Annotated in this window: 21 protein-coding genes; 17 read left to right on the top strand and 4 right to left on the bottom strand. The window is 75.5% G+C overall.

All coding sequences use genetic code 11. The annotated features are described in order from the left end of the window. Nucleotides 1-293 precede the first annotated feature (293 nt). The 12 genes from ACWEFJ_RS34375 to mce all read left to right on the top strand — a co-directional run bounded on the left by ACWEFJ_RS34375 (nucleotide 294) and on the right by mce (nucleotide 39999). Nucleotides 294-764, top strand: a complete 471-nt coding sequence (locus ACWEFJ_RS34375) for a hypothetical protein (protein WP_378090105.1) — start codon at nucleotides 294-296, stop codon at nucleotides 762-764. 417 nt (nucleotides 765-1181) lie between these two features. Further along, a complete protein-coding gene (locus tag ACWEFJ_RS34370; RefSeq protein WP_449716303.1) occupies nucleotides 1182-9941 on the top strand; it encodes an SDR family NAD(P)-dependent oxidoreductase in 8760 nt (2919 codons plus the stop codon). Next, complete coding sequence (locus tag ACWEFJ_RS34365; protein WP_449716302.1) at nucleotides 9938-14905, top strand: type I polyketide synthase; 4968 nt, start codon at nucleotides 9938-9940, stop codon at nucleotides 14903-14905. Before ACWEFJ_RS34370 ends, ACWEFJ_RS34365 begins: the two co-directional genes overlap by 4 nt. Nucleotide 14906: 1 nt before the next feature. Next, a complete protein-coding gene (locus ACWEFJ_RS34360) occupies nucleotides 14907-18182 on the top strand; it encodes an amino acid adenylation domain-containing protein (RefSeq protein ID WP_449716301.1) in 3276 nt (1091 codons plus the stop codon). Between the two features lie 5 nt (nucleotides 18183-18187). Next, entirely contained in the window at nucleotides 18188-23974 is a 5787-nt protein-coding gene (locus ACWEFJ_RS34355; RefSeq protein ID WP_449716300.1) for an SDR family NAD(P)-dependent oxidoreductase, read from the top strand. A gap of 73 nt (nucleotides 23975-24047) precedes the next feature. Then, a complete protein-coding gene (locus tag ACWEFJ_RS34350; RefSeq protein WP_449716299.1) occupies nucleotides 24048-28556 on the top strand; it encodes an amino acid adenylation domain-containing protein in 4509 nt (1502 codons plus the stop codon). 41 nt (nucleotides 28557-28597) lie between these two features. Further along, on the top strand, nucleotides 28598-33160 hold the full coding sequence (locus ACWEFJ_RS34345; RefSeq protein WP_449716298.1) for a condensation domain-containing protein: 4563 nt from the start codon (nucleotides 28598-28600) through the stop codon (nucleotides 33158-33160). A 4-nt stretch (nucleotides 33161-33164) separates the two neighbouring features. Beyond that, nucleotides 33165-34829, top strand: coding sequence for a cyclic peptide export ABC transporter (locus ACWEFJ_RS34340; RefSeq protein ID WP_449716297.1), 1665 nt, complete (start codon nucleotides 33165-33167; stop codon nucleotides 34827-34829). Next, the gene (locus ACWEFJ_RS34335; RefSeq protein WP_378092800.1) at nucleotides 34826-35593 is read left to right on the top strand and encodes a thioesterase II family protein; all 768 of its coding nucleotides are present in this window, start codon (nucleotides 34826-34828) and stop codon (nucleotides 35591-35593) included. The genes ACWEFJ_RS34340 and ACWEFJ_RS34335 overlap by 4 nt, the downstream gene beginning before the upstream one ends. Beyond that, nucleotides 35590-38463, top strand: coding sequence for a non-ribosomal peptide synthetase family protein (locus tag ACWEFJ_RS34330; RefSeq protein ID WP_449716296.1), 2874 nt, complete (start codon nucleotides 35590-35592; stop codon nucleotides 38461-38463). Before ACWEFJ_RS34335 ends, ACWEFJ_RS34330 begins: the two co-directional genes overlap by 4 nt. Before the next feature lie 46 nt (nucleotides 38464-38509). Continuing rightward, nucleotides 38510-39502, top strand: coding sequence for a TauD/TfdA family dioxygenase (locus ACWEFJ_RS34325; RefSeq protein ID WP_378092805.1), 993 nt, complete (start codon nucleotides 38510-38512; stop codon nucleotides 39500-39502). Nucleotides 39503-39558: 56 nt separating this feature from the next. Continuing rightward, nucleotides 39559-39999 (top strand): methylmalonyl-CoA epimerase, encoded by a 441-nt coding sequence (gene mce / locus ACWEFJ_RS34320; RefSeq protein WP_378092807.1) that lies wholly within the window; start codon nucleotides 39559-39561, stop codon nucleotides 39997-39999. Nucleotides 40000-40038: 39 nt separating this feature from the next. On the opposite strand, the gene ACWEFJ_RS34315 is transcribed toward mce, so the two are convergent. Together ACWEFJ_RS34315 and ACWEFJ_RS34310 are read right to left on the bottom strand one after the other, a co-directional pair. After that, nucleotides 40039-40227: a hypothetical protein gene (locus ACWEFJ_RS34315; protein WP_449716295.1), complete on the bottom strand. Its 189-nt coding sequence runs from the start codon at nucleotides 40225-40227 to the stop codon at nucleotides 40039-40041. Between the two features lie 257 nt (nucleotides 40228-40484). Continuing rightward, complete coding sequence (locus ACWEFJ_RS34310) at nucleotides 40485-40901, bottom strand: MerR family transcriptional regulator (RefSeq protein WP_378092811.1); 417 nt, start codon at nucleotides 40899-40901, stop codon at nucleotides 40485-40487. A gap of 429 nt (nucleotides 40902-41330) precedes the next feature. On the opposite strand from ACWEFJ_RS34310, the gene ACWEFJ_RS34305 reads away from it, so the two are divergent. Beyond that, nucleotides 41331-41855, top strand: a complete 525-nt coding sequence (locus tag ACWEFJ_RS34305; protein ID WP_449716294.1) for a CBS domain-containing protein — start codon at nucleotides 41331-41333, stop codon at nucleotides 41853-41855. Next, nucleotides 41836-44361 (top strand): cation-translocating P-type ATPase, encoded by a 2526-nt coding sequence (locus ACWEFJ_RS34300; RefSeq protein WP_449716293.1) that lies wholly within the window; start codon nucleotides 41836-41838, stop codon nucleotides 44359-44361. The genes ACWEFJ_RS34305 and ACWEFJ_RS34300 overlap by 20 nt, the downstream gene beginning before the upstream one ends. 14 nt (nucleotides 44362-44375) lie before the next feature. Here the strand turns inward: ACWEFJ_RS34300 and ACWEFJ_RS34295 are convergent, their stop codons facing one another. Continuing rightward, nucleotides 44376-45287: a pyridoxamine 5'-phosphate oxidase family protein gene (locus tag ACWEFJ_RS34295; RefSeq protein WP_449716292.1), complete on the bottom strand. Its 912-nt coding sequence runs from the start codon at nucleotides 45285-45287 to the stop codon at nucleotides 44376-44378. Nucleotides 45288-45414: 127 nt separating this feature from the next. Here ACWEFJ_RS34295 and ACWEFJ_RS34290 point away from each other — a divergent pair, with 127 nt between their 5' ends. The 3 genes from ACWEFJ_RS34290 (at nucleotide 45415) to ACWEFJ_RS34280 (ending at nucleotide 48974) form a co-directional block, all read left to right on the top strand. Beyond that, entirely contained in the window at nucleotides 45415-46008 is a 594-nt protein-coding gene (locus ACWEFJ_RS34290; protein WP_449716291.1) for a CGNR zinc finger domain-containing protein, read from the top strand. Nucleotides 46009-46106: 98 nt separating this feature from the next. Next, nucleotides 46107-47165: a glucose 1-dehydrogenase gene (locus tag ACWEFJ_RS34285; protein WP_449716290.1), complete on the top strand. Its 1059-nt coding sequence runs from the start codon at nucleotides 46107-46109 to the stop codon at nucleotides 47163-47165. A 3-nt stretch (nucleotides 47166-47168) separates the two neighbouring features. Next, nucleotides 47169-48974 (top strand): glycoside hydrolase family 15 protein, encoded by a 1806-nt coding sequence (locus ACWEFJ_RS34280; RefSeq protein ID WP_449716289.1) that lies wholly within the window; start codon nucleotides 47169-47171, stop codon nucleotides 48972-48974. A 183-nt stretch (nucleotides 48975-49157) separates the two neighbouring features. Here ACWEFJ_RS34280 and ACWEFJ_RS34275 read toward each other — a convergent pair. Beyond that, on the bottom strand, nucleotides 49158-49847 hold a 690-nt coding region (locus tag ACWEFJ_RS34275; protein ID WP_449716288.1), incomplete at its 5' end, for a non-reducing end alpha-L-arabinofuranosidase family hydrolase.

Here is a 49847-nt window from a genome sequence, read left to right as displayed (position 1 = left end):
GCAGCACCGGCTCCGGTCCCGAGTAGTCCACCCGGATGCGTGAACCCGAAGGGACCTTCAGCCGGTCCGGCGCGAGGTCGTCGAACCGGACGGCCCCCACCATTGGTCCCCGCGATGCCGGGACTTCGTGCTCATTCCGGGTGACGAGTGACCGGAATGGCCTAAGGGATGTCGATTTCCGGTGTCTTTGCGCTGCTAGCATCCGCACGTCAAAGCAGTGCGAATGCCGCGGCGTCGTCCTGGGTGTCGGGGCGCGGGGTTCGCGGCAACGCATTCCGCACAGGAGGCTCCCGATGGCCGATTTCGCCGCTCCGGTCCGCCCGGCCCCGGTCCGCACCGCGGTCAACCTGTTCTACGCCGGCCTCGCGGCCACCGTCCTGGCGGTGCTCGTCGTGATCGTCGACCAGGCCGGCCCGGACGGCCTGGGCGCGAACTTCCGCAGCGCCTATTCCTCCTACAGCGCCGAGAAGCTCGCCGAGGTCAAGGGCATCACCCTGACCTACCTCTTCACGCTCGGGGTGCTGAGCGCGCTGGTCTACCTGGCCCTCATCCGGGCGGTCCGGAAGGGCAAGGGGTGGGCGCGCATCGCGGCGATCGTGGTCTTCGCCGTCGGCACCGCCCTCGGCTTCTACCACTTCGGTGAGAATTTCCCCGTCCTGGTGACCCTCAGCGGGATCCTCGTCGGCGTCGTCGGCCTGGTCGCCGCGGTGGCGTTGTGGACGCCCGCCGCGTCGGCGTACTTCTCTCGCAAAACCGCGCACTAGTCCACCGCGCCGCGAATCGACGCGGTTTCCGGGGCGGCCCCTCCGCGGGTCGCCCCTTTTTCATGCGTGAACACCGGGATTCTGCGCAGTGTGGAATAGGGCGGTACGCCGGTCGGGCGGTGTCGCCGGTGTCGCCCGTAATGCGGGTGCGGATTTCATGCCCGCCCACTACGGGGCGGTCTTGATGGCGTGCTGCGCCCGCCGCTACAGTCGGTCCACCTTCGTGAACGTCTGCCCGATGCCGGCTGCATCCGCCGGGACGATGTCCGTCTTATTCGTCGGAAAATCCGACTGTGGGGTGTGAGGCTGTTGTCCATCTTCGCGCACTCGTCCGACGTGACAGGTCGGGGAAATCTCGTCGATCATTTCCGGGCTTACTTCGCGGAACGTCCGGAGGAGCGCACCTACCGATTCCTGGTGGACGGCGAGGGTGAACCCCTCGGTCTCACGAACGCCGAGTTCGACGCGCGCGTCCGCGCCATCGCCGCGACGCTGCGCGCCCGGGTGCCGGCCGGTGACCGGGCGCTGATCGTGTGCCCGGCGGGCCTGGACTACGTCGCCTCGTTCTTCGCCTGCCTCTACGCGCAGGTGATCGCGGTGCCGGTGTACCCGCCCAACCCCTCGCTGCTGCAGCGCACCCTGCCCCGCCTGCTGGCCGTCATCGACGACGCCCGCCCCAGCGTGGTCCTCGCCCCCGGCTCGATCACCGCCATGTCGGAGAGCTTCGCCGAGCACGCGCCCCGCCTGCGCGACCTCATCTGGCTCACCGTGGACGACGTCGACCCCGCCGCCGCGCAGGAGTGGCGCCGTCCCGACATCGCCGCCGACGACCTGGCATTCCTGCAGTACACCTCGGGCTCGACCAGCAGTCCCAAGGGCGTGATGGTCGGCCACGACAACCTCAGGCACAACATCGACCGGATCAACCGGGAGATCTTCGGCACCGGACCGGGCGACCACATGGTGACGTGGCTGCCGCCGTACCACGACATGGGCCTCATCGCCGGCCTGCTGGCCCCGGCGCACGCCGGCTACCCGGTGACCTTCATGTCGCCGTTCTCCTTCCTCAAGCGGCCGCTGCGCTGGCTGCAGGCGATCGCGGCGAACCGCGCGACCATCAGCGGCGGCCCCAACTTCGCCTACGAGCTGTGCCTGACCAAGATCACCGAACAGGAGCGCGCCGAGCTGGACCTGAGCACGTGGCGGATCGCCTTCTCCGGCGCCGAACCGGTGCGGCTGGAGACCCTCGACCGCTTCGCCGGGACCTTCGCCGAGTCCAGCTTCGACGGCGCGGCGCTGATGCCCGCCTACGGCCTCGCCGAGGGGACGCTGGCGGTGTCCGCCGGCGGTTGGAAGGGCCGGCTGCTGTGGCGCCACGCCGAGGCCGAGGCGTTGACGCGCAACGAGGTGGTCGACGCGAGGCCGGGGGCGGAGGCGCGCACCGTGGTCGGGTGCGGCGTGTCCATCAGCGGCCAGCGGATCGCCGTGGTCGACCCGGCGACCCGGCGCGAGCTGCCCGCCGAGCGCGTGGGCGAGATCTGGGTCGCGGGACCCAGCGTCGCCAAGGGCTATTGGGAGCGCCCACGGGACACGGAGGAGACCTTCGCCGCGCGGCTCGACGACACCGGCGAGGGACCGTTCCTGCGCACCGGCGACCTCGGTTTCCTCGACGGCGGCAACCTCTACGTGACCGGGCGCATCAAGGACGTGCTCATCGTCGACGGCCGCAACCACTACCCGCAGGACATCGAGCGCACCGTCGAGCTCAGCGACCCCGTGGCACTGCGCCAAGGCTGCGGGGTGGCCGGCTCCGTCACCGTCGACGGCCGTGAGCGGGTCGTCGTCGTGCAGGAGCTGGCGCGCAACCCCGCCTCGCTGGACCTGGACGCCGTCATGGCGGCCATCCGGGTGGCCGTGGCCGAGGAGCACGGCCTGGGCGTGGACGAGATCGTGCTGGTGGGCAAGGGGAAGGTGCCCAAGACCTCCAGCGGAAAGCTCCAGCGCTCGGCCTGCCTGGCCCTGTTCCGGGCGGGTGGGCTGGACGCCGCCGCCACGTGGAGCGCCACACCCGCCGCGCGGCCGGCGCCCGCCGTGCCGGTGGTGGGGCCGGACGAGGTCGAGGCGCGGTTGCGCGCGGAGCTGTCCGCGGCGCTGGGCGTGCCCGCCGCCGAGCTGGACCGCGACCGGCCGCTGGCGGGGTTCGGGCTGCGCTCGGTGGAGATGGTGTCGCTGGTCGGCGGCTTGGAGCAGTGGCTCGGGCGCACGCTGCCGGCGACGCTGATGTGGGAGTACCCGACCATCGCCCGACTGGCGTCCCACCTGGGCGCGCCGGGGGTGTCGGCGACCGGCCCGGTGGACGACCCGGCGGGCTCCGCCCGGCCCGAGGCACCTTCGACGATCGGGCCGGTCGAGTTCACGCACCCGGACCTCACGCACCCGGACCTCACGCCCACGGACCCCGCGGACGTCGCGGACCGCCCGGCGAACCCGGTCCGGGACGGGGTCGATGTCGCGCATATCGAGGCCGCGCACACCCGGGCCGCACGCGCCGGGGCCACGCGCACTGGGCTCGCGCCCGCCGTGGCCGCGCCCGCCGGGGCCGCGCCCGCTGGGTTCGAGTCTGCCGGGGCCGCGCCTGCCGAGGCGGCGCACACAGGAACCGCGCACATCGAGGCCGCGCCCGCCGAGGCCGGGCGCACTGGGCTCGCGCCCGCCGATGGCGCGCCTGCCGGGGCCGCGCCCGCCGATGTCGCCGCCCGCCCGGCGGACCCGGTGCGGGAGCAGGCCGGCGGCGGCGCGGGAGACACGCCGGCCGAGCCGATCGCCGTCATCGGCATCGGCTGCCGCTTCCCCGGCGCGGACGGCCCGGAGTCCTTCTGGCAGCTGCTCCGCGAGGGCCGCGACGCGGTCGGCACGGTGCCCGCGGACCGCCCGCGCGCCGAGGACTTCGGACCCGAAGGCGCCGTCACGCGCCACGGCGGCTTCCTGGCCGACGTGGACCGCTTCGACCCGCACTTCTTCGGCATCTCGCCGCAGGAGGCCGCGCGGATGGACCCGCAGCAGCGGCTGCTGGCCGAGGTGGCGTGGGAGGCGCTCGAGGACGCGGGGCTGCCCGCGTCCCGGCTCGCGGGCTCGCGGACCGGGGTGTTCGTCGGCATCTCCTCGTTCGACTACGCGACCTTCCAGCTCAATGACCTCGACGGCATCGACGCGCACACCGGCACCGGCAGCGCGCTCAGCATCGCCGCCAACCGGCTGTCCTACCTGTGGGACCTGCGGGGCCCGAGCATGGCCGTGGACACCGCGTGCTCCTCGTCGCTGGTCGCGGTGCTCCAGGCGTGCGCGAGCCTCGCCCGCGGCGACTCCGACCTGGCCCTGGCCGCGGGGGTGAACCTGGTGCTCTCGCCCGCGGGCGCGATCAACTTCGCGCAGGCGGGCGTGATGTCGCCCGGAGGTCGGTGCAAGCCGTTCGACGCCGCCGCCGACGGGTACGTGCGCGCCGAGGGCGCGGGGGTGGTCGTGCTCAAGCCGCTGCGCCGCGCGCTGGCGGACGGCGACCCCGTGCACGCGGTGGTGCGCGGCGGCGCGGTCAACCAGGACGGCCGCAGCAACGGGCTGATGGCGCCCAACCCGCACGCGCAGGAAGCGGTTCTGCGCGCGGCCTACGCCGCCGCCGGCGTGGCGCCCGGACGGGTGCACTACGCGGAGGCGCACGGCACCGGCACGCCCCTGGGCGACCCGATCGAGGTCAAGGCGCTGGCCGCGGTGCTCGGCGAAGGCCGCCCCGCCGACCGGCCCTGCCTGATCGGCTCGGTCAAGTCCAACGTCGGCCACATGGAGGCCGCCGCGGGCATCGGCGGGCTGATCAAGGCGGTGTTGATGGTGCGCCACCGGGAGGTGCCGCCGACCGTGCACTTCCGCGAGCCCAACCCGCACATCCCGTTCCACGAGCTGCCGCTGCGGGTCGCCGACGCGCTCGCGCCGTGGCCGGTGGCCGACGAGCCCGCGCTGGTCGGGGTCAGCTCCTTCGGCTTCGGCGGCACGAACGCGCACCTGGTGGTCGAGCAGGCCCCGGCGCGCGTCGGCGGCTCGACCCCGGACGGCCTGGCCCACCCCGTGGCCATCTCCGCGCGCACGGCGGACGCGCTGCGCGAACTGGCGGGCCGGTACGAGCGGCTGACCACCGGCGGCGGGGTCACCGTCCGGGACCTGTCGTTCTCCTCGACCGCGCGCCGCGACCACCACGAGCACCGCCTGGTCGTGGTGGGCGACTCGGCCGTCCGGCTGGGGGAGTCCCTGCGGGCCTTCGCCGCCGGCGAGGACGCACCCGGCCTGGCCGTGGGCACCCGCCGGTCGGCGCGGTCGGACAAGGCCGTGTTCGTCTTCTCCGGCCAGGGCAGCCGCTGGTGGCCGGTGGCGCCGGACCTGGCGGACTCCGAACCGGTGTTCCGGTCGGTGCTGCGGCGCTGCGACGCGCTGCTGCGCCGGCACGTCGACTGGTCGCTGCTGGAGCAGCTCGCCGCCGCCGACTCGCGCCTGCTCGACACCGACCGCGGCCAGCCCGCGCTGTGCGCGGTGCAGATCGCGCTGGCGGCGCTGTGGCGGTCGTGGGGCGTGGAGCCGGCCGCGGTGGTCGGCCACAGCGTCGGCGAGATCGCCGCCGCCCACGTGGCCGGTGCGCTGGGCCTGGAGGACGCGCTGCTGATCGCCCTGCACCGGGGGACGGCGCTGCGGGCGGCGGTGGGTCGGGGCCGGATGGCCGTGGTCGGGCTGCCGTGGGACCGCGTGCCGGAGGTGCTGGCGGGGCGCACCGCGTTGTGGGCCGCCGCCGGCAACAGCCCCGGCACCACGGTGCTGTCCGGCGGGACCGCCGAGGTGGAGCGGCTGGTGGCCGACCTGGCGGCCGACGGGGTGTTCGCCCGGCTGCTGGAGTCGGTGGAGTTCGCCTCGCACAGCCCCTTGGTGGAACCGGTCGCCACCGACCTGTGGGAGCGGCTGTCGGGACTGCGGCCCCGCGCGACCGCCGTGCCGATGATCTCGACCGTGACCGGCGAGCCGGTCGACGGCGCCCGGCTGGACGCCGGGTACTGGGCGGAGAACATCGTCCGGCCCGTGCTGTTCGACCGCGTGGTGACCGCGCTGGTGGAGTCCGGGCACGACGCGTTCGTGGAGATCTCCCCGCACCCGGTGCTCGGCGACGCGGTGCGCGAGCGGATCGAGGTCCAGCGGGCCGAGGCCGTCGTGGTCGCCTCGCTGCGCCGCGACCGCCCCTCCCGCGAGGCGCTGTTCACCGAGCTGGGCGCGCTCTACGCCGCCGGGTGGCCGCTGGACTGGACCCGCGTCGTCGGGACCGCCGGATCGGTGGTCGGGCTGCCGACCTACCCGTGGCAGCGGCAACCGCTGTGGCTGCCCGCCGGCCGCGCCCGCCGGTCGGGTCGCGCGGGCCACCCGCTGCTGGCGCACGAAGTGCGCTCGGCCGTGGCGCCCCGGGCCCTGCACTGGACCGCCCGGGTCGACCTCGACGGCTTCGGCTACCTCGACGACCACCGGGTGGACGGCACGGCCGTGCTGCCCGCCGCCGCGGTGCTCGACGCCGCCCTGACCGCCGCCCGTCGCGCCCTCGGCGACGGCACGGCCGTGATCGAGGACGTGCGCCTGTCGGCCGTGACGGTCGTGCCCGCCGCCGCGACCGACGACACCCTGCAACTCGTCCTGGTGCCCGAGGCGCCCGACACCGGCGTGTTCCGGCTGTTCACCCGCGACACCGCCGAGGAGGGCTGGACGGAGGCGGCCGACGGCCGCTACCGGCTGCCCGACCGCGGTGCGACGACGGCGACCGAGGACCTCGCCGCGGTCCGCTCCCGGTGCGCGACCCCGGTCGACGTGGCGGGCCACTACGCCGCCCTGCACGGCCGCGGGCTGGGGTACGGCCCGGCGTTCCAGGGCATCGCCGAGCTGTGGTGCGCCGACCGCGAGGCGCTGGCGCGGTTGGCGCAGCCGGTGGACCGCGACCCCTACACGGTGCACCCGGCGCTGCTGGACAGCTGCCTGCAGGTGCTCGGCGCCGCGCTCGACGCGGGCGGCACCCACCTGCCGGTCGGCGTCGGCCGGTTCACCGTGAGCGGCGCCCCCGCGTGGGCGCGGGCCACGGCCGGCGTCGTGGACGGCGCCGACATCACCGGCTGCCGCGTCGAGCTGTTCGACGCCGGGGGGCGGCCGGTCGGCGTCGTGGAGGACATCGCGCTGCGCCGGCTCGGCGGCGGGCGCGACGCCGTGGACGAGTCGGTGCTGGTGCCGGTGTGGCGGGAGGCGGACGCCCCGGCGGCGCCGGCCGCCGCGCCCGGCCGGTGGCTGCTGCTGGCCGACCGCGACGGGACGTGCGCCGACCTGCGCTCCGGCATCCTGGCGGCCGGGGGTGACGCGGTCACCGTCACGCCGGCCGCGGGCTTCCGCCGGGTCGACGCCACGCGTTACGAGATCGACCCGGACCGGGCCGAGGACGTCACCGCCCTGGTGGCCGAGGTCGGCGTCGTGGACGGCGTCGTGCACGCCTGGGCGCTGGACGCCGGGGCGGGCGACGAGGCGGGCGACGAGGCCGCGCGGCTGTGGACCGGCCCGACCGCGTCGGCACTGCACCTAGTGCGGGCGCTGGCCGCAGTGACCGCGCCGCCCCGCCTGGTGGTGCTCACCCGAGGCGCCCAGCGCGTGGCCGACGAGCCGGTGGCGGTGGCGCAGGCGGCGCTGTGGGGCCTGGCGCGGGTGGTCGAGTCGGAGCACGCCGAGCTGCGCCCCCTGATCGTCGACCTCGACCCCGCCGGCGGGGTGGAAGGGCTGTACGAGGAGGTGACGTCCACCGGAGCGGGCCAGCTCGCGCTGCGGGCGGGCCGGAGGTTCGCCCCGCGGCTCGCGCCGTTCGACCCGCGACCCGCCCGGGCCGAACGGGGTTGGCGCCACCGGCCGGCCGGAGGCGACCACCGGGTGATGGCCACCCGCCCCGGCCTGCTGGACAGCCTCGAACCCGTCCACTGCGACCCCCGCCCACCCGGACCGGGCGAGGTGCGGATCGCCGTGTCCGCCGCCGGGCTGAACTTCAACGACGTGCTCAAGGCGATGGGCGACTGCCCCGGCGTGCCCGCCGAGACGGTGCCGCTGGGCGCGGAGTGCGCGGGCACCGTCGTGGCGGTCGGCGAGGGCGTGACCACGCCGGCCGTCGGCGACGCCGTGGTGGCCGTCGCGCCGGCGAGCATGGCCACCACCGCCACCACCCGCGCCGAGCTGGTCGCGCCGCGACCGGCCGGGCTCGACGACGCCGAGGCCGCGGCCGTGCCGATCGCCTTCCTCACCGCCGTCTACGGCCTGGAGCACCTGGGCCGCCTGGCGCCCGGTGAGACCGTGCTGATCCACGCCGCGACCGGCGGCGTCGGCCTGGCGGCCCTCCAGGTCGCCCGGGCGGCGGGCGCGGAGGTGTTCGCCACGGCGGGCACCGAGGAGAAGCGCGAGCTGCTGCGCGGCATGGGCGTACCGCACGTCATGGACTCGCGTTCGCTGCGCTTCGCCGACGAGGTGCGCGAGCTGACCGGCGGGCGCGGCGTGGACGTGGTGCTCAACTCGCTGGCGGGGCAGGCCCTGGCGCGCAGCCTGGACCTCTTGGCGCCCGGCGGGCGGTTCGTGGAGATCGGCAAGCGCGACGTCTACGACAACAGCCACCTGGGGTTGGGCTCCCTCAAGCACAACCGGTCGCTGTTCGCGGTGGACCTGGAGCACTCCCTGGCCGAGCAGCCCGCGCTGGTCGCCCGGCTGCTCGACCGGATCTCCGCGGGCTTCGCGGCCGGCGAGTTCCACGCGCTGCCGGTGACCGAGTTCCCGTACTCCCGCGCCGAGGACGCGTTCGGGCACATGGCGCGGGCGCGGCACATCGGCAAGGTCGTGCTGCGCCCCGACGAGCGGCCGCCGGCGCGGGTCGCGGTCCGGGCCGGCGGCACCGTCCGGCCCGACGCGACGTACCTGATCACCGGCGGCCTGGGCGCGCTCGGCCTGGAGACCGCCCGCCACCTGGTCGACCAGGGCGCGCGGCACCTGGTGCTGGCGGGCCGCGGCGGACCGGGGGACCGGGCGGAGTCGGTCGTCGGCGAGCTGCGCGAGCGCGGGGCCGACGTCCTGGTGCGCCGGGCCGACGTGTCCCGGGCCGAGGACGTGGCCGCGCTGCTGGCCGACCTGCCGGCGCCACTGGCCGGGGTCGTGCACGCGGCGGGCGTCCTGGACGACGGCGTGCTGCTGCGGCTGGACGCCGACCGCCTGCGGACCGTCGCCGAACCCAAGGCCGTCGCCGCGTGGCACCTGCACCGGGCCACCGCGGACCTGGACCTGGACTTCTTCGTGCTGTACTCGTCCGCCGCGGCGCTGCTGGGCTCGGCGGGCCAGGGCAACTACGCCGCGGCCAACGCCTTCCTCGACGGCCTGGCCCAGCACCGGGCCGCCCTCGGGCTGCCCGCGCTCAGCGTCGACTGGGGAGCCTGGTCGGGAGCGGGCCTGGCCGCCCGACCCGACCGGGGCGGCGCGCTGGAGGCCCGCGGCGTCAGGGGCATCACCCCGGCGCACGGCGTCGCCGCCCTGGACCGGCTGCTGCGGTCGGACCTGCCGCAGGCGTGCGTGCTGCCGCTCGATCGGGTCGCGGCGCGCGAGGCCGCCGACCGCGGCCTGCTGCCCCCGCTGCTGGCCCGGCTCGTCTCGGACGGCGCGCCGGCGACCGGCCGGCGGCCGCGCGGCGAGGTCCACGACCGGATGCTGGCGGTCGAACCGGGCCGCCGGCGGCACGCGATCCTGGCCCGGCACTGCCAGGAGGAGGCCGCGCGGGTGCTGCGCCTGGACCCGGACCTGGTGGACCGGTCCGCGCCGCTGAACGCCATGGGGTTCGACTCGCTGCTGTCGCTGGAGCTGCGCAAGCGGCTGGAGACCTCGCTGCGGGTCGAGCTGCCCGCCACCGTGACCTGGCGCTACCCGACCATCGACGCGCTGGTGCCGTTCCTGGCCGAGCGGATGGGGGTCGCCCTGGAGGCGCCGCCGGCGGACGCGGCGCCCGAGGACGACACCGACGGGCTGGACGACCTGTCGGTCCGCGAGTTGGAGGAACTCCTGCTGGCCACGGCCGAGCAGATCGACGAAGGACGGCACGCATGACAGCCCCGGAGGACACCGCCGCCACCCTCAGGCGCGCCTACACCACCATGCAGCGGCTGCGGCGCGACCTCGAAGCGCACGAGCGCGCCCGCACCGAGCCGATCGCCGTCGTCGGCCTGGGGTGCCGGTTCCCCGGTGGCGCGGTCGACGGCGACAGCTACTGGGACCTGCTGGCCTCGGGCACCGACGCGGTGCGGGAGATCCCGCCCGACCGGTGGGACGTCGACGCGTTCTTCAGCGCCGAGCCGAGGCCGGGCAAGGTGAGCACCCGCAGCGGCGGCTTCCTGGACCGGGTGGACGCGTTCGACCACGACTTCTTCGGGATCTCCCGGCGCGAGGCGCTGGCCATGGACCCGCAGCAGCGGCTCACCCTGGAGGTGGTGTGGGAGGCGCTGGAGGACTCCGGCCGCGCGCCGACCCGCCTGGCGGGCTCCCGCACCGGCGTGTTCATGGGCGTGTCCAGCTTCGACTACGCCACCGAGCACCTGCTCGACCCGGTCGACTTCTCCGCCCACGCGGGCACCGGGGTCGCGCACAGCGTCGTGACCGGCCGGGTGTCCTACACACTGGACCTGCGCGGGCCCAGCATGGCGATCGACACCGCGTGCTCCTCGGCGCTGGTGGCCGTGCACCAGGCGTGCCAGAGCCTGCGCCTGGGCGAGTCCGACCTCGCCGTGGCGGGCGGGGTCAACGTGGTGCTGTCCCCGCTGCCGAGCGTGTCGTTCTCGCAGTTCGGCCGCATGGTGTCGGTGGACGGCCGGTGCAAGGCGTTCGACGCCTCCGCCAACGGCTACGTGCGCAGCGAGGGCTGCGGCGCGGTCGTGCTCAAGCGGCTGTCCGACGCCGAGCGCGACGGCGACCGGGTCCTGGCGGTGATCCGCGGCGCGGCGGTGAACCAGGACGGTCGCAGCGCCGGCGTCACCGCGCCCAACGGCTCGGCGCAGCGCGAGGTGCTGCGCCAGGCGTTGGCCGCGGCCGGTGTCGGACCGGACGAGGTGACGTTCGTCGAGGCGCACGGCACCGGCACGCGGCTCGGCGACCCGATCGAGGTCGAGGCGCTGGCCGAGGTCTACGGCCGGCCGGCGGGCCCGCCGCTGCACCTGGGCTCGTCCAAGACCAACATCGGCCACGCCGAGGCCGCCGCGGGCATCGCCGGGCTGATCAAGGTGGTGCTGGCGCTGCACAAGGGTGCCATCCCGGGCAACGTCCACTTCCGCCGGCTCAACCCCGACATCTCCTTCGCGGGCACCACGTTCACCGTGCCGACCGCGTTGACCCCGTGGCCGGAGACGGGAGGCCCGCGCACCGCGGGCGTGAGCAGCTTCGGGTTCAGCGGCACCAACGCGCACGTGATCCTCCAGCAGGCGCCCGAACGGGCCGCGCCGGCCGAGGCCGACGACCGCAGGCCGCGGTCGGTGCTGGCGCTGTCGGCCAAGTCGCCGACCGCGCTGACGGCCCTGGCGGCCCGCTACCGCGACCGGTTCGCCACCGCCGCGGAACCGGTGGCCGACCTGTGCTACTCCGCCAACACCGGCCGGTCCGCCTTCGCCCACCGGCTGGCCGTCACCGGCGGCACGGCGGGCGAGGTCGCCGAGCGGCTGGCCGCGTTCGCCGAGGGCGTCGTGGCCGACGGGGTGGCCGCCGGCCGGGCCGGCTCGGCCGGCGAGGTGGTCTTCCTGTTCACCGGGCAGGGCGTGCAGCGGGTCGACATGGCCCGCGGCCTCTACGAGACGCAGCCGACCTTCCGCGCCGCGGTGGACGAGTGCGACGCGGTGTTGCGCCCGATGCTGGAGCGGCCGCTGCTGTCGGTGCTCTACCCCGACGGCGGCGACCGCGACCTGATCAACCGGACCGCCTACGCCCAGCCCGCGGTGTTCGCCGTCGAGTACGCCCTGGCCCGGCTGTGGCAGTCGTGGGGCGTGCGGCCGGCGGCGGTGCTGGGGCACAGCTTCGGCGAGTACGTGGCCGCCTGCGTCGCCGGCGCGATGAGCATGGAGGACGGGCTGGCGCTGACCGTCGTCCGCTCCCGGCTGATGCAGACGCTGTCCGGGACCGGCGCCATGGCCTCCGTCGCGGCGCCCGAACTGGTCGTGGCCGAGGAGCTGGCCGCCCACCCGGGCCGGATCTCCGTCGCCGCGGTCAACGGCCCGACCGCCACCACGATCTCCGGTGACGGCGAGCTGGTCGACGCGGTGTGCGCGGCGTTCACCGCGCGCGGCATCCGCGCCAAGCGCCTGCACATCACCACCGCCTCGCACTCGCCGCTGGTGGAGCCGATCCTGGACGAGCTGCGCGCGGCGGCGGAACGGATTACCTTCAGCCCGCCGGTGATCCCGCTGGTGTCCAACGTGACCGGCGAGCTGTGGCCGTGGGACCAGGCGCCCGACGCCGACTACTGGTGCCGCCACGCCCGGCAGCCCGTCCGGTTCGCCACCGGCGTGGCCACCCTGCGCGCCCTGGGTCACCGGGCGTTCGTCGAGGTCGGCCCGACCGCGACCCTGCTGGGGCTGGTCAACGACATGCTGCCCGCCGAGGACGAGGCCGTGCTGGTGCCGAGCCTGCGGCCGGGTCGGGACGACTGGCAGAGCCTGCTGGCGGGCGTGGCGCTGCTGCACACCCGCGGCGGCGACATCGACTGGGCGGGGTTCGACGCCGACTACACCCGGACCAGGGTGCCCGTGCCCACCTACGCCTTCGACCCGACGCCGAGCCGGCGACCGCCCCGCCGGCGCGGCGGCCCGGTCCCCGCGGCCGAGGAACGGGCGGACGGTTCGGAGGAGTTCGCCGACGAGGCCCTGCCGCACCGCCTGGTGTGGCGGCGGTCGACCGCGCCCGCGGTCGCGGACGGCGTCCGGCGCGCGTGGCTGGTGCTGGCCGACGCGGGCGGCGTGGGTGACGCCGTCGCCGCCCACGCGGCACGGCGGGGCGAGCGCAGCGTGGTCGTGGTGGCGGGGGAGCGGTACCGCCACGACGGCGACCGTGCCACCGTCCGCCGCGACCACCCCGAGGACCTCACCCGCCTGCTGGGCGGGCTCGACGTGGGCGACGACGAGGTGACGGTGGTGCACCTGTGGGGCCTGGACGCCGGGGCGGCGGGCCCGGACGACCTGCTCGACGCAGAGCGGGACGCCTGCGCCGACGCCGTGCACGCCGTGCGGGCACTGGTCGGCGCGGCCGTCCCGGCCCGGCTGTGGCTGGTCACCCGCGGCGCGGTGGCCCTCGACGGCGAGGTGCCCGGGGTCTCCGGCTCGACGCTGTGGGGGCTGGGCCGCTCGGTGCGCCAGGAGCACTCCGGCATCTGGGGCGGCCTGCTCGACCTGGACCCGGCGGCGACCCCCGACACCGCCGCGGGCGCGTTGCTCGACGAGATCGGCCGCGGCCCCGGAGAGGACCAGGTGGCGTTGCGCGACGGACAGCGCCACCTCGCCCGGCTGGTCCGCGCCGAGGGCGTCGAGCCCGCCGGTGCCGCCGGGTTCGACTGGCGGCCGGACGGCACCTACCTGATCACCGGCGGCCTGGGCGGCCTCGGCCTGGCCGTGGCCCGCTCGGCGGTGCTCGCCGGCGCCCGCCGGCTCGTGCTGCTGGGTCGCACGCCGCTGCCACCGCGCGGGCGGTGGGCCGAGCTGTCCGACGACCCCCGCGTGGCGGCCGTCCGCGAGCTGGAGTCCCTGGGCGCGGCGGTGCACCTGGAATCCCTCGACATCGCCGACGCCGACCGGGTCCGGGAGTTCCTGGACCGCCACGAACGCGAGGGCCGGCCGCCGATCCGCGGCGTCGTGCACGCCGCCGGCGTGGGCGACGTCGTGCCGCTGCCGGAGCTGACCGCCGAGGTGCTCGACTGGCACCTGCGCCCCAAGGCGCTGGGCGCGTGGGTGCTGCACCGCTGCCTCGGCGAGCGCGACCTGGACTTCTTCGTGCTGTTCTCGTCGACCAGCGCCGTCCTCGGCTCGCCCTTCTTCAGCGCCTACGCCGCGGCCAACGCCTTCCTCGACGCCTTGGCGCACCTGCGCCGGGCGCACGGCCGGCCGGCGGTCAGCGTCAACTGGGGCATCTGGCGCGACACCGGCCTGGCCGCCCGCGAGGCCGAGGCCACCCCCGGCCTCAGCCGCGGCATGGGCACGCTGACGCCCGCGCAGGCGCTGCGGGCCTTCCACCGGCTGCCCGCCCACGACGTCGCCCAGCTCGCCGTCATCCCGGTCGACTGGGAGGAGTGGGGGCGGCGCTACCAGCAGGTCTCCGGTTCGGCGTTGCTGGCCGAGCTGGTCGACGCGCCGGCGGGCGAACCCCGTCCCGTCGCCCGCCGCGCCCGCGTGCTGCCCACCCGCGACGAGCTGGCCGCGCTGCCGACGGCCGAGCGCGCGCCCCTGCTGACCGCGCGGCTGGCGCTCAGCCTCGCCGCCACGCTCGGTTCGCGCACGCCGCCGGATCCCGACCAGCCGCTGTTCGACCTCGGCGTGGACTCGCTGATGGCGGTGGAGCTGAAGAACGAGATCGAGGGCGCGCTGGGGGTGTCGCTGCCCATCTCGGCGTTCCTCGACGGCGCCACCGCCCGCGACCTGGTCGACCGGATCACCGGGCACCTGGCCGACTCCGGCGGCGACCGGCCCGACGACGGCCCCATCAGGCGGGTCGAACGGGTCGAGGACGCCGCCGCGCGGCTGCTGGCCGAGCTGGCGCGGATGCCGGACGACCCCGGCTCCACGAATCCCGACACGAACGACTCCGGCACGAACGGCCCTGTCAGGAACCGCCCCGGCACGAGCGGCCCCGGCTCAGGGATCCGCGGCCCGGACGGTCCCGGTTCGGCCAACGGCGGTCCGGACGGCCCCGGCTCCGGGACCCGCGGCGCGAACGTCCCCGGTTCGCGAAACGGTGGCTCGACGAGCCCCGGCCCGGACGTCCCCGGCACGAACGGCACCGGGCCGACCGCCGCGACCGCGGCCCCGACCGGCGAGAGGAGCTGACGTGACCGACCTGCGGATGGCGCTGGCCGCGTTGCCCGAGCACAAGCGGGCCCTGTTCGAGGAGCTGATGCGCGAACGCGGCCTGGTCGAGAACACCTTCCCGCTGTCGGTGGCGCAGCGCGGGATCTGGTTCCTCGAACAGGTGCGGCCGGGCAACCCGGCCTACGTCATCCCGGCGGCGCTGCGCCTGCGCGGCACGCTGGACGTCGACGTGCTGCGGGCCGCCGTGGCCGGGATCGTGCGCCGCCATGAGGCCCTGCGCACGACCTTCGAGCTGCGTGGCGGCATGCCGGTGCAGGTCGTCCACCCGGCCGTGGACGTGCCGGTGACCGAGGTGGACCTGCGCGGGCAGGACGTCGAGGGCGAGGCGTTGGAGCAGCGGATCGCCGCCGAGCTGGCGGAGCCGTTCGACCTGACCACCGGCCCGCTGCTGCGCCTGCGGCTGCTGAGGCTGGGCGAGCGGGACCGGGTGCTGGCGGTGGCCACCCACCACCTGGTCTCCGACGGCCGGTCGGTCGGCGTGTTCGTCTCCGAGCTGTCGGCGCTCTACGCCGCGTTCACCGCCGGCCGGCCCTCGTCGCTGCCGCCGCCGGCCATCCAGTACGGCGACTTCGCCGTCTGGCAGAACGAGCGCGCCGCCGGCGACTTGGACTACTGGCGGCGGCACCTGGAGGGCGCGCCCGCGGCGCTGGAGCTGCCCACCGACCGCCCCCGGCCGGCGGTGCAGGGGTTCAACGGCGGTTCGGTGCCCTTCGAGCTGCCCGCCGCGCTGATGGCGGGGCTGGGCGCGGTGGCCAGGCAGCACCGCGCCACCCCGTACATGGCGCTGCTCGCGGTGCTCCAGGTCCTGCTGCACCGCTGGACCGGCCAGACCGACGTCGTGGTCGGCGTCCCGACCGCCAACCGCACCCGGCCCGAGGTGGAGTCGCTCATCGGGTTCTTCGTCAACACCCTGCCGGTGCGCACCGACCTGGCCGGGGACCCGGCCTTCGACGCCGTGCTCGCCTCCGTGCGCGCGTCCTGCCTGGCCGCCTACGCCCGCCAGGACGTGCCGTTCGAGCGGATCGTCGAGGACCAGCGCCGTCCGCGCGACCTGAGCCGCTCACCGGTGTTCCAGGTGGGCCTGTCCTACCAGGGCGACCCCCTGCCCGCCCTGGAGATGGCCGGCGTGTCGATCAGCCGGGTGCCGCTGCGCGCCCGCGGCGCCCGCTTCGACCTGGAGCTGCAGTTCTTCTCCGACGACGAGGGCCGGCTCACCGGCTGGTTCGAGTACGACAGCGACCTGTTCGAGGAGACCTCGGTGGCCGGCCTGGCCCGGTGCTTCCGCCGGCTGGTCGAGCAGGTCGTGGACGACCCCGCGACGACCGTGGCGAGCCTGGAACTGCTCGACGGCGCCGAGCGCGAGCGGGTGCTGGCGGCCGGCGCCGGGCCCAGCCGGGAGTGGCCGGGTGTCGGCCTGGTGCACGAGCGCGTCGCCGAGCAGGCCCGCGCCACCCCGGACGCCGAGGCGGTGCGCTTCGAGGGCCGCTCGCTGACCTACGCCGAACTGGACCGGTGGGCCAACCGGCTGGCGCACCGCCTGGTCCGCGGCGGCGTCGGCCGGGACGTGCCGGTCGCGGTGAGCGTGCCGCGTTCCCTCGAACTGGTGGTCAGCCTGCTGGCCGTGCTCAAGGCGGGCGGCGCGTACCTGCCGCTGGACCCGGCCTACCCGCGGGCACGGCTGGCGCACATGCTGGACGACGCCGCCGCGCCGGTGCTGCTGACCCGCCGGGACGTGGTGGACGGGCTTCCCCCCACTGCGGCGGCGGCGCTGTGCGTGGAGGAGCTGGACCTGTCCGGCGAGCCCGACACCGATCCCGGCGTCGCCGTCGACGGCGAGGACCTGGCCTACGTCATCTACACCTCCGGTTCCACGGGCAGGCCCAAGGGCGTGATGAACGTCCACGCGGCCATCCGCAACCGGCTGCTGTGGATGCAGGACGCCTACCGGCTCGGCCCGGACGACCGGGTGCTCCAGAAGACGCCGTTCTCCTTCGACGTGTCGGTGTGGGAGTTCTTCTGGCCGCTGATGTCGGGCGCGACGCTGGTCGTCGCCCCACCCGACGCGCACCGCGACAGCGGTCACCTCATCGAGCTGATCCGGTCCGAGCGCATCACGACGCTGCACTTCGTGCCGTCGATGCTCCAGGTGGTGCTGGGCGAACCCGGTCTGGAGGAGTGCACGTCGCTGCGGCGGGTGATCTGCAGCGGCGAGGCGCTGCCCCGCGCCACCCAGGAGCGGTTCTTCGCACGCAGCTCCGCCGAGCTGCACAACCTCTACGGGCCCACCGAGGCCGCCATCGACGTCACCCACTGGCGGTGCCGCCGCGACGGCGACCCGCGCCCGGTGCCGATCGGCTTCCCCATCGCCAACACGGGTGTGCACGTCCTGGACGACCGCCTGCGCCCGGTGCCCACCGGCGTGGCCGGTGAGCTGCACATCGCCGGCCGCAACCTCGCCCGCGGGTACCTGGGTCGGCCCGCGCTGACCGCCGAGCGGTTCGTGGAGCACCCCCTGGGCAGGCTCTACAAGACCGGCGACCGGGGGCGGCAGCGGTCCGACGGCGCGGTGGAGTACCTGGGGCGGCTGGACGACCAGGTGAAGCTGCGCGGGTTCCGCGTCGAGCTCGGCGAGGTGGGCTCCGCGCTGGCCGAGCACCCGGACGTGACCGAGGCGGTGGCGGTGGTCCGGGGCGACCGCCTGGTGGCGTACCTGGTCGCCGTGCGCGCCGTGCCCGCCGTCGAGCTGACCGCCCACCTGCGCGAGAGGGTGCCCGACTACGCGGTGCCCTCGGTGTTCGTGCCGCTGCCGGCGATCCCGCTGACCCCCAACGGCAAGCTCGACCACGCCGCGCTGCCCGAGCCGGACGGCGCCCGACCCGAGGTGGCCACGGCGTTCGTCGCGCCGGGGGAGGGCCTGCCGGCGACCATCGCGCGGTTGTGGTGCGACGTGCTCTCCGTCGACCGGGTCGGCGCGCACGACAACTTCTTCGACCTCGGCGGCCACTCGCTGGCGCTGGCCCGGGTGCGGGCGGCGCTGGTCGAGGCCCTGGGCCGGGACGTGTCGATGGTGGAGCTGTTCCAGTACCCGACGGTCGCGGCGCTGGCCGAGCACCTGGCGCGCGACGGGGACGCGCCCGCGTTGGCCGGGGCGGCCCGAGCCGAGGCCCGCAGGCAGGCCCGTGAGGGGCGCGGACGGGCGGCCGACCGCAGGGCGCGCTCGCGGAATGGGAGGTGACCGACATGGCCGACACGACCCGAACCACGGCGACCACCGCCACGACCGCCACGACCGCCACGACCGCCACGACCGCCACGAGCGGCGTGACCGGCGGCACCGGCACAGCTCACGGGACCGGCGCGACGCGTTCGGCCGGCACGGCTGACGTGACCGGCGGGGGGAATGCGCCCGGCGCGGCCGGCGGTACCGGCGCGACGAGCTCGGCCCCCGCACCCGACCCGACCGGCGTGACCGGCTCGGCCCCCGCACCCGACCCGACCGGCGTGACCGGCTCGGCCCGCGCAGCCGACTCGGCCGACGTGGCCGACCGGATAGCGATCACCGGCATGGCCGGGCGCTTCCCCGGCGCCGACGACGTCGAGCAGTTCTGGCGCAACCTCCAGGGCGGCCGGGAGACGATCTCGACCCTGACCGCCGACCGGCTGGCCGAGTCCGGTGTGGACCCGGCCGAGGCCGCGCGGCCGGGCTACGTCCCCGCCAAGGGCGTGCTGGAGGGCGCCGACCGGTTCGACGCGGCGTTCTTCGGCTACAGCCCGCGCGAAGCGGAGCTGATGGACCCCCAGCACCGGGTCTTCCTGGAGTGCGCCTGGACGGCGTTGGAGTCCGCCGGGTGCGACCCGGCCGCGAGCACCGGCCGCATCGGCGTCTTCGCGGGCACGAGCATGAACTCCTACCTGCTGTTCAACGTGATGGGCAACCGGCGGCTCTACGACTCGACCGGCCCCTACCGCACGCTGCTGGCGTCCGACAAGGACTTCCTGGCCACCCGGGTGGCCTACCAGCTGGACCTGCGGGGACCGGCGCTGACCGTGCAGACGGCGTGCTCGACCTCGCTCACCGCGGTGCACCTGGCCTGCCAGAGCCTGCTCAGCGGCGAGTGCGACACCGCCATCGCGGGCGGGGTGTCGGTGTCGGTGCCGCTGGCGGGCGGGTACCTGCACGAGCCGGGCGGCATCATGTCCGCCGACGGGCACTGCCGGCCGTTCTCCGCCGACTCGGACGGCACGGTGGCGGGCAACGGCGTCGGCGTGGTCGTGCTGCGCAGGCTGGCCGACGCCCTCGACGACGGCGACGCCGTCGTCGCCGTCATCCGGGGCTCCGCGATCAACAACGACGGCTCGCTGAAGGCGGGCTACACCGCGCCCGGCGTGGACGGGCAGGCCGAGGTGATCGCGGAGGCGCTGGCCGTGGCCGGCGTGGACGCCTCCACCATCGGCTACGTCGAGACGCACGGCACCGGGACCGCGTTGGGCGACCCGATCGAGATCGCCGCGCTCAGCCGCGCCTACCGCGAGCACACCGCCGACACCGGCTACTGCGCCCTGGGCGCGGTCAAGGCCAACGTCGGCCACCTCGACGCCGCCGCGGGCGTCACCGCCCTGATCAAGGCGGCACTCGTGCTCGACCGCGGGTCCATTCCCCCGCTGGTCGGCTACGCGGGCCCCAACGAGGCGTTGGACCTGGCCCGGAGCCCGTTCTTCGTCAACACCGAGCCCTTGCCGTGGCCCCGCGGCCGGACCCCGCGCCGGGCCGGGGTCAGCTCGTTCGGCATCGGCGGCACCAACGCCCACGTCGTGCTGGAGGAAGCGCCGCTCCCCGCCGGGCCCGTCCCCGAGGCCGCCGCCGGGTACCACGCGCTGGTGGTGTCCGGCCGGACCCCGCGGGCGGTGGCCGACAACGCCCACCGGCTGGCCGACCACCTCCAGGCCCAGCCGGGCACCCCGCTGGCCGCCGCCGCGCACACCCTGGCCACCCGCCGGCGCGCGTTCGGGCACCGACAGGCCGTGGTGTCCCGCGACACCGCGCAGGCCGTGGCCGCGTTGCGCCGGATCACCCCGGCCGACTCCTGGACCGCCGCCGAGAACCCCGGGGTGGCGTTCCTGTTCCCCGGCCAGGGCGCGCAGCACGTCGGCATGGGCCGCGACCTGCACGCCCACGAGCCGGTGTTCGCCGCCGAGCTGGACCGCTGCGCCGAGCTGTTCGCCCCGCACCTGGGCGAGGACCTGCGCGCGCTGGTCCTGGCGCCGCCGGAGCGGGCCGACGAGGCCGCCGCGCGGCTCGCCCTGACCGACGTCACCCAGCCCGCGCTGTTCGCCGTCGAGTACGCCCTGGCGCGGCTGTGGCACTCGCGCGGGGTCCGGCCCACCGCGATGGCGGGGCACAGCGTCGGCGAGTACGTCGCCGCCTGCCTGGCCGGGGTGTTCTCGCTGCCGGACGCGGTGCGCCTGGTGGCCGCGCGCGGCCGGCTGGCGCGGTCGATGCCGCCCGGGGCCATGCTGGGCGTCTTCCTGCCCGAGGCGGACGTGCTCGACGTCCTCGCCGGTCAGGACGGGCTGTGCGTGGCGGCGGTGAACTCCTCCGGGCTGACCACCGTCTCCGGCGACTCCGCCGCCATCGCCGAACTGCGGCGGCGGCTCACCGTGGCAGGTGTGCCGTGCCGGGAGTTGCGCACCTCGCACGCGTTCCACTCGCCGAGCATGGACGCCGCGGTCGAGCCCTTCACCGCCGAGGTGCGCCGGGTCACCCTGTCGGCGCCGACCGTGCCGTTCCTGTCCAACGTGACCGGCACGTGGATCACCGCCGAGCAGGCCACCGATCCCGCCTACTGGGGGCGGCACCTGCGCGCGGCGGTGCGCTTCGGCGACGCGCTCGACGTGGTGCTGGCAGATCCGGGCGCCGTGCTGCTGGAGGTCGGTCCCGGTCACACCCTGGTCAACTTCGCCCGCGACCACGTCGCCTGGCGAGAGACCCACACGGCGGTCTCGTCGCTGCGCCACCCCGACGAAAACCTCGACGACCGCGAGCACCTGCTCGCCGCGCAGGCCCGGCTGTGGGGCGCGGGTGTGCCGGTGGACTGGACCGCCGGCGCCGCCGGGTCCGGGCGCCGCACCGTCGCGCTGCCCGGCTACGCCTTCCAGCGGCAGCGCTACTGGGTCGAGCCGGACGGCGACCGCCCGGTCGCCGCGCCCGCGCCGGGGCGCGACTGGTTCTACGCGTCGGGGTGGCGGCGGCTGCCGTTTCCCACCGGTGACGCGGAACCGGTCGTCGACGCCGCCTGGGCCGTGCTGGGCGCGGACCTGCCCGTGGGCGCGGCGGTGGCCGACCTGCTGGCGCACTGCGGTGCGCCGGTGGTCCGGGTCGTGGCGGGAGGGGCGCTGGAGCGCGGTGCGGGGGCCTGGACCGTCGACCCGGCCAACCTCGACCACGCCGCCGCACTGGTGACCGCGCTGGCCGAGGCGGGCCGGCCGGTCCGCCTCGTGCACGCCTGGAGCACCGGCGAGGACGAGCCCGGCCTGTCGGGCGCCGCCCGGCTGGACCGCGCCCGCGCGGTGGGCTTCGACAGCCTCCTGACCCTGGCCCAGGGCATCGCGCGGGCCGCCGTCCCGGTGCGGCTCGACGTGCTGTCGCGCGGCCTGCACGCGGTGACCGGCGACGAGGCGCTGCGGCCGGAGCACGCGACGCTGCTGGGCGCCACCACGGTGATCCCGCAGGAGGTCCCGGGGGTGTCCGTGCGGACCCTCGACGTCACCGGCGTGCCGCCGGCCGACGCGCTGACCGCGGTGCTGACCCGTCCCACCGCCGAGGGCGACCTGGCGCTGCGGGGCCGGCACTGGTGGGTGCGCGACTTCGACGCCGTGCCGCTGACGCGTGGCGGCTCGCGGCTGCGCGACGGCGGCGTCTACCTGATCACCGGCGGGCTCGGCGGCGTCGGGGTCGCGCTGGCCGAGCACATCGCGGGCGCGGTCCGGGAACCGGTGCTGGTGCTGCTCAGCCGCACCGGCGTGGACGGCGACGCGACCGGCGGCCGCGCCCGTGCCGTCGCGCGGTTGCGGGACCTGGGCGCGCGGGTGGAGGCGCCGACCGCCGACGTCACCGACGAGGTCGCGGTCACCGCGCTGGTCGCCGACCTGCGCGCGCGGCTGGGCGGCCTGCACGGCGTCGTCCACGCCGCCGGCGTGCCCTCGCGCGGCGTGATCGCGGGCAAGACCCGGGCCGACGCCGACGCGGTGCTGGCGGCCAAGACCCGCGGCGCGCTCGCGCTGGACCGGGCCTGCGGCGACGGGCTGGACTTCCTGCTGCTGTGCTCGTCGCTGACCTCCCTGCTCGGCGGTCCCGGCCAGAGCGACTACTGCGCGGCCAACGCCTATCTGGACGCCTTCGCCCAGGCCAAGCGCGCCGAGGGCGCGCCGGTGTGGTCGATCGCCTGGGACACCTGGCGGGGCGTGGGCATGGCCGCCGGGTTGACCGCGGCGCTGGGCGGCGAGGACCTCGGCGAACCGGTCGGCCACCCGCTGCTGCAGCACCTGGTCGCCGAGTCGGGGACCTCCCGCACCTACCGCACCGAGGTGACCTCCGACCACTGGGTGGTCGACGACCACCGGATCATGGGCGCGGGCCTCGTGCCCGGCACCACGTACCTGGAACTCGTCCGCGCCGCCGTGGCGCACCGGGCCGCGGGCCGGGCGGTCGAGTTGGGCGGGGTCGTGTTCGCCGCGCCCGTCATCGTCCCCGACGGGCGCAGCCGCGTGCTCTACACGACCGTCGAGGAGCGCGACGGCGGCGGGTTCACCGTGCGCAGCCGCGACGGCGACACGTGGCAGGAGCACGCCGCCGGGTCGGTGTCCTTCGGCGCCCCCGAGCCGCCGCCGGCCCGCGACCTGGCGGAGCTGCTGCGCCGGGTCGGCCCGGCCGAGGTGGTCGACCACCCGGAGGAGATCAAGCGCCGCTTCAAGCTCGACCTGGTCGAGCGGGGCGGTCCGCTGGAGTTCGCGTTCGGCCCGCGCTGGCAGTGCCTGCGCGAGATCCGCGTCGGGGACCGGGGGCTGCTGGTCACGTTGCGGTTGGACGAGCGGTTCGCCGGCGACACCGCCGAGTACGGCCTGCACCCGGCGCTGCTCGACGTGGCCGGCGCCTCCGCGCGCATCCACGCCCGTGACGTGTTCTACCTGCCGTTCACCTACCGGAAGCTGCGGGTGGACGCCGCCCTGACCGACACCGTCCACTGCTTCGTGCGGCTGCACGACTCCGGCGACTCCGGCGAGACGCTGACCTGCGACACCGAGATCTACGCCCCGGACGGGCGGGCGCTGGCCCGCATCGAGGGCTTCACCATCAAGCGGGTCAACGACCTCGGCGCGCTGCGGGCGAAGGTGGCCGAGGCCGTCGCGGCCGAACCCGCCCCGACCGGAGGCGTGCTGCGCGCGCTGGGCGAGGGGATGGCGGCGCGGGACGCGGTCGCCGCCTTCGCCCGCATCTGCGAGGCGGCGGAGCTGCCCGACCGGCTCGTGGTCGCGCACGCCGAGCCGGGCGAGCTGCTGGCGCTGGCCCGGACCGTCACCCCCGAGCTGCTGGCCCGGGAGGCGGGGGCGGTCGCGCCGCCGGTCGGCACGCACCCGCGACCGGACCTGGACACCCCCTACGCCCCGCCGGGCACGCCCGCCGAGCAGGCCGTGGCGGAGGTGTGGCAGGAGGTGCTGGGCCTGGACCGGGTGGGCGTGCACGACGACTTCTTCGCCCTGGGTGGGCACTCCCTGGCCGCGGTCCAGATCGGCGCGAAGCTCCAGGGCCGGTTCGGCGCCGCGCCGGACCTGCGCCGGTTCTTCGACCACCCCACCGTGGCCGCGACCGCCGCCCTGCTGGACGCCGGCGACCGGCACGACCACGAGGTCATCGAGGTGCTGAGCCGGGACGAGCGCGCCGGCGTGGACGAGCTGTCCGACGCCGAGGTCGAGGCGATGCTGCTCGACCTGCTGGCGCGGGAGAGCCGGGAGCAGGAGGACCTGGCATGAGTGCGTTGCGACGGCCCTCGGACCGGGACATGACGACCCCCGTCCACCAGGGGTGCGGAAGGAGCGTGGCCCCATGAGCACCACCGACCTGAGCGGCCTGTCGCCCGCGCAGAAGCGGGCCCTGCTGGCCGAGCGGTTGACGCGGCGGCGGTCCGTGCGGCGGTTCCCGGTGTCGTTCGCGCAGCAGCGGATGTGGTTCCTGGACCGGCTCAGCCCCGGCGACGCCGCCTACAACGTGCCCGGCGCGCTGCGCGTGCACGGCGCGCTCGACCTGGAGGTGTGGCGGCGCTGCTGCGCCGAGGTGGTCCGGCGGCACGAGGTGCTGCGCACCACCTTCGAGGAGGTCGACGGCGCGCCCGTGCAGGTCGTCGCCGAGCGCGGGGAGATCGACATCACCCTGGTCGACTGCCCCCACCTGCACGGCCCGGACGGCGCGGCGGGCGTGGAGGAGCTGGCCCGCGCGGAGTTCGCCCGTCCGTTCGACCTCGGCAAGGGCCCGCTGCTGCGGATGCGGTTCCTGCGGCTGGCCCCGGACGAGCACGTGCTGCTGATGACCATGCACCACATCGTCGGCGACCTGTGGTCGACCTCGGTGGCGTTCGGCGAGCTGATCGCCCTCTACGGCGCGCTGAGCACCGGCGCCGAGCCGGCCCTGCCCGACCTGCCGGTGCAGTACGCCGACTTCAGCGCCTGGCAGCGCAAGCGGCTCGACGGTGACGGCCTCGCGGCCGACCTGGACTACTGGACCGCCACCCTGGCGGGCGCGCCGGCGGCGCTGGAGCTGCCCACCGACCGGCCGAGGCCGCCCGTGCGGTCCACGCGCGGCGATTCCCGACCGTTCGCGGCGCCGGCGCCGGTCATGGCGCGGCTGCGGGAGCTGGCCCGGCACGAGGGCGCGACGCCGTTCATGGCCGTGCTCGCGGCGTTCCTGGTGCTGCTGCACCGCTACAGCCGCGAGGAGGACATCGTCGTCGGCACGCCCGTGGCCGGCCGCGGCCGACGGGAGGTCGAAGGGCTGATCGGCCTGTTCACCAACACCCTGGCGCTGCGCGCCGACCTGTCCGGCGAACCGTCGTTCCGCGAACTGGTCGGCCGGGTCCGGCGGACCTGCCTCGGCGCCTACGCCCACCAGGAGGTGCCGTTCGAGCGGCTGGTCGAGGAGCTGCGCCCGGCCCGGGACAGGTCCCGCACGCCGATCTTCCAGGTGTCGTTCCTGTTCCAGAACATCGCCCTGCCCGACTTCTCCGACGTGGGGCTGCGGGTGGAGCCGGTGCCGGTGCGCAGCGCCACCGCCCGGTTCGACCTGGAACTGCAGGTGTTCGACCGGCCCGACGGCCTCGACGGCTGGTTCGAGTACAACAGCGACCTGTTCGACGCGGCGACCGTGGAGCGCATGTCGGCGCACCTGGCCGTGCTGCTGGAGCAGCTGCTCGCCGATCCCGACCTGCCCGTGGGCCGGGTCCGGATGCTCGACGCGGCGGAGGAGGACCGGCTGCGCCGCCTCGGGGAGGTGCCGCGGACCGAGTGGCCGGAGCCCCTGGCGGTCCACCGGCGCTTCGCCCTGCGGGCCGCGCGCACCCCCGGTGCGCCGGCCCTGCGGGCGGGCGGGACCGAGCTGACCTACGGCGAGCTGGACCGGCTGGCCAACGGGCTGGCGCACCGGCTGCGCGGCCTCGGCGTGGGCCGGGGGGCGCTGGTCGGCATCTGCGTCGAGCGCTCCGCGGACGTGACCGTGGCGATGCTGGCAGTGCTCAAGACCGGTGCGGCTTTCCTGCCCCTGGACCCCGGCTTCCCGGCCGAGCGCATCGCCTTCACCCTGGCCGACTCCGGGCTGGGCGTGCTGCTGACGCAGCGGCCGGTGCTGCGGCGGTTGGGCGAGGTGCCGGTCCCGGCGGTGTGCCTGGACGAGGAGCGCCCCGAACCGGGCGACGACGCCGTGGACGAGCCGGTCAAGCCCTCCGACACCGCCTACGTCATCTACACCTCCGGCTCCACCGGCCGTCCCAAGGGCGTGTGCGTGCCGCACGGCGCGCTGGGCAACTTCCTGCGGTCGATGGCCGTGCGGCCCGGCATCACCTCGTCGGACACGCTGCTCGCCGTCACCACGCCGGCGTTCGACATCTCGTTGCTGGAGCTGCTGCTCCCCTTGGTGGAGGGCGCGCGGGTGGTGCTGGCCGACCGCGAGACGGCCGCCGACGGCGCGTTGCTGTCGGCGGCCCTGGACGCCTCCGGCGCCACGGTGGCGCAGGCCACCCCGTCGACCTGGCGGATGCTGCTGGACGCCGGGTGGCGCCCCCGGCCCGGGTTCCGGGCGCTGGCCGGCGGCGAGGCGCTGCCGCGCGAGCTGGCCGGGCGGCTGCTGGCCACCGGTGTGGCGCTGTGGAACATGTACGGCCCGACCGAGACGACGATCTGGTCGTCGGTCGGCGAGGTCGGCGACGGGCCCGTGACGCTGGGCGAACCGGTGGCCAACACGTCCCTGCACGTGCTGGACGAGGCCGGCGCGCTGGTGCCCGAGGGCGTGCCCGGCGAGCTGTGCATCGGCGGCGACGGGCTGGCCCTGGGCTACCTCGACCGGCCCGAGCTGACCGCGCAGCGGTTCCTCGAGCACCCTTACGGCCGGCTGTACCGCACCGGTGACCTGGTGCGCCGCGGCGCACGGGGCATCGAGTTCCTGGGCAGGCTCGACCACCAGGTCAAGCTGCGCGGCCACCGCGTCGAGCTCGGCGAGGTCGAGGCCGCGCTGGCCGGGCAGCCGGCGGTGCGCGAGGCCGTGGTCGCCGTGCGCGAGGACCGTCCCGGCGACCAGCGCCTGATCGCCTACGTGGTGCCCGACCGGACGACGCCTGCCGTGCCGGGGGAACCGGACGCGGCCGCCGTCGAGCGGCTGGAGCAGTGGCGCGGCATCTGGGACACCGCCTACCGGGACGCGCCCGCCGGGCGGTTCGAGGCCGCCCTGGACGTCCGCGGCTGGAACAGCAGCTACACCGGCGAGCCCATCCCGGCCGAGGAGATGCGCGACTGGGCCGACCGCACCGCCGAGCTGGTGCTGGCCCGCGACCCCCGGTCGGTGCTGGACATCGGCTGCGGCACCGGCATGCTGCTGCACCGCGTGGCCCCGCGCTGCGAGCGCTACTGGGGCACCGACATCTCCGGTGTCGCGCTGGGCAAGCTGCGCCGCGACGTCGCCGCCGGCCTGGTGGCGCCGGCCGGCGTGGAGTTGTTCGAGCACGCGGCGCACGACCTCGACCGGCTGCCGGAGCGCCTGTTCGACGCCGTGGTGCTCAACTCGGTGGTGCAGTACTTCGCCGACGAGGACTACCTGCGGCACGTGCTGGAGCGGGCGCTGGCCCGCGTCGCGCCCGGCGGCGCCCTGGTCGTGGGCGACGTGCGCAGCCTGCCGCTGCTGGAGGCGTTCCACGCCTCGGTCGCCGTCGCCCGCGCCGAGCCGGGCACCCCGGCCGAGCACGTGCGCGCCAGGGTGCGCCGGGCCGTGGCCGACGACTGGGAACTGGTTGTCGACCCGGCCCTGTTCACCGCGCTGGCCGCCCGGATACCGGGGGTGACCGGGGTCGAGATCAGCCCCAAGACCGGCTCGCCGGACAACGAGATGAACCGGTTCCGCTACGACGTCGTGATCACCGTCGGTGGCACGCCCGCACCGCGGGCGGAGCGGACCCGTTCGCTGGACTGGGTGGCCGACCGGCTGTCGCCGCGCGCGGTGCGCGCGGTGCTGGCCGGGGGCGGGGACGACGTGCTGGCCGTGCGGAACGTGCCCAACGCGCGGGTGCTGCCCTTCGCCGAGCTGGTCCGCCGGCTGGCCGACGCGGACGCGGGGGAGGTCGTCGCCGACCTGCCCGCGGACCTCCCGGCGGTCGACCCGGACGACCTGCGCGCCCTGGCCGAGCGCACCGGGTACCGGGTGACCCTCGACTGGTCGGCGCACGGCCCGGACGGCGCGGTGGACGCGGTGTTCCGCCGGGTGGTCGACGGCGTGCCCGTCGCGATGCCGCCCCGCCCGGCGCCCCCGGACGTGCCGTGGGAGGCGTTGGTCAACGGCGCGGCCCGGCGGCGCGCGGCCCGGCTGGTCCCGGCCCTGCGGGCGGCGCTGGCGGAGCGGCTGCCGGAGTACATGCTGCCCTCGGCCTACGTCTTGCTGGACGCGTTGCCGCTGACACCCAACGGCAAGATCGACCGCAAGGCGCTGCCGTCGCCGGAGCACCAGCACCGCGTGGCCGACGCGCCCTACGTGGCGCCGCGCACGCCGGTGGAGGAGGTGGTGGCGGGGATCTGGGCGGAGGTCCTGGACCTGGACCGGGTCGGGGTGCTCGACGACTTCTTCGCCCTGGGCGGCCATTCGCTGCTGAGCACCCGCGTCGTGGCCCGGCTGCGCGACGCGTTCGGCGCCGACGTCCCGTTGCACCGGGTCTTCGCCGAGCCGACCGTGGCAGGGCTGGCCCGCGTCCTGCTCGAAGGCCCGGACCGGGCGGCCGTGGTGAAGACCGCCGAGCTGCTGGTGCGCCTGAGCGGCCTGTCCGACGACGAGGTCGCGCGGGCCCTGGACGGCGACCCGGTCCGCTGAACCCGCCCGCGCCCACGACGAACAACCGCGAGGACCGCACCGTGACCAGCACCAGTCGCTTCACCCTCTCGGCCCGGCGCCGGCAGCTCCTGGAGAGCCTGCTGCGCGCCGAGGGCATCGACCGCTCGGCCACGCCTGCGGTGCCGAAGCGGCCCGACCCCGCCGCCCCGGTGCCGCTGGCGTTCCCGCAGAGCCGGTTCTGGTTCCTGGACCGCTACTCGGCCAACGCCGCTTCGTACGTGATCTCCGCGGCGTTGCGCGTGCGCGGCGGGTTGCGCTCCGACGTCTTCACCGCGGCGTGCGCGGAGGTGGTCGCGCGGCACGAGTCGCTGCGCACGGTGTTCACCGAGGTCGACGGTGTGCCCGTGCAGCGGGTGCGGGCCGAGCTGCCGCCCGAGGTGGACGTGGTGGACCTGCGCGGGACCGACCCGGCGGACGTGCCCGCCGAAGTGGAGCGGCGCGAGGCCGAGCTGGTCGCCCGGCCGTTCGACCTGTCGAGCGGGCCGCTGCTGCGCGTGCGGCTGCTGGAGTTCGCGGACGACGACACCGCGGTCCTGGTCAACATCCACCACATCGTCTGCGACCGGTGGTCCATGGGCGTGCTCATGCACGACCTCGTCCGGACGTACGCGGCGCTGGCGTCCGGCGCGCGACCGGACCTGCCGCCGCTGCCGGTGCAGTACGCCGACTTCGCCCGCTGGCAGGTCGACGGGGGCACCGCGGCGTGGGAGTCCGATGTGGAGCACTGGACCCGGCAGCTCGCCGGCGCGCCGGCGGAGATCGGCCTGCCCACCCCGTTCCCCCGGCCGCGGGAGAAGACCTACCGCGGCTCCTCGGTGCCCTTCACGCTGCCGCGGGCGGTGGTCGCCCGGCTGCGCGAGCTGTCCCGAGCCGAGGGCGCGACCTTGTTCATGGCGTTGACGGCGGCGTTCAAGATGCTGCTGGCCAGGCTGTCCGGCGAGCACGACGTCGTGGTGGGCACCCCGGTGGCCAACCGCACCCTGACCGAGCTGGAACCGCTGGTCGGCTGCTTCCTCAACACCCTCGCCCTGCGCACGGACCTGGCGGGCGACCCGGACTACGCCGAGGTGCTGCGCCGGGTCGCGGCGGTCTGCCTGGCCGCGTACGACCACCAGGCGATCCCGTTCGAGCAGCTGGTGCAGCGGCTGCGACCGCGCCGCTCACCGGCGCACACCCCGGTGTTCCAGGTGCTGGTCTCCTACCAGAACGTGCCGCTGCCGCCGTGGGACGACGGCCCGGTGCGCGTGCGGCCGATGCCCCTGCCCGCTCGCAAGGCGGAGTTCGACCTGCTGCTGGAGCTGTTCGAGGACGGCGACGCCGTGACCGGCAAGCTGGAGTACAGCACCGACCTCTACGACGAGCCGGCCGCCCGCGAGCTGGTGGAGCGGTTCACCGGGCTGCTCGCCGACGTGGCCGCCGATCCCGGCCTGCGCCTGAGCGCCGTCAGGGTCGCCGACCCGGGACGACGGCAGGCGGGCGAGGTGCGGGACTGGCCGGACCGGGGCTGGGTGCACGAGTGCGTGGGCGACCGGGCGCTCGACGCGCCGGACGCGGTCGCGGTGCGGGCGGGGGAGTGGTCGCTGGACCGCGCCGGGCTCGACCGCGCCGCCAACCGCCTCGCGCACTGGCTGCGCCGCCTGGGCGTCGGCGCGGGGGCGCTGGTCGGCGTGCGCCTGCCGCGTGCGCCGGAGACCGCGGTCGCGGTGCTGGCGGTCCTGCGGACCGGCGCGGCCGTGGCGCCGCTGGACCCGGCTCTGCCCGCCGACCGGGTGGCCCGCTTCTGCGACCGGGCGGGGGTGTCGGTGTTGCTGACCCGCGGCGGTGTGCCGGCCGAGGTGCTCGACGGCGCGCCCGACGTCGAGCCGGTGGACCTGGACGAGCTCGACGGCGGGCTGTCCGCCGAGTCCGACGCCGACCCGGGCGTGCCGGTGCACGGCGACGACCTGGCGCTCGTGGCGTTCCCGTCGGGCGCGATGATCCCCCACCGCGCGCTGCGCAACGCCGTGCTGGTCCTGCAGGACCTGTGCCCGCTGGACGGGACCGACCGCGTGGTGCGGCACGGCGCGCTGACCGCCGAGTCCGCGGTGCGCGAGTTGCTGTGGCCGCTGGTGGCGGGCGCGGCGGTCGTCGTCGCCGACGCGTCACCCGCGCGGACGATCCGCGACGAGCGCGTCACGGTCGCGTGCTTCACCCCGGCCCGGCTCCGCGAGTTCCTGCACGACCCCGCATCGGGCGAGGGCGTCGCGCTGCGGCACGTGCTGTGCGGCGGTGAGGCGTTGCCGCGCTCGCTGCGCGAGCTGGCCGCCGCCCGCCTCGACGCCCGGCTGCACCACCTCTTCGGCACCCCGGAGACGACCGGCGCGGTGACCGCGTGGACGTGCGGCCCCCGGGACGGTGACGGCGCCGCGCCCATCGGCGCACCGGTCGCCAACACCGAGGTCCTGCTGCTGGGCGCGTTCGACCAACCGGTGCCCGCGGGGGCGCCCGGCGAGCTGGTCGTCGCCGGCGCGGGACTGGCCGCGGGCCGGGTCGGGGACGAGGGCGGCGGCCGGTTCGGCGGGCACCCGTTCGACCCGGACCGGCTGGTGTTCCGCACCGGGGACCTGGCGCGCGTGCGCCCTGACGGCGCCCTGGAGTGGCTGGGCCGGGTCGACGAGCCGATGCGCCGGCACGGCTTCCGGGTGGATCGGGGCCGGGTCGAGGCCGTGCTCGACGCGCACCCCGCGGTCCGCGCGGCGGTCCTGGTCGACCGCGCCGGTGAACCGGTCGCCTGCGTCACGGTCGACGGTTCGACCACGGGCGCGGACGTGCTGCGGTGGGCGGGCGAGCGGCTGCCCGACCCCCTGGTCCCGGCCGCGGTCGAGGTGGTGGGGGAGTTGCCGCTGACCTCCGCCGGCACGGTGGACCGCGCGGCCCTGTCCGCTCCGACCGCCGCCGGCGCGGTGGAGCGGTTCGTCGGCCCCCGCGACGAGCTGGAGCACTCCGTGGCGCGGGCGTGGCGCGAGCTGCTGGGCGTCGCGCGCGTCGGCGTGCACGACGACTTCTTCGACCTCGGCGGGCACTCGCTGCTGGTGACCAAGCTGGCCGCGTGGGTGCGCTCTGAGCACGGCGTGCACGTGCCGCTGCGCGAGCTGTTCGACGGCACCACGGTGGCGGCGATGGCCGAGCGCATCCGCCGCGGTGACGCCTCGGCCGGGCCCGCCCCGATCCCGGCCGCCGACCGCTCCGCCGCGCTGCCGCTGTCGTTCGCCCAGCGGGACCTGTGCGAGCACGGACCGCTGCCGCCCGAGGACCCGTTCCACAACGTGGTTACCGCCATCGCGCTGACCGGCGTCCTCGACGTCGACGCCCTGCGCGCCGCGCTCGACGACATCGTGCGCCGGCACGAGCCGCTGCGGTCCCGGGTGGTGCGCCGCGACGGCGCGTGGACGCAGCAGGTCCTGTCGGGCGGCACGTGGCCGCTGTCCATTGTGGACTTCGGTGCGCTGGGGCCGGCCGCGCGTCGAGCCGCCCTGCGCGGCGCGGTCCTGGCCGAGGAGCACCGCGGCTTCTCCCTCGCCCAGGAGCCGCCGGTCCGGGCCGTGCTGATCCGGCTGGCCGAGCGCGAGCACGTGCTGGTGCAGGTGATGCACCACCTGGTCACCGACAACTGGTCCTACGGCGTGCTGCTGCACGAGATGTCGCGGTGCTACGCCGCGCGCGTCCTGGGCCGCGAGGCCGACCTGCCGGCGTTGCCGGTCGCGTTCGCCGACGTCGCCGCCTGGCAGCAGCGGCGGCTCGCCGCGGGAGCCCTGGACGCCGACCTGGCGCACTGGCGGGTACGGCTGGCCGACCTGCCGCCGCCGCCGCGCTTCACCGCGCCGGCCCACCAGGACCCCGCCCCGCCGACCGGCGCGGTCACCGACTTCACCGTGGAGCCGGGCGAGGCGGCGGCGCTGCGGGCGTTGGGGCGGGCGGAGAGCGCGACGTTGTTCGCCGTGCTCATGAGCGCCTTCCAGGTGCTGCTGTCGGCCTACTCCGGCCACGACGACGTCGTGGTCGACTTCCCGGTCGCGGGCCGGGAGCGGCCGGAGACGGCGAACCTGATCGGTTTCCTGGTCAACCACCTCGCGATCCGCGTCGACCTGTCCGACGACCCGTCGTTCCGCGAACTGGTCCGCCGCGTCCGCGCCGACCTGGCGGACGCGCAGGCCCACCAGGGCGCCCCGCTGCGCGCGGTGACCGACCGCGACCTCACCCGGATCACGTTCAACCTGCTCAACGCCGCGCTGCCGGAACTCGCGCTGCCCGGTCTGACGGTCGCGCCGGCGGCCGCGGGGCTCGGTGACGACTACGTGTTCACCGAGGTGGTCGCCGACTTCGGCCGGGTGGCCGTGGACCTCGGCCTGATCGTGCGCGAGGACGACACGGGCGCGCTGCGCGGGGTGTGGCTGCACGCCCCCGGAGCGGTCGAGCCCCGGGCGCTCGCCGCCATGGCCGCGGTGTGGCCGGTGCTGCTGCGCGCGGTGGTCACCGACCCCGACCGGCGCGTCGGGGTGCTGCGTGCCCTGCTGCTGGGCACCGAACTGGGAAGGCGGGGATGAGCCCGTGGGTCTGTTCCGGCACCTGATGCGCTCGTCGCCGCGCGTCTTCCTGGCCGCGATCGCGGCCGGCCTGGTCAGCGGCGCGGCGGGCGCGGCGTTCATCGTGGTGGTGAACCTGGCCCTGGCCCGGGGCGCGGACCGGGCGGTCGTGTGGGGCTACGTCGCGCTGTGCGCGGTCACCGTCCTGGCCCGGTTCGCCGCGCAGCGCATGCTGTTCCGGCTGTCCCAGGACGTGATCTACCGGCTGCGCCGCCGACTGGTGGACGGCGTGCTCGACGCACCCCTGCGCACCACCGAGAAGCTGGGTCCGGCGCGGCTGTACTCGGCGCTGTCGGACGACGTGATCGTCGTCGCCGACGTCGTGCCGGGCCTGCCCGCGGTCTGCTCCGGCGTGGCGTTCGTCGTGGTCGGCCTGGTCTACCTGGTCGTGGTGTCCCCGGTGGTGGCGGTGGCCGCGCTGCTGGCCACGGTGGTCGGCGCCGCGGTCTACCGGTTGTTCTCGATCGGGGGGATGCGCCGGCTCAACGCCGCGCGGGAGGAGCAGGACCGGCTGTTCGAGCACTTCCGCGCGGTCACCGGGGGCGCCAAGGAGCTCAAGCTCGACCGGGCCCGGCGCGACGCCCTGGCGGGGGAGGCGCTGGACCGCACCGCGCTGTCCTACCGCGACCACAGCATCCGCGGCCTGACGGTGTTCGAGGGCGCCGCCGGCAGCGGCCAGGCGCTGTTCTTCGCCCTCGTCGGCGTTCTGGTCTTCGTGCTCCCGCTGCACTTCGCGCTGCCCCCGCGGGCCCTCGCCGACACCGTGATGGTGCTGCTGTTCCTGGTGGCCAGCCTGCAGGGCGTGCTGATCTGGGTGCCCCAGCTCGGCCGCGCCTCGGTGGCGCTGGGCAAGCTCGACGAGCTGCTGGCCGAGCTGCCCGCCGCGGCGCCTCCGGCGGTGGCCGGGGCGGTGGCGCCCACGTGGCGGCGGATCGAGCTGCGCGGCGTCCGCCACGTCTACCCCGGCCCGCAGGGCGAGCAGTTCACGCTGGGACCGGTCGACCTGGAGATCCGCCGGGGCGAGGTGTCGTTCGTGGTGGGCGGCAACGGCAGCGGCAAGACGACGCTGGCCAAGCTGATCACCGGCTTGTACGAGCCGGAGTCGGGCCGGGTGTCGGTCGACGGGGTGCCCGTCGACGTCGGCGGCATCGAGGGCTACCGCCAGTCGTTCGCCGCGGTGTTCACCGACTTCTTCCTCTTCGACAGCCTCGTCGGCCTGCCCGCCGCGGACCGCGAGGATCGGGCGCGCGAGTACCTGCGCCGCCTCCGGCTCGACCACAAGGTCCGCGTCGAGGGCGACCGGTTCTCCACCACCGCGCTGTCGCAGGGCCAGCGCAAGCGGCTCGCGCTGCTCGCCGCCTACCTGTCCGACCGGCCCTGCTACGTCTTCGACGAGTGGGCGGCCGACCAGGACCCCGTCTTCAAGGACGTCTTCTACCGGGAGCTGCTGCCCGAGCTGCGCGCGCGGGACAAGGCGGTCGTGGTCATCAGCCACGACGACCGCTACTTCGACCTGGCCGACCGCCTGTTCCGGCTGGAGGACGGCCTCCTCCTGCCGCAGGACCCCGGCCCGCCCGACGGAACGGGAACGCCCCGCTCGCTGCCGACCCGTGCGGGAGGCGCCGGGTGAACGAGCTGTGGTGGCACGTGCCGCAACGCCGGCCCGACGCCGCGTTCCGACTGTTCTGCCTCCCCTACGCGGGTGGCGGCGCGGCCGCGTTCCGGGAGTGGTCGACCCGCGCACCCGGGCACGTCGAGGTCCGCGCCGTGGAGCTGCCCGGCCGGGGCAGGCGGCTGTCGGAGGCGCCGCACACGCGGGTCCGACCGCTGGTGGCGAACCTGGCGGAGGCGCTGCTGCCCGCGCTGGACCGGCCGTTCGCGCTGTTCGGGCACAGCATGGGCGCGCTGGTGGCCTTCGAGCTGACCCGGCGGCTGCGGTCGCTGGGCCAGCCGATGCCGCGCCGGTTGTTCGTCTCCGGTGCGTCGGCGCCGTCCGTGCCGCGCACCCGCCCGGTGCTGCACGCGGCGTCGGACGCCGACCTGGTGCGGGAGCTGCGCCTGCTCAACGGCACGCCGCCGCAGCTGCTCACGAACGACGAGCTGATGGCGTTGACGCTGCCCACCCTGCGCGCGGACTTCTCCGTGCTGGAGACCTACGAGCACCGGCCCGAGGCGCCGCTGCCGGTGCCGATCACCGTCTTCGCCGGCTCGGACGACCCGTCCGTGCCCTACTCGTCACTGCCCGCCTGGCGGACGCACTCCGACCGCGACGTCCGGCTCCGGGTGCTGCCCGGCGACCACTTCTTCGTGCACTCCGCCACCGCCGAGATCCTCGCCGAGATCGGCGCCGCGCTCACCCCCGGCATCCCGCGACCCGGTAGGAGACCGGCATGACCACGCTCGCCTCGAACCCCCGACCGCAGGCGTCGCCCGCGGACGTCGCCCCGTTCGCGCTCGTCGGACCCGCGGACCGCGACCGGCTGGCCGGCCTCGTGGTGGACGCCTGCCCGCTGACCCCCGACCAGGCCGCCGTCGCCGCCGGCGCGCCCGCCGTGGTGCGCGCCCGCCGGGTCGCCGGGTTCTCCGCCGAACACCTGCGCGAGGCCGTGGACGCCCTGGTGCGCACCCACGAAGTCCTGCGCACCTCCGTCGACCGCGAGGGCGCGGAGCCGCTGTGCCTGGTGCACGCCGAGAGCGCCGTCCCGGTGAACGTGGTGGACGTGGTGGACGCGGACCTGGTCGGGCTGGTCACGGCGGAGAGGGCGGCGGTCCACGAGAGGGCCACCCTGCGGGTCGCCGCCGTGCCCGCGCCCGAGGGCGGCGCGACGCTGCTGGTGAGCCTGCACCCGGTGCTGGCCGCCGCCGTCGACCCCGAGGCCGTCCTGGACGGGCTGCGGGACGCTGCCCGGGACGCCCCGGCGGTCCGGCACGCGCCGCGGGTGGCCGCCGAGCGCGCCGGGCTGCTCGACCGCGCGGGCCGCGCGCACTGGCGCGCCGTGACCGACGGCTTCGCCCCGTTCACCCTGCCCACGCCGTGGACCCGCGAGGCCGGGCCCGGGGCGGTCGAGGTGCCCGTGGCGGACCTGGCGCCGGGCCTGGCCGTGCTCGGTCCGCTGCCCGAGGTGCTGCTCGCCGCGCACCTGAAGGTGCTCACCACGCTCACCAACGAACCCTCGATGCGCAGCGATGTGGTGCTGCCCCGGCCTGAGGCGTGGTCGGCGTTCGAGCCCTTGTCGCGCACCGGTGTGGTGCCTCGGACCGAGGCGTCGTCGGCGTCCGAGCCCGCGTCGCGCGGAGATGTGGTCGTGCCACGGCCCGAGGCGCTGTCGGTGCCCGGTGGTCCGCTGCCCTTCGCCGTCACCGCGCCCGCGACCACGTGGCGCGACCTCGTCGCGGCGGTCCGGGAGACCGCGCGGGAGGCCGCCCGCCACCGCCCGGCCCACCGCCGCCCGGCCGTCGCCGCCGGGGAGCTGCGCCGCCACGCCCTCTTCGAGACCCGGGGCGGCCTCCCCGTCGTCCCGGAGGAGGACCGGGGCTACGGCGTGCACGTCATCGCCACGGCGGAGGCGCTGCTGGTCCGCACGGTCCTGCGCCCCGGGTCGGCCGCCACCCTCGGCCCGACCTACCGATCGGTGCTGGAGGCGATGGCCGCCGACCCCGACGGCGACGCGCGGGGTACGCACCTGCCGCCCGCCGAGCGGGACGAGGTGCTCTCGACGTGGGGCGCCGGTCCCCGGGCCGCCCTCGACGACACCACCGCCGCGGCACTGATCGAGACCCGCGCCCGCGTCACCCCGGACGCCGTGGCCGTGCGGGTCGGCACGGTCGAGCTGACCTTCCGCGCCCTGGACGAGCGCGCCACCCGGATCGCCCGACACCTCGCCTCCCTGGGCTTCGGGCAGCCCGACACCGTCGTCGGCGTGTGCCTGCGCCGCACACCGGACCTCCTGCCCGCACTGCTGGGCACGTGGAAGGCCGGCGCGGGCTATTTGGCGCTGGACCCGGACCTGCCCGTCGAACGCGTGCGCCACATGCTGGAGTCGACCGGTTGCCGGGTCGTGCTGTCCGACACCGCGCAGCGCGAGTTCCTGGGCGGCACCGGGTTCGCCGGCCGCGCGGTGTGGCTGGACGAGCAGCGCGACGCGATCGACGCCCACCCGACCACCCGGCTGCCCACCGGGCCGCGCCCGGAACACCTGGCCTACGTCATCTACACCTCGGGTTCCACCGGCACCCCCAAGGGGGTGATGGTCGAGCACCGTGGCCTGCTGAACTACCTGTCGTGGACGGTGGACGCCTACGCCGCGCACGGCTCCGGCGGCTCGGCGGTGTTCTCCTCCACGTCGTTCGACCTGGGCATCCCGAACCTGTTCACGCCCCTGCTGACCGGGCAGCCGGTGCACCTGCTGCCCGAGCCGCTCGCCCCGGCCGACCTGGGCCGGCACCTGGTCGAGGGCGGCCCGTACAGCTTCGTGAAGATGACACCGGGACACCTGGACCTGCTGTGCCACCAGCTCGACACGCGGCAGGCGCACGCGCTGGCCGGTGTCGTCGTCGCCGCGGGGGACGCGTTCCCCGCCACCCTGGCCGACCGCTGGATCCGGCTGGCCGGCCCGGGCGGCACGAAGGTCGCCACCGAGTACGGCCCGACCGAGATCACCATCGGCAACTCCGGCCAGCCGGTGACCGGGCCGCCCACCACCGAGCTGGTTCCGCTGGGCCCGCCCATCCCCAACACCACGATGTACGTGCTGGACGCCCACCTGGAACCGGTGGCCGTCGGCGTGCCCGGCGAGATCCACATCGGCGGCGTCGGCGTCGCCCGCGGCTACCTGGGCCGGCCCGGGTTGACCGCCGAGCGGTTCCGGCCCGACCCGCACGGCCGCCCCGGGGACCGGCTCTACCGCACCGGTGACCTGGCCCAGTGGCTGCCGGACGGTTCGCTGAACTTCCTCGGCCGGGCGGACGACCAGGTCAAGATCCGCGGCTACCGGGTCGAGTTGGGGGAGGTCCAGGCGGCCGTGACCCGGCACCCGCAGGTCCGCGACGCCGTCGTGGTGGCCCGCGAGAGCACGCCCGGCGTCAAGGTCCTGGCCTGCTACGTGGTGGCCGCCCGCGGCGCCCGCCCCGACCCCGCCGCGCTGCGCGCGCGCCTGGCCGCCGAGCTGCCCGACTACATGGTGCCCGCCACGGTCACGGTGATCGACCGAATCCCCTTGACCGCCAACGGCAAGGTCGACCACCGGGCACTCCCCGCCCCCTGACGACCACGCGCACCGCGGCGCCCCCGTTCGAGAGGACGAGCCAGAGATGACCGCTGTCGACCAGAACCCCCCGACCCTCGTCGCCCAACACCGGATCGACCTCACCGCCGCCGAGCGGGAGGGACTGCGCGCCCTGGCCGAGGAGGTCGTGGGCACACCACCCGGCGCGGTCGACGACCCGGCCTGGTTGTCCCGCGCCCGGCTGCTGACCTGCCACCTGCCCGCGCGCCTGGCGCGGACCCTGCGCCACTACCGCCACGACTCCGGCGTGGCGGGGACGTTGCTCGTCACCGGCCTGCCCATCGAGGACGCCGCCCTGCCCGACACCCCGACCGTGGCCGAGTCGGTGGAGCGCACGGCCACCGTGCCCGCCGCGCTCGCCGTGCTGCTGGGCTCACACCTGGGCGAGGTCGGCTCCTACCGCGCCGAGAAGTCCGGCGCCCTGGTCCACAACGTGGTCCCGGTCCACGGCCTGGAGGACTCCCAGAGCAACGCCGGGTCGGAGGCCGAACTGGCGTTCCACACCGAGAACGCCTTCCACCCGCACCGACCGGACTACCTGGGCCTGATCTGCCTGCGCGAGGACCACGAGAAGCGGGCGCGGACCCTCGTCTCGTCCATCCGCCACGCCCTGCCGCTGCTGGACCCGCACGACCGCGCCGTGCTGCACTCCGCCCGTTTCGTCACCGCGCCGCCGCCCTCGTTCCACTCCGGCGCGGACACCCGCCCCCAACCCGTCCTGACCGGCGACCCCGAGGATCCCGACGTCTGCGTCGACTTCGCCGCCACCACGGCCCTGGACCCCGGGGCCGCCACCGCGCTGGACCGGCTGCGCCTGGCGCTGGCGGAGAGCGCGACCGGGGTCGTGCTGCGGGCGGGCGACATGGTCTTCGTCGACAACCGCCTCGTGCTGCACGGCCGCTCGCGGTTCCTGCCCCGCTACGACGGCCGCGACCGCTGGCTGCACCGCATCTACCTGCACCTGGACAACCGCCGCACCCGCGGTCACCGGCCCGCCAACGGCGCCGTCCTGTCCTGAGCGACCCGACCAGCGAAAGGGGGAGGGAGTCGCCGGGAAGGCGCCTCCCGCCGCTTATGACCAGCACCCTGCCCGTCACCGGTGTCCTGCGCGTCGACCACGTCGGCCTGGTCGTCGCCGACCTCGAAGCCGCCGTCGCCCGTTACGAGACCCTGTTCGGGATGCGCTGCGAGGGCATCGAGGTCAACGTCGAACAGGGCGTCCGCGAAGCCATGCTCCAGGTGGCGTCCGACCCCGCCGGCACCCGCGTGCAACTGCTCAGCCCGATTGCCACCGATTCGGCCGTCGCCCGCTTCCTGGAGCGCTCCGGGCCGGGCGTCCAGCAGATCGCCTACACCGTCGCCGACCTGGACGCGGCGGTGGCCGGGCTGCGGGCGCACGGCGTCCGCTTCCTCTACGACACCCCGCGGCGCGGCACCGCCGGCTCGCGCATGACCTTTCTCAACCCCAACGACGTGGGCGGCATCCTCGTCGAACTGGTCGAACCCGCTCGCTGACCGCGTGGCGGGCCGGGGCCGGACGGCCCCGGCCCCGCGCTACCGCAACACCACCACGCGCAGCGCGGGCGAGGACAGGATGTCGCGCTCGCAGTGCCGCCCCTCGGCCCACCGGCCGGCGGAGAACAGCCTGGTCTGGTCGGCGTGGTGCGGGGAGGTGGGGTCCGCCGACCGCGAGTACGCCGCCGGCGTCGCCGTGCCGGTCGAACGCCACGACCCGGATGTCACCGGACCCCCGCGCGGATCCCGAACCGCGAACAACGACCCGCGACCGCCCACCCCGTACCGGTTGTCGGTCCCACGAGGACTGCGCGGCGACCGCACCGTCCGGTGTCGCCGACGACCCGGGGCGGCCCGGTGATCGGTAGTCGGGTTGGGAACGTGACCCGCCGGAGCGTTCCCCGCTGTCCACATCGGAGGGACGTCGAGTCGCCGCGCGGTCCGCGGCGTGCGGGTCCGCTGTGGCTGCTTGTCACCGCGTCGGGTCAGGCTGAACGGCCGGTGATGTCGCCGCGTGCGCGCCCCCTCCGGAGGTTCGCCGCGACCGTCAGCGGGCACCCGGCGACCCGGGGGCACTTGAGCAGCTGCGCGCAGCCGCACGCGAGCGTGGCGTCGAGCGTGTCCAACCAGGCTTGGCGCTGCTCGATCTCGCGCTGGATGCGGGCTCGGCGTCGGGCCGCGACCTGGTGCCACGAACCGCCCGACTCGTCCGCCTCGCGCAGCAGCGAGGAGATCTCCGTGAGGCTGAAACCGATGTTCTGGCAGATGCGGATCACGGACAGGCGGTCGAGCACGTCGCGCGGGTAGTGCCTCTTGCCGCCGATCTTCGGTCCTTCCTCGATCAGCCCCACCCGCTCGTAGTAGCGCAACGCCGACGGCGCGACACCCGATTCCTCGGCCACTCGGCCTATCGGCAGAAGGTCTCCCGTCATGGTGGCTCCCGGGTCGGTCGGCTCGGCAGTCCCGCCGTGCGGCTGGGCGGTGTGGGGACCTGCTGCCACCCAACGCATTCTGGGCGGTGCGGAGCGTGCACGGGAAGTGCATCGGAGGTGCGACATGGTGACCTGAAGCGATTTGGCGGCCCGAACGGTGGTGCGACTGCTGCGCGCTCGGGCCGCCGGCGCTCGTCGGCGTGCTGGTGCGCGGTGCCGGGTCCGTGCGGCGACGGCACCTCTTCGGGTGAACGCGCCCGGAGGAGGTGGGCCGGGACGAGGCGACCCGGTGGGAGCTGCCGCTGCACGTCGTCAACGCCTGCGGGCGGCCGACTGCACGGTGCGGTCCGAGGCGGACGCGCGGGCCAGGTCGGAGGCGCTGGTCGAGACCCTGAGGGGGTGACCGTCGGGCCCGGGACGACAGCGGGTGACGCCGTGGCCCTGCCCGCCACCAACGGGTTCATCACTCTGCCGGTGGTCGACCCGGCCGGCACCCTGGTCGGTGTGGTCACCGAGACCGACGCGCTGCGCGACCGGCTGCCCGTCGACCCGCGCACGCTCCCGCACGGGCAGCCGGCGCGTGCCACCCCGCGCAGGGCGCTCGCCGACGTGACGGGCGCGGTCACCGCCACCCCCGGCACGGACCTCACGGGGCCGGCGCACGGGGTGCGCGGCGCGTGCGTGGTGGACCGTCGGGTGTCGATCCTGGACGACCACGACCACGACCACGAGCGCGACCACGAGCGCGACCACGAGCGCGACCACGAGCGCGACCACGACCACGAGCGCGACCACGACCACGAGCGCGACCACGACCACGACCACGAGCGCGGCCACGAGCGCGACCGGCACGTCGCGGCGGCGGTCCCCGGTGTGGTCGATGTCGTCCTCCCGGAGGTGCGGGATGCCGTCGGCGACGGCTGAACGCGATGCCACGCCGCACGGCCTGCCCGTGCCCGAGGTGGTGCGGCTCGCCGAGACCGACGCCGACACCGGCCTGCCCGGCACGGCGGCGGCCGAGCGGCTGGCCTCGCTGGGCCCCAACCGGCTGCCCGAGCGGCGCGGCCCAGGGCGCCTGCGGCGGATGCTCGGCCAGTTCCACAACCCGCTGATCTACGTGCTGCTCGGCGCGGCGGCGCTGACCGCCGCGCTGGGCGAGGCGGTGGACGCCTCCGTGGTGCTGGGCGTGGTCCTGGTCAACGCCGTCGTCGGCTACCTCCAGGAGGTGCGCGCCGAACGCGCCCTCGACGCCCTGGAGGCCATGGTCCGCACCGAGGCGACCGTGATCCGCGACGGGACCGCGGTGCGGATCGCGTCCGACGAGCTGGTGCCCGGTGACCTGGTCGTGCTGGAGGAAGGCGACCAGGTGCCCGCCGACCTGCGGCTCGTGGGCACGCGCGAGCTGCGCGTGGACGAGTCGGCGCTGACCGGCGAGTCGCGGCCGTCGGCCAAGGACCCGCTGCCCGTGCCGCACGACACCGCGTTGGCCGACCGCACCGACATGGCCTACTCCGGCACGCTGGTCACGACCGGCGGCGGGCGTGGAGTGGTGGTCGCCACCGGCGCGGACACCGAGATCGGGCAGGTGCACCGGCTCGTGGGCGCCACCACGACCGTGCAGACGCCGCTCACCCGCAAGCTGGCGCGCTTCGGCAAGCTGCTCACCGTCGTCATCCTCGGCTTGGCCGTGGTCGCCGTCGTGATCGGGGTGCTGCGCGGCGAGCCGCTGCCCGACATGGTGACCGCCGCCGTCGCGCTGGCCGTGGGCGCGATCCCCGAAGGGCTGCCCGCCGCGGTGACGGTGACGCTGGCCATCGGCGTCGCCCGCATGGCGCGCCGCAACGCCGTCATCCGCCGGCTGCCCGCCGTGGAGACCCTGGGCAGCACGACCGTCATCTGCACCGACAAGACCGGCACCCTCACCGCCAACGCCATGACCGTCCGCCAGGTCGTCGCCGACGGCCACCGGTGGGAGGTCGAGGGCATCGGCTACTCGCCGCTGGGCGATCACGCCCCGCCGCCGGACGCCGTGCGCGAGGTGCTGCTCGCCGGGCTGGCGTGCAACGACGCCGACGTGGTCCGCCAGGACGGCCGGTGGACCGCCGTCGGCGACCCCACCGAGGCCGCGCTCGTCGTCTCCGCCCGCAAAGCGGGCCTGACCTCCGACGACGTGCCCGCGCGCGTGGACGAACTGCCGTTCACCTCACCCCGCCGGTTCATGGCCACCCGCCACACCGGCGGCGTCGTCTACCTCAAGGGCGCGGTGGAGCGGATCGCCGGGTTCACCGGCGACACCGACCACGCGACCGCCGACGAGCTGGCCGGTCGCGGCCTGCGCGTGCTCGCGTTCGCGCGGGCGCACGTGCCCGAGGACGTGCCGTTGACCGAGGAGGCCCTGCACGGCGCCGTGCCGCTCGGGTTCCAGGCCATGCACGACCCGCCCCGGCCCGAGGCCGTCGAAGCGGTCCGCGCGTGCCGGGAGGCGGGCATCGAGGTCCGCATGATCACCGGCGACCACCTCGGCACCGCCCGCGCCATCGCCGCCCACTTCTCCCTGCCCGACGACGCCGTGCACGCCCGCGTCTCGCCCGAGGAGAAGCTGAGGCTGGTGAAGCGGATCCAGGCGGCCGGGCACGTGGTCGCCATGACCGGTGACGGCGTCAACGACGCGCCCGCGCTGCGGCGGGCCGACATCGGCGTCGCGATGGGCCGCGGCGGCACGGAGGTCGCCAAGCAGGCGGCCGACATGGTGCTCACCGACGACAACTTCTCCTCCATCCGCGCCGCGGTGGAGGAGGGGCGCGCGGTCTTCGACAACCTGCGCAAGTTCATCATCTGGACGCTGCCGACGAACATGGCCGAGGGCCTGGTCATCCTCACCGCGATCCTGCTCGGCACGGCGTTGCCGATCCTGCCCGTGCAGATCCTCTGGATCAACATGACCACCGCCGTGGCGCTCGGCCTGACCCTGGCCTTCGAGCCGCGCGAGCCGAACGTCATGCGCCGCCCGCCGCTGCCGCCGTCGCTGCCCCTGCTGACCGGGGCGCTGGTGCAGCGCATCGTGCTCGTGTCGGCCGTGCTGCTGGCGGGGTCGTTCGCGGCCTTCCACCTGCACGGCGGCACCTTGAACGAGGCGCGCACCGTCGCGGTCAACGTGTTCGTGGCGGCCCAGGTCGCCTACCTGTTCAACTGCCGGTCGCTGCGCGACCTCCGCCCGCACGTGGGTCTCCGGCGCAACCCGTGGCTGCTGGTCGGCGTCGCCCTCACCGTCGGCCTCCAGTTGGTGTTCACCTACCTGCCGGCGATGAACGCCCTCTTCCACACCGCGCCGATCGGGTGGCGCGACTGGGCGGCCGTGGTGGCGCTGGCCGTGGTCGCCTACGGCGTGGTGGAAGCCGACAAGTGGTGGCGTCGGACGTCCTCGCGCTGACGGAGGTCCAGCCGTCACCGGCCGGCGAGCGGCGGGTTGTGCGGGGACGGCGACACGGAGTCGGCGCGCAGCGGCAGCAGCCGGCCGGCGACCACGTGCCCCGGGGTGAAGCGGACGCGGCGCCCGGTCCGGTCGTCGTCGCCGGGGGCTCCGGGATCGGTCCACCCGACCTCGGCCCGACCGGACAGGTGCAGGGTGCGGCCGGTGGCGAAGTCGCAGAACAGCAGCGCGGTCTCGGGGTCGGCGTGGATGTTGCCGAGGGTGGTGAACATGTTGTTGCCCGGGTAGTCGGGCCACCACAGCCCGCCGTCCTCGACCCGCACGAAGCCGGGCGCCCCGCCCCGGTGCGAGGCGTCGTTGCCGCGGGTGGGGTGGGTGGTGCCGACGAAGAAGGTGTCGGCACGGCGGATCAGGGCGACGTCGTCGGGCGTGAGTTCCGTCCCGCGTCGGACCGGCGCGGCGGCCGGGGTCGTGGCGGCGGCGTCGCGGAGGCGGCGGGCCTGGATGTACTGGGGGCAGTTGCCGAACGCCTGCTCCACCTCCACGCGCAGCCCTTCGTGCCCGGCGCGGGACAGCGTGCCGTTGAGGCGCAGGCGGCGGCGGATCGCGAACTCGACCGCGATGAGGCCGACCGGCTGGTCCGCCGGCAGGTCGTGGAGGGGGTCGCCCTCGGCCGGCGACGTCCGCGCCGTGACGGTGGTCGCCGAGTCGACGTGCAGGAACCCCGGCGGGCCGGTGAGCGGGGAGGTCCACAGCGCGCCGGCGCCGTCGCGCGCGGTGATCGCGGCGAAGGTCCGTTCGGCCAGGAACCGCGCCATGCCCGCGCCGAGCGAGGCCGGGGCGACCATGGCCGAGAGCCGTGCCGCGTCCTGGGAGACGCCCGCCCGCCGCTGCACGGCCAGCTCTCCCGCGTGGAAACCGGACATGCCGCGCCACCCCTTCGGTTCTGACGGTTAGCTGTGTATGCAACCGTTAGAACTCTGGCACGGGCGCGTGCTCGTGTCAACGGATGAGGGCCACGGCAACCGTTAGAAGTGCGCTAGCCTCGACGGCATGGGCACCGATGCGCCGCTGCTGGGTGAGCCGCTGCCGGTCGAGCTGATGAACACCCTCTTCGCCGACCGGGACGGCGTGCACGACGCGCTGCGCGATCGCGACGGCGTCACGGCGTGGCTGCACGCCGTCCACCACCGGACGGACCACCCGAGCGCCCCGGGCGAACCCACCGCCGCCGACCACGACCGCCTGGTCGCCCTGCGGGACGCGCTGCGCAGGCTGGCCGCCGAGGTCACCGAGGACCCGCGCCCGGCGGCCGCCGACCCGCACGGGCTCCACGCGGCCGTGAGCGTCCTCAACGAGACGGCCGCCGACACACCCCGCTGGTCCGCCCTGTCCTGGACACCCGAGCCCTCACGGCACACCCGCACCGCGGGACGGGCCGTCGCCGCGGTCGTCTCGGCCATCGCCGAGGACGCGATCGCCCTCTTCGGCGGGGACGGCCGTCACCGACTCCGCGCCTGCCTCGGACCGGGCTGCGTCCTGTACTTCCTCAAGGACCACCCCCGCCGGGAGTGGTGCTCGGCGGGCTGCGGCAACCGCGCCCGCTCCGCCCGCCACTACCGACGCCACCGCGGCACGACGACGTGACCGCCGCGGTGCGCACCCCGTGAGGGCCGACCGCCCCGGCCCGGCTCGCGCGGATCTCCCGGAGGCATGGGTGCGGGGCCGACGGGTAGTCCCCGACCATGCGCGCACTCACCGTCGTGCCCGGCGCCGCCGGGTCGTTGCAGTTGACCGAGCTCCCGGACCCCGAACCACGACCGGGCGAGTTGGTGGTCGAGGGCTTGGTCGTGGGGGTGTGCGGGACGGACCGGGAGATCGCCGACGGGGAGTACGGGTGGGCGCCGCCGGGACGCGACCGGCTGGTCCTCGGGCACGAGTCGCTGGGCCGCGTGAGGAGCGCCCCGGAGGGCAGCGGATTCTCCGCCGGCGACCTCGTGGTGGGGGTGGTGCGGCGGCCGGACCCGGTGCCGTGCGGGGCGTGCGCGCGGGGCGAGTTCGACAACTGCCGCAACGGCCGCTACACCGAGCGCGGCATCAAGGAGCTGGACGGGTACGGCGCCGGGCTGTGGTGCGTGGAGGCCGACTACGCGGTCGCGCTCGACCCGGCGCTGGAACGGGTCGGGGTGCTGATGGAGCCGACCTCGGTGGTGGCCAAGGCGTGGGAGCAGGTGCGGCGGGTGGGGGAGCGCGCCTGGTTCGAGCCGGAGCGGGCGCTGGTGACGGGCGCGGGGCCGATCGGGCTGCTGGCGGCGATGATCGGGGTCCAGCAGGGGTTGGAGGTGCACGTGCTGGACCGGGTCGCCGACGGGCCGAAACCGGCGTTGGTCGAGCAGCTGGGCGCGACCTACCACCACGGCGACGTCGAGGAGGTGGCCGGGAAGTTGCAGCCGGACGTGGTGATCGAGGCGACCGGTGTGGGCTCCCTGGTGTTCGCCGCCATGCGCAACACCTCCCCGTACGGCGTCATCTGCCTCACGGGCGTGTCGGAACCCGGCCGGAAGTCCGAGATCGACGCGGGTGGCGTGAACCGCGAGATGGTGCTGGAGAACAACGCCGTCGTCGGTTCGGTCAACGCCAACCTGCGCCACTACCGGCAGGCGGCGGAAGCGTTGGCGGCGGCGGACCGGGACTGGCTGGACGGCCTGATCACCAGGCGCGTGCCGCTGGACGCCTTCGCCGAGGCCTTCGAGGCCGGGCCGGAGGACGTGAAGGTGGTCGTCGAGCTGGAAGGCGGTCGATGAGCGGTGCCGTCACCGATCGAGGACTACGCCCTGCTGGGTGATCTGCAGACCGCCGCGCTGGTGGGCCGGGACGGCAGCGTGGACTGGCTGTGCCTGCCCGCGTTCGACTCGCCGGCCTGCTTCGCCGCGCTGCTGCACGACGAGAGCGCGGGCCGCTGGCTGCTCGCCCCGGCGACCGGCGGCCCGGCCACCCGCCGCCGCTACCGGGGCGACTCGCTGGTGCTGGAGTCGGAGTGGGACACACCGGACGGCACGGTGCGGGTGATCGACTGCATGCCGCCGCGCGGTGAGGCCGCCGACCTGGTGCGGGTGGTGGAAGGCGTGTCGGGCAGCGTGCCGATGCGCATGGACCTGCGGCTGCGGTTCGACTACGGCGGCGTCGTGCCGTGGGTGCGCCACCACGACGGCGCGCTGGCCGCGGTCGCCGGGCCCGACTCGGTGTGGCTGGAGGCCGGCGTGCCGGTGCACGGGCACGACCTGACCACCACCGCGGAGTTCGAGGTGCGGGCGGGGCAGCGGGTGCCGTTCGTGCTCACCCACACCGCCTCCCACCTGCCGCGCCCGCACGCGGTCGACCCCGAGCAGGCCGTCCTGGACACCGAGGACTTCTGGAGGGGCTGGATCGGCCGCTGCACCTACAACGGCCCCTGGTCGGAGGCGGTCCGCCGGGCCCTGGTCACGCTCAAGGCCCTGACCTACGCGCCCACCGGGGGCATCGTGGCCGCCGCGACCACGTCGCTGCCGGAGCAGTGGGGCGGCCCGCGCAACTGGGACTACCGCTACTGCTGGCTGCGCGACGCCACGTTCACCCTCCAGGCGTTGCTGGGCACGGGTTTCGTGGCCGAGGCCCGCGCCTGGCGCGAGTGGCTGGTGCGGGCGGTGGCGGGCGACCCGGCGAAGCTGCAGATCATGTACGGCATCGACGGCCGCCGGCGGCTGCCCGAGCAGACCGTGCCGTGGCTGTCCGGTTACGAGGGCGCGTCACCCGTCCGGGTCGGCAACGCCGCGGCCGACCAGTTCCAGCTCGACGTGTGGGGCGAGGTCCTCGACGGTCTGCACCTGGCCCGCGAGGCCGGGCTGCACACCAGCGACACCGCCTGGGACCTCCAGCGGGCGCTGCTGGACTACCTGGAGGGCCACTGGGACGACCCGGACAACGGGCTGTGGGAGGTGCGCGGTCCGCGCCGGCACTTCGTGCACTCCAAGGTCATGGCCTGGGCAGGGCTCGACCGGGCGGTGCACACCGTGGAGAACCACGGGTTGGACGGCCCGGTCGACCGGTGGCGGCAGGTGCGCGACCGCATCCACGCCGACGTGTGCGAGCAGGGCTTCGACGCCGAACGGGGCACGTTCACCCAGTTCTACGGCTCGGAAGGGCTGGACGCCTCGCTCCTGCTGATCCCGAGGGTCGGGTTCCTGCCCTGGGACGACCCGCGCGTGCGGGGCACGGTGGACGCGGTGCGGCGCGAGTTGTGCGAGGACGGGTTCGTGCTGCGCTACCGCACCGACGCCGACGGTGGCGTCGACGGCCTGCCGGGCACCGAAGGCGCGTTCCTGGCCTGCACGTTCTGGCTGGTCGACGCGCTGCACGGCACCGGCCGCGCCGACGAGGCCCGGGAGCTGTTCGAACGGCTGCTCGGCCTGCGCAACGACGTCGGCCTGCTCAGCGAGGAGTACGACCCGGCCACCGGTCGCCACATGGGCAACACCCCGCAGGCGTTCAGCATGGAAGGTCTGGTCAACACCGCCCGCCGACTCGGCGGCGCCTCGACCAGCACCTCGGCCGGCAGGACCGAGCAGGCCCTGTGACGGCGCTCTGACCGAACCGGCGTCGGCGACCCGCTGACCGCGCCGGATCGCCACCGACCACCGGCAGGCGGACGACTTTCCCGCGCCGGAACGACCACCGCCCGCCCGACGAGACGAACGGGCCGGCACCCCCACCGCGGGGTGGGAGTGCCGGCCCGGTTCGGGTGGCCCTGTGTCGGCTGGTCAGCGCTGGAGCGTGAGCAGGCCGGGGCGGTAGGGCAGCAGGCCGTAGTCGCCGCCGGAGTTGGGGCTGCGGCCCTGGTAGAGCAGTTGGAGGTTGCAGGGGTCGATGGTCTTGGTCTGGTCGGGGTTGCTGCGGATCAGGTCACCGTGGCTGATGTCGTTGGTCCAGGTGGCCCCGCTGTTGGCCTTGCCGGCGAACGGGTTGCTCTCCGTCGCGGCCTGCGGGGTCCAGGAGCCGCCGAGGCTGGTGGACGTGAACGAGCGGAAGTAGCGGCCGTTGGCGCCGATCGCCTCGACGATCATGAGGTACTGGGTGCGGTCCTTGACCTTGTAGACCTCGACCGCCTCGAACAGGTTGTTGGTCGAGTCGCTCATGATCGTGGTGTAGGAGGAGCCGAAGCTGCCGGGGAAGTTCCCGATCGGCATGACCTGGCGGTAGATCTTGCCGTTGTCGCCGGCGAAGAACAGGTACATGTTCTGGCTGTCGCCGATGATGGTCTGGTCGATCGGGCCGGTGCCGGAGCCGGTGATGCTGGCGGTGGAGAGCACCTGCTGGGCCGACCAGCCGTTGGGGTTGGTCGGGTCGGTCGAGGTGCGGTAGCTGAACGCGGTCCCGCCCCACTGGTAGGCCAGCACCCAGATGTTCTTCGGGGCGAAGTAGAACAGCGTGGGCGCGACGGTGCTGATGTT

This window comes from Actinosynnema sp. NPDC004786 (genome assembly GCF_053601135.1).
The sequence above is the reverse complement of the archived record's forward strand: the minus strand, read 5'-3'. Positions and strand labels throughout refer to the sequence as shown.

What these genes read in the sequence shown, in the direction of transcription:
- ACWEFJ_RS34375 (WP_378090105.1), top strand. Translation starts at nt 294, where the DNA reads ATGGCCGATTTCGCCGCTCCGGTCCGCCCGGCCCCGGTCCGCACCGCG.
- ACWEFJ_RS34365 (WP_449716302.1), top strand. Translation starts at nt 9,938, where the DNA reads ATGACAGCCCCGGAGGACACCGCCGCCACCCTCAGGCGCGCCTACACC.
- ACWEFJ_RS34355 (WP_449716300.1), top strand. Translation starts at nt 18,188, where the DNA reads ATGGCCGACACGACCCGAACCACGGCGACCACCGCCACGACCGCCACG.
- ACWEFJ_RS34350 (WP_449716299.1), top strand. Translation starts at nt 24,048, where the DNA reads ATGAGCACCACCGACCTGAGCGGCCTGTCGCCCGCGCAGAAGCGGGCC.
- ACWEFJ_RS34330 (WP_449716296.1), top strand. Translation starts at nt 35,590, where the DNA reads ATGACCACGCTCGCCTCGAACCCCCGACCGCAGGCGTCGCCCGCGGAC.
- ACWEFJ_RS34325 (WP_378092805.1), top strand. Translation starts at nt 38,510, where the DNA reads ATGACCGCTGTCGACCAGAACCCCCCGACCCTCGTCGCCCAACACCGG.
- mce (WP_378092807.1), top strand. Translation starts at nt 39,559, where the DNA reads ATGACCAGCACCCTGCCCGTCACCGGTGTCCTGCGCGTCGACCACGTC.
- ACWEFJ_RS34300 (WP_449716293.1), top strand. Translation starts at nt 41,836, where the DNA reads ATGCCGTCGGCGACGGCTGAACGCGATGCCACGCCGCACGGCCTGCCC.
- ACWEFJ_RS34295 (WP_449716292.1), bottom strand. Translation starts at nt 45,287, where the DNA reads ATGTCCGGTTTCCACGCGGGAGAGCTGGCCGTGCAGCGGCGGGCGGGC.
- ACWEFJ_RS34290 (WP_449716291.1), top strand. Translation starts at nt 45,415, where the DNA reads ATGGGCACCGATGCGCCGCTGCTGGGTGAGCCGCTGCCGGTCGAGCTG.
- ACWEFJ_RS34285 (WP_449716290.1), top strand. Translation starts at nt 46,107, where the DNA reads ATGCGCGCACTCACCGTCGTGCCCGGCGCCGCCGGGTCGTTGCAGTTG.